Source organism: Streptomyces sp. NPDC026659, from assembly GCF_040638245.1.
Classification (GTDB): Bacteria; Actinomycetota; Actinomycetes; order Streptomycetales; family Streptomycetaceae; genus Streptomyces.
The window spans coordinates 1-56,969 of the sequence record NZ_JBEZXY010000010.1 but is presented as its reverse complement, the minus strand read 5'-3'; the positions used below and the strand labels follow the sequence as shown (position 1 = coordinate 56,969).

Sequence of the window (56,969 nt, the reverse complement as noted above, 5' to 3'; positions counted from 1 at the left end):
CTGCACAGTGAACTCGGCAACCGGCGCAAGCGGTTCCTGCGCTCCATCGGCCGGGTCACCATGGGCAAGCTGTGCATGAGCGGCGCGGCGATCGGCGCCACCCGGGCCGCGCTCGCCATAGCCGTGCGCTACGGCGGCCACCGGCAGGTCAGCGGGCCGCGCGCGGGCGAGCGCATCCCCGTGAACGCCCACCGCTCCCACCACGGGCCGCTGTTGAAGGGCCTGGCGACCTCGTACGCCATGACCTTCCTGCACCGCAGGGCACTTGACGGCTGGACCGCGCACCGCACGGACCCGGACACCGAACGGCAGGCGGAGGCCGAGCGGTTGGTGGCCGTCGCCAAGAGCTGGATCACCTGGCAGGCGCGGGAGGTCACCGTCGAGTGCCGTGAACGCTGCGGCGCCCAGGCGCTGTTCGCGGCCAACGGGCTGTCCGAGTTCCCGCAGTACATCGAGGGCACCGTCACCGCCGAGGGCGACAACACGGTGATCTGGGTGAAGGCGGCCGCCGAGATGCTGTTCGCCGAACAGCCGCCCCTGGGCCCCCTCCACTCCCCCGCCGGTACGGCCCAGTTGACCGACCCCCGGCATCTGCGGGAGTTGCTGGCCCGGGCGGAGTCGATCTGGCGGGACCGGGCGCGGACCCGGCTGCGGCGGGGGCCGTCCGGTGATCCCGTCGCCCGCTGGAACGGCGCCTCCTCGGCGGCGCTGGAGATGGTCGCGGCACACGCCCTGCTGCGGGCGGCCGACGCCTTCCTGGACGCGGCCGACCGGGCGGCGGAGCCGGGGGCACGGGCCCTCCTTGGACGGCTGTGCCTGCTGTTCCTGCTCCAGGAGACGAGCGCCCGCAGCGGCGACCTGCTGGCGCACGGGCACCTCTCCCCCGAACAGGTCTGCGGTCTGCCCGAGTTGGTGGACGACGTGCTGCGCGAGCTGGCCCCACACATGGCCGCCCTGGTGGAGGCGTTCGACCTGCCGGCGGCCTTCCTGGACGGGGTGCCGCTGGCCAACTCGGGCAGTGTGTCGCTCGCGGACTACGCGCTGCCGGCCGAGTAGCGCGTACGGCCTCTCCGGGCGCGGGCTGGTGACCGCGCCCGGAACCGGCGTCGTCAGCCGACGAGTTCGGTGAACCTGCGGGTGTCGATGTTGCCGCCCGAGGCGATGACGCCGACGCGGCGCGGGAGGTTCTCGACGCGCCCGGAGAGGAGGGCGGCCAGGCCGGTGGCACCGCTCGGTTCGAGGACGATCTTCAGTCGCTCGAAGGCGAACCGCATCGCCTCCACGATCTCCTCGTCGCTGACCAGGGCGATGGCGTCCACCAGCCGCCGGTTGATCGCGAAGGTGATCTCGCCGGGCGAGGGAACCACCTGGCCGTCGGCGATGGAGCGCGGTACCGGGATGGTGACGCGTTCGCCGGTGTCGAGGGAGCGCTTGGTGTCGTCGCCCTCCTCGGGCTCGACGCCGACGATCCGGATGTCCGGCTGGAGGGCCTTCGCGGCGGTGGCGCTGCCCGCGATGAGGCCGCCGCCGCCGACGGGCACGACGAGCGCGTCGAGTTCGCCGGTGTCCTCCAGGAGTTCGAGCGCGGCGGTGCCCTGTCCGGCGATGACGTCCGGGTGGTCGTAGGGCGGGATCAGAGCGAGGCCCCGCTCCTCGGCGAGATCGGTGCCCAGCGCGTTGCGTTCCTGGGTGTAGCGGTCGTAGGTGACGACCTCGGCGCCGTAGCCGAGGGTGGCCTCCAGCTTGGAGCGGGGCGCGTCCTCGGGCATGAGGATGACGGCGGTGGTGCCGAGTTCACGCGCGGCCAGCGCGACGGCCTGGGCGTGGTTGCCGGAGGAGAACGCGGCGATCCCCTTGGCCAGTTGGTCCGGGGTGAGCCGGGCGGCGGCGTTGTAGGCGCCCCGGAACTTGAAGGCGCCGACCCGCTGGAAGTTCTCGCACTTGACGAACACCTCCGCCCCGACACGGGCGTTGAGGGTGCGCGAGGTGAGCACCGGGGTGCGGTGGGCGATGCCCTTGAGGCGCGCGGCGGCGGCCCGGACGTCGTCGAGGGTGAGGGAGGGTACGGCGGCCATGGTGGGTTCCCTGGGGTGATCGGCGGTACGGGTGGGCTCGAACGGGCCTGTCGTCCGGCGTGGTCGCGGACGGTTCATCCGGCGTAGTTGTAGACGGTCGCCCGGGAGACCCCGAGCAGGTCCGCGATGGTCCGGGCGGCGTCCCGCGAGGCGAAGTAGCCGTCCTGGTGGAGTCGGCGCACCAGTTCCCTCTTGTCGTCGCGGCTCAGGGATCGCGGAGTGGCGCCGCGCCGGGCGGCGTGGGACTCGACGGCGGCGCGCAGTTCGCGGGCGGTGCGGTCGCCGAGCGACTCCGGTGGCTCGTCGGGGTGTTCGGTGCCGGTGGCGACGAGACGGCCGAGGGTGAGGGCGACCGGGGAGAGCACGGAGACGTCGAGGTTGAGGCAGAGCGCGGCGACGTAGTCACCGGCACGGTTCTTGATGCCGATGGAGGTGCTCTTGGCGGGGCGGCCGTCGGGGAAGCGGTTGGGGTAGTTCTGGACGACGCCGGGGTAGCGCGGGTCGGCGATGCGGGCGAGGCCCAACTCGGTGGCGGCGTCGCCCACTTGACGTCCGGAGAGGTTGTTCTCTATCGCGCGGATCGCGTGGTCGGGATCGCGCAGGTCGTGCAGCACCACTTCGCACAGCCCGGGGAACATCCGGCCGAGAGCCACGGCGATCTTCTCGGCCTCCCGGATCAGATGTTCGTCCGCGTCGCGCTCCCCGGGATCGGGGTGTTCCATGAACGTCCTCCGTTCGCACGGTGGTTGGCGACTCCGGCGACCAGCACTTCTGGACCAGAATTCCAGTTCTGGACAATACATCCGGGCACCGCGCCGCACCACGGTTTCGCGCGACCCTTCCCTCACGCACGCCCTCCCTGGCACACCTCGTTCCTCGCCCAACTCGCAGACCATGTGAAGAAACTGGGATACGATCTTCACGCGAAACACACAATCGATCTCAGGGGGGATTCCTTTGCGCGCACGCCTCGCCGCCACGGCCGTGGCCGTCGCTCTCGCCGGTGCCTTCTTCAGCGCCCCGTCCGCGTCCGCCGCGACGGCGCTGCCGGCCAAGAACACGGCCCACCACTGTGTGCGTCACACCACCGGCCTGTGCGGCTGGACGCACCACCAGAAGCCGAAGGACAAGTACGAGACGGCGAAGTGCAAGGACGCCTCGGTGTCGTACTCGAAGCACTCCCAGGGCACCTGCTCGCACCACCACGGTGTGAAGTACTGGTTCAAGTAGGCCGACCCCGGGGGCCGTCACGGGGGTGACGGCCCCTTGTGCGGGTGGGGCCGGTGACTCATGATCGGGCGGACCCGTGTCCCGGCGGAACGGCAGGTGTGCCGTGCCTCCGGGACTTCGCCGTCCCCTGGAGCCGCCATGACACCCCCCACGGCCGTACCGTCCACGGACTCCCCCGGCAGCCGCCGTCTCGCCCTCGTCGGCGGATCGCTCGGCAATCTCGTCGAGTGGTACGACTGGTTCGTCTACGCCAGTTTCGCGATCTACTTCGCCGACTCCTTCTTCCCGGGCGACAATCCGACCACCCAACTGCTCAACACGGCGGGCATCTTCGCCGTCGGCTTCCTGATGCGCCCGGTCGGCGGGTGGATCCTCGGGCGGGCCGCCGACCGGCACGGCCGCAAGAGCGCGCTGACCCTGACCGTCACGATGATGTCGGTGGCCGCGCTGCTCATCGCCGTGGCCCCCACCTACGGCCAGGTCGGCTACTTCGGCGCCCTCGTCCTCCTGCTCGCCCGGCTGCTCCAGGGGCTCAGCATCGGCGGCGAGTACGCGGCCAGCGCCACCTATCTCACCGAGGCGTCCGCCCGCAACCGGCGCGGGCTCGGCTCCTCCTTCCAGTACGTGTCGATGACCTGCGGCCAGCTCCTTGGCCTCGCCATCCTGATCACGCTGCAACACACGCTGACCGAGGACCAGTTGAAGAGCTGGGGCTGGCGACTGCCGTTCGTGCTCGGCGCGGTGTTCGCCCTGGTGGTGTTCTGGCTGCGGCGGCGGCTGACGGAGACGGCGGCGTTCACCGAGGAGGCCGCCGACGAGGACACGCGGACCGCGCGCGGCACGCTCGCCGCGCTGTGGGAGCACCGGCGCCAGGCGGGCCTGGTCATGGCGCTCACCCTGGGCGGCACGGTGGCGTACTACACGTACACCACCTACCTCACGAAGTACCTCATCGGCAGCGCGGGCATGAGCAAGTCGACGGCCACGCTGGTGAGTTTCACCGCGCTCACCGTGTTCGCCCTGCTCCAGCCGCTGGCCGGGATGCTCTCCGACCGGATCGGCCGCAGGCCGCTGCTGATCACCTTCGCGGTGGGCTGCACGGTGGGCACGTACCCCATCATGACCGCGCTCGGCTCGGCGTCCTCCTTCTGGTCGGCGCTGGGGCTGTCCCTGATCGCCCTGGTGATCGTCACCGGCTACACCTCGATCAACGCGGCGGTGAAGGCCGAGCTGTTCCCCACCCGCGTCCGCGCCCTCGGTGTCGCCCTCCCCTACGCCGTCGCCAACGCCCTCTTCGGCGGCACGGCCGAATACGTCGCCCTGTGGTTCAAGGACGCCGGCCACGAGCGCCTCTTCTTCTGGTACGTCTCCGGCTGCGCGCTCGTCTCCCTGGTGACGTACGTCCTGATGCCGGACACCCGGGACGCGGCGCTGAGCAAGGCGGAGGCACAGCCGGGCGAGAAGGTCCCCGCTCTATAGCTGGTGTATCCAGGCGATCACGAACCCGACCGCCCCGGCCGACAGCAGCAGCGCGGCGGGCAGCGCCCAGGCCCCGGTTCGTTCACCCCGGACGAACCGGGCGCCCAGGCGGTCGTCCAGATCGGCGATGAACCACAGCAGGCCCAGGCCCCCGGCCACGACAGGAAGGCTGGCCAGGAAGTGCACCAGCCAGGCCCCGGCGAGCGTCGGACCACCCCACGAGTGGTCGTACGGCCCCTGGTCGACGAAGCCGTAGAACGCACCGCGCGCGATGACCAGCAGTTCCATGCCGACGAGCACGAACGCGACGGCGCCGAGCAGGATGCCCGTCCCCGCGTGGAGCAGCCTGCGTAAGCGGTGGGGGGTGTGACCCTTCAGCGCGGTGCCGGAGCGGGCCACACTGACCGGAAGGAGCGCCGCGGCCCGGAGGATGTCGGTGGCGATTGGCTTGATCGATGTCATGCCAGGACGCTAGGCCGCCGGGCCGGGGCACTGCCTCGTACGGGGGCACGATCGCGGCCCCCATGACGGGCTCCGGGTCTCCCCCATTCCGCGCTCGGGGTCTCCCCTGGGGCACGCTCGGGGACTGCCCCTACGGCGTCTCTTCCAGGCCCAGCCCCCGGCGCCCCGTCTCGTTCAGGGACTCGGCCCCGAACCGGTCCGGCCAGGTGCGCTCGTAGTGCTCCTCGGGGAAGTCGGACGGGCTGGAGCCGCTGAGGAAGGCGGCGCGGACCGAGTCGGCGTACTCCTCGTTGCGCGGGCACCACGGCGCGGCGGGGATGTACATGACGTTGCCCCAGCCCTGCTGGTCCTGGACGGGGGCCACGCTGTGGATCATGTCGCAGTGCCACCAGACGGAGTCCCCGGCGCGCACGTCCGGGATGCCGGAGAGGGCTTCGAAGAGCAGGGGGTGCCACTTCTCGCTCGCGGGGAAGACCCGGTTGACGGTGACCCCGCACATGTCGTCCTCGGGGACGTCCGACAGCAGCGGGCGGAGCATCAGCAGGGCCATCGCCTCGGGGACCGGGACGGTGTGCAGGACGCCCTGGTCGTGGTCCATGTCGGACAGCGCGGTCCAGCCCTGGAAGGTGCGGAACGCCGAGCACATGGTCGAGCCGGGGTACTGCGGTCCCGCCGTGCGGTGGGCCGGGTTCCAGGGGTCGTACTCCTCGACCGTGCCGTCGAAGAGGTGGCGGAAGGCGCGCTGGTAGGCGCCGGTCATCCACAGGTCGAGGGTGCCGGGGTCGCAGTGGGCGCCGAGGCCCGCGGAGTCAGCGCCCGGCGGACGGCGGCGGATGCGGTCCGGGTAGAGCGCGTCGCGGTCGGGGTCGAACCACTGGACCCCGTCGGAGGTGTGCTTCCAGAAGGAGTTGAGGAAGGACTGCACCCGGGCCATGCGGTCGCTCTGCCGGGCCTCCATCTGGGCCGGGGACCAGTAGACCGGGTAGATCTCGGGCCGGGAGCCGACGCTGCCGAAGAAGTCGTCGCCGGGGCCCCGGTAGTTCTCGAAGAACCGGTTGCCCTCGACGTAGTCCACAATCCCGGCGTCCCAGGCGAGGGCCCGTTCGCGCGGGAAGTGGCCGCGCACCACGAGACAGCCGCGCCGCTCGACCGCCGCGAGCTGCTCGGGGGTCACGGCGCCGTTCTCGATGTCGGCGTACTCGATCACGGGCCAGACCGGGTCGCCCGCCTCGCGCGCCGCGCGGATCTCCGCGACCCGCTCGGCCACGCGCCGCTCGGCGACCGCGTAGACCTCCTCGACGGTCCGGCCCGACGCCTCGATACGGGCGCGCAGCGCGGCCTTGATCGTGCGGATCGCGGCGGGCAGATCCTCGGGCACGGTTTCCCAGTGCGGCAACTCCCCCGTCTGGGGCTGCTGTTCAGCGGCGAGCGTCATCGCCCGGCTCCTTCGGTACGGCTCTGCGTGGGTGGCGTACGGCGGCACGGACTCCGCTCAACGATTTAGTCAGGAGTCTTTACCAATCCCCACGGTAGGCATCCCGGCAGGTTTAGGCAACAGCCCTTACTAGGATGCGGGGCATGACTCCCGCCAAGCCGTCCCTGGAGATGCTCCGCGCGCTCACCGACGAGAACGTGCTGCGCGCGCTGATGGCGCACCCGCGCCTGACCAGGGCGGAGATCGCCGCACTGACCGGCATCTCGAAGCCGACCATCTCCGACGGCGTCCAGCGCCTGGCCGGGGCCGGGCTGCTCGTGGACACCGGCGAGCGGACGACGGGACGCGGCCGCGCGGGCTCGTACTACGCGCTCGCCCCCGGCCTCGGCACGGCGCTGGTCGCGAGCATCACCCCGTACGGCGTGACCGGCGAGACCGTCGACGCCCTCGGCGCCACCGTGGACCGGGCCCGCGCGGACCTCGGCCGCAACGCGGGCGAACGCCGGGCCGCCCGCGCGCTGGCCGAGGTCGCCGAGAAGCTCGCCACGTCCGAGCGGGGCGCGCCGCGCACGGCGGTGGTCAGCGCCGCCGACCCGGTGGACCGGGCCAGCGGCCGACTGGTCCGGCTCCCCGACGCCCCGTTCCTGGTGGGCGACCTGGACCCGGCGGCCGTCGTCGCCCCGCAGGTGAACGGGCCCGTCCTGGTGGACAACGACATCAACTGGGCGGCCCGCGCCGAACGTCAGGCGGGCGGCGCGGCCGGGGTGGACGACTTCGTGTACGTCCATCTCGGCGAGGGACTCGGCTGCGCCGTCGTCACGGACGGCGCCGTGCGGCGCGGCCACCGGGGCCTCGCGGGCGAGATCGCCCATGTGTGCGTGCCGGGTCCGGACGGTACGGCGATGCCGCTGACCGAGGTGTTCGCCGCGCTCGGACTGCGCCGGGACGACTCGACGGCCATCGACGCCGACGCCGTACGGGCGGCGGTCACCGGGGACGGCGGTACGGACCCGGCGCGGGTGCGCGACGCGCTCGCGCGGGCGGTCGGCGGGGTGCTGAGCGCGGCCGTCGCCCTGACCGACCCGGACGTGGTGGTCGTGGGCGGCGAGTGGGGCCGGCTGCCGGTGATGATCGACGCGATCCGCCACCAGATGACGGTCAGCCCGCGCCCTGTCCCCGTCACGGCGGCCACCGTGACGTCCCCGGAGCTGACCGGCGCCCGTGCCCGGGCGGTGGAGGAGCTGCGGGACCTGATCGTGCGGTCGGCCCACCCGGCGGAGTGACCGGGCCGCGAAAACCGCTGGTCGCCGCCGGACTTCACTGCTGGGATGGCCGGATGCGACAGGACACACCCATGGACGTGGACCGGGGCGCCTACCCGGACGCGGTCACCCCCTGGGAGCGGGAGGACTGGCAGCGGGAGGCGCTCGGCTGGATCGGTGAGCGGCTGGCCGGGCACGGGCTGCGCGCGAGCGGGGCGCCGAGCGCGCGGGTGCGCCCGTGGTCGGTGCTGGTACGGGTGCTGGTGGACGAAGACGCGGGCAGCGGCTTGGGCGAGGGCGGCACCGTGTGGTTCAAGGCGAACCCGCCCGCGAGCCGCTTCGAGGCCCCGCTGACCGCCGCCCTCGCCGAGTGGGTGCCGGGGCGGGTGCTGCGACCGCTCGCCGTGGATGCCGCACGCGGCTGGTCGCTGCTGCCGCACGGGGGCCCGCTGTTCCGTACCGTGCTGGAGACCGAGGCCGTGGAGCCCCGGGCATGGGAGGACCTGCTCCAGCAGTACGCCACGACGCAGCGCGCCCTGGTCCCGCACGCGGACGCGATCGAACGGCTCGGTGTGCGGCGCATCGGCACACTCGAACTCCCCGAATCCTTCGACGAGTTGCTGGACGCGAGCGAGCCGCTGGAACCCTCGGAACGGGCCCGGCTGACCGCGCTGCGTCCCCGTCTCGTGGACTGGTGCGCCGAGTTGGCGGCCCTGGGCATCCCCGACTCGCTGGACCACGCGGATCTGCACGAGGGGCAGGTGTTCCGCCCGGAGCCGGGCCGCTACACCTTCTTCGACTGGGGGGACGCCGTCGTCTCCCACCCGTTCAACAGCCTGCGCGTCCCGGGCCGTCAGGCCGAGCAGCGGTACGGCACCGGAGTATTGCCCCGGCTGCGCGACGCCTATCTGGAGCCGTGGACCGGCGACGGCCACACGGTGGCGGAACTGCGGCGCGCGGCGCGCATCGCCTGGCGCCTCGGGGTACTGGGGCGGGTCCGTTCCTGGGCCGGGGTCTTCCCCACGGTCTCCGCGCTGACCGCCACGCTCGGTGGCCGTGCACTGCTGGAATTGCTGGAGGAGCCCCCGCTTCGCTGAGGGGGCACCTTCGCGGGTCAGGCCGTCGCGGGGCCACCCGCGCGCATACGGTCGCGGCGGGCGTTGTTGTAGATGCGCAGCAGATGCTTGGCCACCGCGCAGGCCGCGCCATCGGCGTGGCACTGGCGGCACGTGCGCACGTGCTGGTCGTAGGAGGAACGCGCGTTCTCGAATGCGTCGTCGGCAGCAGACATGGCCATCTCCGGGCAGGGCGCGGCCTCGCGGACCGCGCTGAGTTGACTGACGGGTAACACCCGAAGTCAAGGTCATCATGTTACTGCCGGTATTGGGAAACTGATCAGTAACCCCGCGCTGACCTGCACACATGCCCGTACATACAAAGGAGGGGGAGCCGTCCGCCGACGGCTCCCCCTCCCGCTGTGGTGCGCCGTCAGGAACGGCGCGTGCGGCTGACGTAGACCGTTCCGGCGCCGAGAGCCAGCACCAGGGCGGCCCCGCCCGCGATCATGCCGACCGATCCGGCACCGGTCTCCGCCAGCGGCGGCTTGGCGCCACCGTTGGGCGACACCTTCGCCTCGGCCGACGGGCTGGTACTCAGCGGCGGGATGTCCGCGCTGGTCGACGGCGTCCCGGACGGCTTCGGCTTGGGCGCCGGGGCCGTCTCCTTGCCCGACGGCGCGCTCGGCTCCGGGTTCGCGGGGGACTCCGGGGCCGAGGCGGACGGGGCGGGCGCGGAGGGCGTCGACGGCGACTCCGGGGTGGCGGACTCGCAGCGCTTGTCACCGCCGTTCCATGCGGCGATCAGGTGGTACGGGGTGAGCACGCCGGTCCGCACGTCGGGCAGCTGGCCGTGGCCCTCGCCCTCCTTGCCGTCGTAGGCGATGTCGTCGCCGTAGAGGTCTATCTGACCGAAGCAGGTGGGCGCCTTGACGCCGAGCTTCTGCCAGGTGCGGCCCGCGTCGTCCTGGCCCGCGACATCCTTGTCGGTCAGGTAGACGGTGGCCTTGTCGACCATCTGCTGCGCGCCGGAGGAGGCCCAGTTCGGGCCCTCCGTGGTGTACTCCGCCAGCGAGACGGGGTACTTGCAGCCCTCGCCGACGCTCTGGCCGGGGGCCAGGCGGACCTCGACGGTGCCGGGGACGGTGTCCCACTGGTGGAAACCGCCCTGCGAGGTCCAGTCCGCGCCGACGGTCTTGCCGTCCGCATCGACCAGGCGGTACTGGACGGTGGCGGACTGGCAGCCGCCGCCGTCGGAGGCGTGGGCCGAGCCGGCCCCGATCAGGGGCGCGACCGCAGCCGCGAGGAAGGTGGCCGCGACCGCGGCGAGGGACCTGGCTGGTTGAGAGCGTGACAAGGTGAGCCTCTGTCCATTCGGCAGGTGTGGGAGGTGGCGGACACGACACACCGGCGTCGGCGCACAGCGGTCGCGTCGCTTCGCGGGCCCGAGACCGAGCGAAGATGGCCAGAGTCTTGTCGGCTTTACAACTCCCGTCAATTTCCCATGAGTTCGTCACCCCAGAAGCTCAACCCGACTGATTTCGCAGCTCGGCACGGATGGGCAATGTCGGCATCGGGCCCGGTATCCGGGAGTTGGGGCGGTCGACATGTCCCGTCATCCCGGGACACGGACACCGCCGGAGCTCTCCCGTCCCCCCTGTCGAGAAGAGTTATTCGCCGGGTGCGACGGCCGGCGCGAGCAGCCGGGCGGTGCGCTCGATCAGCGACTCGTCCACGGGCGCGTCCCGCTCCGCCTTCGTGGTCAGTACGGCGAGCACGACGGGGGTACGGCGCGTGGTCCAGGCGATGCCGAGATCGTGGGCACTGGCGTAGGAGCCGGTGCCGGTCTTGTCCGCGAGCGTCCAGTCGGCGGGCAGTCCGGCGCGGAACCGCCTGGTGCTGGTGGTGTTGCCGCTCAGCCAGGCGACGAGTTGCCGCTTGTCGGCCCCGGAGAGCGCGCTGCCCAGGGTCAGCCGCTCCAGGCCGCGCCCGATGGCGTACGGGGTCGTGGTGTCGCGCGGGTCACCGGGGATCGCGGTGTTCAGATCGGTCTCCCACCGGTCGAGCCTGCTCACCTCGTCGCCGAGGGAGCGGAAGAACCGGGTGAGTCCGGCCGGGCCGCCGATGCGGCGCAGCATGAGGTTGCCCGCCGTGTTGTCGCTGTACTGGATGGCGACCCTGCACGCCTCGCGCACGGGGATGCCCGTCTCCAGAAAGTCCTTGCTGTGCTCGGAGTTGGAGAGGATGTCGGCGGGCGGGAAGTGGATCACCTCGTCGAGCCCGGAACGGCCGCCATGGCCTGCGGGTCCGGAGTGATCGCGCAGTACGGCCGCCGCCGCGAACGCCTTGAACAGCGAGCACATCGCGAACGACTCCCCGGCGCGGTACGTCACGGTCCGGCCGGTGCGCGTGTTGCGGGCGTAGACGCCGAGACGCGCGTCGTACTCCCGCTCCAGCGACCGCAGTCGATCGGTCACGTCGCGATCGGTCACGCCGTCGGGCCCGGAGTCGGCGGCGGCACGTGCCGTCACCGTCGGCGTGAGCGCGGCGGCCGCGGCGAGGGCACCGCCCGTCCGGAACAGACGGCGGCGGGGTACGGAGTTGGTGCGGTGCATGGGGAAGGTCCTCCCGGATCGTCCGTAGGAGTCGGCCGCCGGCCCGGTGGACCGCCGACGGGAGGACAGCGAAACAGCCGCACACCACCCGTGTCCAAGGGGGAGCTTTGAAGCCCGCATGCCTTTTTGACATGACGCCTGAATGGATCCCCTCGCGCACCTCGCGGCCTACGCGCCGACCGGCGGCGACCCCTCAGCCCCTGCCCCCGCTGAACTTGCGCCACTCCGGCCCGACCCGCTTCCACTCCTTGTCCCATTCGGACAGCTGCCGCCGCACCAGCGAGCCGCGCAGCAGCCGGCCCCCGGCCCACACCGCCGTACCGCTGACCTGGGCGACGAGGAGGCCGGTCAGCACGATCTGGAGGGCGGCCTCGGCGGTGGAGGCGGGCGGGGGCACGGTCCGGCCGGTGCCGTCGGTCCACACGGTGGTGGCGGTGCCCTCGGCGGTCCCGGGCCGCACCTTCGTGCGCCCGGTGTGCACGGAGCCGTCGGGGTCGGTCCAGCGGACGGTGCCCCAGACGTGGTCGGCGTCGTAGCCGCTGCCGTCCGTGACGGTCCGGGCCGCGTCGGCGGTGAGCACGGCCGCGACGGTGTGCACCTGCGCGCGCCGGGCGGCGAGCGAGGCGTCCACGGCCTGCCCGGCGGCCCAGCCCGCGAGCGTGCCGCCCAGGACGGCGAGGATCCAGGTGAGAAGGATGATCCAGCCCTCGGCCAGATCGCTGCGCCGCCGCAGCGGGTTGCGCCGCCAGCGCCACAGGCGGACCCGGGTGACCGGGGGCGTCCATGGGGTGCGAGTCATCGGCCGCCGCCTCCTCTCGCCTGCTCACGGCCGCGTGGCGGAGTGTCGGCCCGAAGGCGTCTTCACCACCATCGTGCACCCGGGTCCGCGTGGGCGCAGTCGGAGGCGGGAAAAGCCGCGTAATCCCAGGTGGGAGGCCACGTATTCCCAGGTGGGAGCACGGCAAAGGCGCCCGGGTCCGACCCGTGAGGGCCGGTCCCGGGCGCCCGAGGGGCTACCGGTCAGGCGAGGTCGAACCGGCCGAGGTTCATGACCTTGTGCCACGCGGCGACGAAGTCCTTGACGAACTTCTCCTTGGCGTCGTCGCTGGCGTACACCTCGGCGACGGCGCGCAGTTCGGCGTTGGAGCCGAAGACCAGGTCGGTACGGGTACCGGTCCACTTGACCTTGCCGGTGGCCGCGTCGCGGCCCTCGAAGGTGGACTGGTCCTCGCTCGTGGAGCTCCACGTGGTGCCCAGGTCGAGCAGGTTGACGAAGAAGTCGTTCGTCAGCGTGCCCGGGCGGTCGGTGAAGACACCGAGCTTGGAACCCTGGTAGGTGGCGCCGAGGGCGCGCAGACCGCCGATGAGGACGGTCATCTCCGGGGAGCTCAGGGTGAGCAGGTTGGCCCGGTCGACGAGCATGTACTCGGCGCGGCCGGGGTTGCTGCCCTTGCCGACCCAGTTGCGGAAGCCGTCGGCGGCGGGCTTGAGCGCCTCGAAGGACTCGACGTCGGTCTGCTCCTGGGAGGCGTCCACGCGGCCCGGGGTGAAGGGCACCTCGACGGGGAACCCGCCGTCCTTGGCGGCCTGCTCCACCGCGGCGTCGCCGCCGAGGACGATCAGGTCGGCCAGGGAGACGTGCTTGGCACCGGCGGAGGCGTTGAACTCCTCCTGGATGCCTTCGAGGGTGCGCAGCACCCGGGCGAGCTGGTCGGGCTCGTTGACCTCCCAGCCGCGCTGCGGCTCCAGGCGGACGCGGGCGCCGTTGTCACCGCCGCGCTTGTCACTGCCGCGGAAGGTGGACGCGGAGGCCCAGGCGGTGCCGACGAGCTGCTGCACGGTGAGGTCGGTGTCGAGGATCTTGCTCTTGAGCGCCGCGGCGTCGGCGGCGTCGATCGGCTGTCCGACCGGCTCCGGCAGCGGGTCCTGCCACAGCAGCGTCTCCTCCGGGACCTCGGGGCCGAGGAGCAGCGACTTCGGGCCCATGTCGCGGTGGGTCAGCTTGTACCAGGCGCGGGCGAAGGCGTCCGCGAACTGCTCGGGGTTCTCGTAGAAGCGGCGGGAGATCGGACCGTAGATCGGGTCGAAGCGCAGCGACAGGTCCGTCGTGAGCATGTTCGGCGCGATCTTCTTGTCCGGGTCGAAGGCGCTGGGCACGGTGCCCTCGCCCGCGCCGTCCTTCGGCTTCCACTGGTGGGCGCCGGCCGGGCTCTCGGTCAGCTCCCACTCGTAGCCGAACAGGGTGGCGAAGAAGTTCTCGTCCCAGGTGATCGGCGTGGAGTTCCAGGTGACCTCGAGGCCGGAGGTGATGGTGTCGGGGCCCTTGCCGGTGCCGTAGCTGCTCTTCCAGCCGAGGCCCTGCTGCTCCATCGGGGAGTCCATCGGGTCGGGGCCGACGTCGCTCGCCGGGCCCGCGCCGTGGGTCTTGCCGAAGGTGTGGCCGCCCGCGATCAGGGCGACGGTCTCCTCGTCGTTCATCGCCATGCGGGCGAAGGTCTCGCGGATGTCGCGGGCCGCGGCGATCGGGTCCGGGTTGCCGTTGGGGCCCTCCGGGTTGACGTAGATCAGGCCCATCTGGACGGCCGCGAGGGGCTTGTCCAGCTCACGGTCGCCGGTGTAGCGCTCGTCGCCGAGCCAGGTGGTCTCCGGGCCCCAGTACACGTCGGCGTCCGGCTCCCAGGCGTCGACGCGGCCGCCGCCGAAGCCGAAGGTCTTGAAGCCCATGGTCTCCAGGGCGACGTTGCCGGAGAGGATGATGAGGTCGGCCCAGGAGAGGTTCTTGCCGTACTTCTTCTTCACCGGCCACAGAAGTCGGCGGGCCTTGTCCAGGTTGGCGTTGTCCGGCCAGCTGTTCAGCGGGGCGAAGCGCTGCTGCCCGGTGCCGCCGCCACCGCGGCCGTCGAGGGTGCGGTAGGTGCCGGCGCTGTGCCAGGCCATACGGATGATGAACGGGCCGTAGTGGCCGAAGTCGGCGGGCCACCAGTCCTGCGAGGTGGTCAGGACCTCGGCGATGTCCCGCTTCACCGCGGGCAGGTCCAGGTTCAGGAAGGCTTCGGCGTAGTCGAACTCCCCGCCCAGCGGGTTGGCGACGGGCGGGTTCTTGGCAAGGACCTTCAGGTTGAGCTGCTTGGGCCACCAGCGGTCGTTGCCGCTGCCGAGGGCGGGGTGCAGGGAGGTGGGGGAGGTGGCGCCGTGGGCTACGGGGCAGCCGCCGGTTCCCTCGTCCTTCGGGTCAGTGACGATCGCTTCTTTGTTGTCGGGCATGTCAATCCTTCCGAAACGGACGGGACGCGGCGCTCAGGCCGTACGACCGGTGGAACAGTCGGGGCAGGTGCCCCAGTAGACGACCTCGGCCTCGTCGATGGCGAAGCCCCGGCCGTCGGACGCGGTGAGACACGGTGCGTGGCCCACCGCGCAGTCGACGTCGACGACGACACCGCACGACCGGCAGACGGCGTGGTGGTGGTTGTCGCCGACGCGGCCCTCGAACCGGGCGGGGCTGCCGGCCGGTTCGATGCGGCGTATGAGCCCCGCCGCGGTGAGCGCGTGCAGGGCGTCGTAGACGGCTTGCAGGGAGATGTGGCCCACGCGGTCGCGGACCTTGTCGGCGATCGCCTCGACGCCGAGGTGGTCGCCGTCGCGGACGGCTTCCAGCAGGGCGACGCGGGCCGCCGTCACGCGCAGGCCGGCACCGCGCAGCTCCGCGGCGGTGGTCGGAGGCTGGGATGCGGTCATGGCACCGAACCTACCTCCATAAACACGAAAGATTCAAGAAAACGAGTCATCCAAGTCTGATCTCGTGGTTTCCGACGACCGCCACCGGCCCGATCCCGACGGACCGCACCGGCCCGTTCACGGCGCGTGGCGCCCGACCCCCGCATCATGGGTCCGCGCGCCCGGGCCCCCGGGAACGGCGGGCCGGGAGGTCCCCCGCACGGAGTGACGCGCCTCACGTATCGAGTGTCGCCGCACGCGCCTCACCCTGCCCATCGGGACCGTTCCCCGAAACCGGTGCGCCCTCACTCGTTCGGGTGCGGCGGGAGGGCCGTCCGTGGCATGGCGGCGGCTGTCTCGTTCGGCAGCAGTGTGATGTTCCCCGCGTGATGTGAATGAGGGGCGCGGACGGGGCAACGCTCCCCTTCATGCCCCACGCGAACCTCCAGCGGCAGGTGATCGGATGAGCACGGCGACGACCCGGACGACCCGGACGCCGCCCGACCGGACCGGCTCGGCCACGGCCCCCGCCTCCCTCTCGGCCACCCCCAGACCTTCCCTGCCCTCGCTCACCGGACTGCGGTGGATGGCGGCGCTGCTGGTCTTCGGACTGCACGTGAACAACTTCGGGTACTTCGGCGGACAGCCGGGGCGCCTGGTGGCCTGGGCGTTCGGGCCCGGGGCGACCGGGGTGTCGTTCTTCTTCGTGCTCTCCGGCTTCGTCCTCATGTGGTCGGCCCGGCCGGGCGACCGGGCGCTCGGCTTCTGGCGGCGGCGCATCGCCCGCGTCTACCCGGTGCACCTGGTCACCCTCGTCGTCGCGTTCGTGATGGCGTACACGCTGAGCGGACTGCCGCGACCGCGGGTCCGGCAGGCGGCGGCCAACGTGCTGCTGGTGCATTCGTGGTGGCAGCCCTGGTGGCAGACGCTGAACCCGGTCAGCTGGTCGCTGGCCTGCGAGGCGTTCTTCTACGCGGCCTTCCCCGCGCTCTTCCTGGTGCTGCGGCGGCTCGGCGCGCGGGGCACGGTGGTGCTGGGCGCGCTCGCGGTGGTGGCGGTGCTGGTGCTGGCGCGGGCCGACTCGCACCACTGGCTGCACCAGCCGCTGTACTCGCTGCCCCTCGCGCGGCTGCCCGAGTTCGTGCTCGGCGCGGTGACCGCGCGGCTGGTGCTGCTCGGGCGCTGGCGCGGCCCCGGCCTGGAGGCGTCGCTCGCGCTGGCCCTGCTGGGCTACTTCCTCGTCCCGCAGATCCGGGGCGGCTACACGGGGACGGCCTGCACCCTGGCGGGCTTCGTCACCCTCATCCCGGCGGCGGCCCTCGCGGACCTGCGCGGCCTGCCCTCCCTGTGGCGGCGCCCCCGGCTGGTCCGGCTCGGGGAGCTGTCCTTCGCGTTCTACATGATCCACCTGCTGGTCCTGCGCGCGGGGATCACCGTCCTCGGCGCCAAACCCCGCTTCGGCCTCCTCGCAGGCCTCGGCGTCACCGCGGCCGCCTTCACCCTGTCCCTGGCCCTCTCCTGGCTCCTCTACGAAGCGGTGGAGCGCCCGGCCCGGCGCCTTCTCCTGCGCGGCCACCGCCCGGCCTCCCGGCCCACCCCGAACAACCCCGAGCCGGTGCCGTCCGACGCCTGACCAGCGACGGAATACCTGCTGGCGGACGGTCACCGGCCGCACTAGCGTTCCGCCGGGCGGCGCACCTCGGACGCCGCCCGGCCGAGGAAGGGCGGGGACCGGATGGACCGGAACATACGCACGACGGAGGACGTACTGCGGCTGCTCGACGGCCTGTTCGCGCCGGACGCCGACCGGTGGACGGACGGCGCGTCCTCCTGGTGGGACTCGTTCTACGGCGACCGCTCCCGCCCGGTGCCGTTCTTCCCCGCCAAGCCCGACGAGAACCTGGTCTCCCACCTGGACCGCGGCCTGATCGAGCCGTGCCGCGCCCTGGATCTGGGCTGCGGGCCGGGCCGCAACGCGCTGCACCTGGCCGCGCGCGGTTTCGAGGTGGACGCCGTCGACCTCTCGCCCGCTGCCGTCGCCTGGGGCGAGGAGCGGGCCCGGGAAACGGGCGCGAAGGTGCGTTTCCACCGGGGTGACGCCTTCGAGCTGCCGCGGGAGAAACTCGGCGGCCCGTACGGGCTGGTCTACGACTCCGGCTGCTTCCATCATCTGCCGCCGCACCGGCGCGTGAGCTATCTCCGGCTCCTGGACCGCGTCCTCGCACCCGGCGGGCACTTCGCGCTCACCTGTTTCGCCGCCGGGCACATGGGGTCGGAGGTGTCCGACGCGGAGCTGTACCGGGACGGCAGGCTGCACGGGGGACTCGCGTACACGGCGGAGTCGTTGCGCTGGATCTTTCAGGACCTCACGGAGGTGGAGCTGCGTCCCATGCGCGAGCAGGACGGGGACGCGGAGGTGATGGGCGTGCCGTTCCTGTGGACCGCGCTGTTCCGGCGCCCGGTCTGAAACCGGACAGCCACGAGCCGGCTCCCCGGGCGGGGAGCCGGCTCGTGGTGGGCGTCAGGAGTTGACGCAGACGTTGCCGAACGCGGGGTTCAGCAGGCCGACGACGTTGATCGTGTTGCCGCACAGGTTGACCGGGATCTCGATCGGCACCTGGATGACGTTGCCGGAGGCGACGCCGGGGCTGCCGACGGCGACGCCGGTCGTCGGGTCGGGGTCCGCCGCGTGGGCCGCCGTGGTACCGGCGAGGGCAAGGGAGCCCGCGAGAAGGGCCGTTGTGGCAATGCCGCGCATACGCATGAGGTGCCTCACTGCTCGAGATCAGGACCCTTCCATCACAGCGGCACCGACCCCGGCGCGCCCGCGCAGCTACTCCGTTCGGGACGGGGCGGTTCGGGGACGGTCCGCCGCACGCGACCGGCCGTCCCCGAACGCCGCTACGGGAACCGCGTCACCTTGGACGGGATGGTGTCCGAGCCCGAGGTGGGCGCGCCCGTGTTGTTGACGACGTGGGCGTACTGGCCCTTGCCGCCCAGCGAGATCACCAGCAGGTCGTGCAGCTTGATGCCGGAGCCGGTCGGCACCTGGAAGCCGTGGGCCTGGACGATCGAGGGGTCGGACGTGAAGTTGCAGTAACTGCCCAGCCCCCAGGCCTCGTGCGTGGTGACGGAGTCGGCGACCTTGTAGGCCGCGTAGCCCACGATGCCGTCGTGGGTGACGGCGGCCGCGTTGGGCACGTCGTACGCCTTCTCGTTCTGGAAGAAGATCGTGCGGCCGCGCTCACCGGCCCAGTACACGTCGTACTTGTTGTAGTGCTCGACGAACAGCCCAGTGGCGAGTACGTCGTTGCCGTTGACGCGCAGGCCGTAGTCGGCGCGGTTGGTGTCCCAGCCGACGCCGCTGCCGTGGTCGGCGCGCCAGAGCCAGGTGTGGTCGATGATGACGTTGTTGCTGTTGACCACGACGGAGTTGGTGGCGAGGCCGGGGCCCGCGCCGCCGATGCGCACGAACACGTCCTGCATGGTGGTGGGGTTGGCGGAGTGGTCGGCGGTGGAGCCGGGGGCGCCGATTCGCAGCAGGGTGTCGGAGTTGACGGGGCCCGCGTCGATGAGGAACCCGGCGAGCTTCACGCCGTCCACGTCGGCGACGTGCATCGCGTCGATGCCGTTGTCGGGGACGATGGTGGCGAGGCCGAGGCCGAGGACCACGGTGTTGGCGCGGTTCACCTCGATGGTCTGGTCGAGGTGGTAAACACCCGGCGTGAACAGGAGGTTGAGGCCCTGGGCGAGGGCGGCGTTGATGGTCGCGGCCGTCGCTCCGGGCTTGACGACGTAGAACTGGTCGAGCGGGATCGAGCTGCCCGCGTTGGCCGGCCAGGAGACGCCCCGCGCGTTGGTGCGCTTGGCGGGGACGAACACCTTGTAGGTGCTGCCGTCGAGGTAGAGGAACGGCTTCTCGCGGGAGACCGGGGTGTTGTCCAGCGTGGTGTACGGCCCGTTGTCGAAGTTGGTCGCGGGCGCGCCCTGGACGCCGGTGAAGGTCATGTTCCAGACGCCGTTGGTCCAGCCGCCGACCGAGCTGTCACGGGTGTACCACTGCTGCTGGGAGTACGGGCCCACCGTGCCGTCGATCTTCGAGTCGGCGATGTAGCCGCCGGAGGCCCAGCCGTAGCCGTTCGGGGCGAGGTTGAGGCCGCCCTGGACGTGGATGCGGCGGAACGGCGCGGCCTGCGCGACGGCCCACCGGTCGTCACCGCTGACCGGGCGGATCGCGAGGTTCTCGGCCGAACGCCAGAAGTTCTGCGTGGCGTTGCCGTTGAACCAGCCCGCGTCCACGGTGATGTCGCCGTTGATCTGGGTGTCGTCGGGGTTCAGGCCGAGACCGGATACCGAGGTGTAGAAGCCGAGTTGGGCGTTGATGTTGTTGTAGGTGCCGGGCTTCAGGAGGAACTGGTAGCGGCCGGAGCCGAACTGGTTCGACTCCTGACGGGAGAAGACGTCGTCGAACTTCTGCTGGAGGTTCGCCGTCGAGGGGTCGACGACGATGACGTTGGGACCGAGGTCGCCGCCGCCCTCGACCGGCGGGGTGCCGGTGGTGCCGGTGTGCACGGCGAACTCCCAGAGCGAGTAGCCGTAGACCGTGCCGCGCGCGGTGCCGTAGAGACGGACGTAGCGGCCGGAACCGCTCACGGCGTAGGAGGCGTTGCCGCCGCTCGCGCCGGTGACGGACTTCAGCGTGCTCCAGTTCTGGCCGTCGGTGGACGCCTCGATGCGGAAGTCCTTGCCGTAGGCGGCCTCCCAGCGCAGGTCGACCCCGCACAGGTCCTTGACCGAGCCCAGGTCGACCTGGAGCCACTGCGGGTCCGAAGCCTGGCTGGACCAGCGGGTGTTGTTGTTTCCGTCGAAGGCGGCGGAGGCGGGGAAGTCCGCGCTCTCGGTGGAGGAGGTGGTGGCGGCCCTGCCCTGCGCGGCGTTGGCGGTGTCGCAGCCGGCCTGGCTGCCGCCGGAGGTGCCGAAGACCTGGAACTCCCAGAGGGAGTAGCCCCATTGGGTGGCCCGGTGGACGCCGAGCATCCGGACGTAGCGGCCCTGTCCGGAGACGTCGACGGTGTCGGTGCCCCCGTCGGAGCCGGTGACGGACTTCAGGTCGGTCCAGCTGGTGCCGTTGTCGGAGATCTGGAGCTTGTAGTCCTTGCCGTAGGCGGCCTCCCAGTTCAGGACCACGCTGGTGACGGTCGCGCTCGCGTCGAGGTCGACGCGCAGCCACTGGTCGTCGGTGGCGGCGGAGGACCAGCGGGTGCCGGTGTCGCCGTCGACGGCCGCGGCGGCGGGGGTTCCGGCGTTCTCCTCGGAGGAGGCGGTGGTCGTGCGGCCCTGCGAGAGGGGGGTTTCGGCCGCTCGGGCCGAGGGATGGGCGGTGGGCAGGGCGAGCAGGGCCGCCGTGACGGCGAACGCTGCTCCCAAAGATCTCAGTCTCATGTGGCGGCTCCTGCGGCTCGGGGACCGGAATACCGGCCTCCCCACTTAGTTCATGTTTTGATTTAAGAGATGAACCAAAGGGGCGGCAAGCCTTCGGGACTCAAATCCTTCACGCAACAGGGACGTTCACACCGACGGGCCGTTCACACCACGACGAGACCGGCCGGACCACGCGATGTGGTCCGGCCGGTCGTCAACTCCCGTGTTCAATAAGCGGTTTCAGCGGCGGGGGCGCCCCTGCGTGCGCAGTTCGCCCACCGTCCTGAGCAGCCGGTCCGCGGGTTCGCGGAGCCGGGGATGGGCCAGCACCGTGTTGCGCAGCCCGCGCACCGGACGGCGCCACATGCGCTGGGCGAGTGCGACCGGATGGGGCCGGGCCGCGAAGCCCTCACCGACCCGCAGTTCGCGGGTCTTGAGCCAGTCCTTGTACTCCTTGTCGCCACGCCCGAGGTCCACCAGGGTCACCCCGCCGCGCGCGGCCCCCTCGGCGGTGCGCAGATGCATCATCAACCCCGGCGAGTAGTAGTGCAGTTCGGGGTCGTAGGCGGTGAACCAGGCGGCCAGCACGGTGCTGGAGCGTGGCCCGAAGTGGGCGGCCACCGGACGGTCGCCCGCGTACAGCACGGACAGGACGCCGGTGAAATGCTCGGCGCGCACATGGAAGAGATGGTCCGTCAGGTCCACGATCCACGGCCGGGAGAACCGGTCCATCCGGCCCGTGCGGCGGTACTGCGCGGACTTCCACCGCATGAGCGTGCGCAGCGCCTTCGGGTCGCGCTCGTCGAAGACGAACCGGACCTCGCCGATGTCCCGGCCGAGCCTGCGCTCCTTCTTCAGCGTGGTCTTGGCGAGCCCCGGATAGGTGGCGCGCAGCCAGTCGGCGTAGGTGCCGTCGCCGGGCTTGACGTCGATCACCGGCGAGGCGAAGGTGCCGGTGACGTACGGCGCGAACGGCCGCTGCTCCTGCACGAGATGGTCGAACTCGAAGACGCTGAGCCCGCAGGCGCGCAGCAACTCGCCCGTGTCCCAGGTGACTCCGGGCCGGTGCACCAGGGCCTGGCAGTCGGAGAGCCCGAGGCCGACGGCCCGGCCGGTGCCCAACGGCCCGCGCTCGTACGGCAGGAAGCCGACCGGCTCGCCGCCCTCCCGCAGGACCGCCACCCGCACACCGGGGCGATGGCGGCCGACCCCGATGGCGAACTCGGGCGCCAGGAACGGATTGGCGTACTCGGGTGACTCGTCCATCGCCCGGTGCCAGGCCCCGCGCAGCGCCGAGGTCAGCTCGCCGGGTCTGTGGATGGTGATCTCCACCTCAGATCGACCGCCCTTCCGGCGTCGCCGTCCCGGACGCCGCATGGCGTGCCCCACCCCTGTTACCGCTCATGTCTTTGCCGTCCCCCCGCCCTGCGCCGACGTTCAAACGTCGCGAAACAGTACGCACCTGTCAAGGGTGCCTCAGTCGGCCGACACTCCGCCACGGTTCCGCGCAGATCGGCTGGTTCGCCAACTGTCTTGTACACAGCGGACGTTAATCCTCCACGCGGGTAAAGACTTCGTTTGGTCCAGTCCAAGTGTGCGCATTGGACTAGACCAAAACGAGGTCACACCAAGAGGCTGGGGTCTTCCCCATCCCCCACCCCCCATGGAGGCACGTAGTGGGACGTCTTCGCGCTTGTCTGGGCGCGGCCGCCGCGGTCGGACTGGCCGCGGCCGGCACCACCGCTCTCGCCGCGGGCAGCGCCTCGGGTGCACCCAGCGCCCTCGACAACCGCTGGTACGCGGCGGCCCCGTACCTGATGCCGGAGGACAACGATCCTCCGGACGCGGCCGCGATCATGGACGCCACCGGACTCAAGGCCTTCCAACTGGCCTTCATCCTGGCGCCCAACGGCGGTGGCTGCACCCCGACCTGGGGCGGCACCTCGTCGCTCTCCTCCGACACCGCCGTCCAGTCGGTGATCAACACCATCCGGTCCAAGGGAGGTGACGTCTCCGTCTCGATCGGCGGGTACGGCGGCACCAAGCTCGGCCAGACCTGTTCCGACGCGGCGAGCACGGCGGCCGCGTACCAGCAGGTCATCACCAAGTACGGGCTGCACGCGATCGACTTCGACCTGGAGGAGCCGGAGTACGAGAACACCGCGGCCATCAAGAACGAGATCGGCGCCGCCAAGATCCTCCAGCAGAACAACCCCGGCCTGTACGTCTCCGTGACCACTCCGGGCACGGCGGACGGCACCGGCTGGTTCGGCAAGCAGATGCTGCTGGAGGCGAAGTCGCAGGGGTTCACCCCGAACAACTTCTCCATCATGCCCTTCGACGGCGGCTTCAACGGCGCGGCGAGCCAGACCGGCGCACTGACCAAGTTCAACGCGATCCTGCAGTCCACCTTCGGGTGGAACGAGGCCACGGCGTACGCGCACGAGGGCTTCTCCGGGATGAACGGCCGCAGTGACGCCGGTGAGTACTTCCCCCAGGCGGACTTCCAGACGGTGCTGGACTTCGCGACCAGCCACCACATGGACCGCTTCACATTTTGGAGTTTGAACCGGGATCGCCAGTGCTCCCCCGCCGACAACGGCGGCCGCACGTCCGGGTCCTGCTCCAGCGTGGCCCAGAGCCCGTGGGAATTCGCCAAGTTCTCGGTGAAGTTCGCGGGGGCCACCCCGCCCGGCTCCACGCCGACCCCGACCCCCACCCCGACGCCCACTCCGTCGACCCCGGGCAACTCCTGCAAGACCGCCTGGAGTTCGTCGGCCGTGTACGTCAGCGGGGACGAGGCCTCGTACAACGGGCACAACTGGAAGGCCAAGTGGTGGACCCAGAACGAGGCGCCGAACGGCTCCGACTGGGGCGCCTGGCAGGACGAGGGCTCCTGCTGACCGCGGGCTGACCTCTTGACGGTGATGGTCCGAACCTTTACGTTCCGGGTCGTCAACGTCCATGGATGCGCCCGGAGTTCACATCCGTGAACTCCGGGCGTGTCCGGTCCTACGGGAGGACCCCCCACATGACCCCCCACACGACCCGCTCCCGGCTCCTCACGGCGGCGACCGCCACCGCGTTCGCCCTCACGCTCGGCGTGTTCGGCGGCAGCGCGCAGGCAGCCGATCCGCATGTCGCACCCGGCGGCAACTTCGACCTCTCGGTCTGGCAGCTCCAGGAGCCGGTCGGCTCCCCCGGCGCCCCCACCACGATCCCCTCGTCCCGGCTGCGCGGCGCGAACGGCTACCAGGACGCGTACTTCTTCACCGACACCCGCGACGGCGCCATGACCTTCTGGGCGCCCGAGAAGGGCGTCACCACGCCCAACTCGAACTACGCGCGCTCGGAGCTGCGCGAGATGAACCGCGACGGCAGCGCCGCCGACTGGAAACTCTCCGGCTCGCACCGGCTGAGCGCGACCCTGCGCGTGGTCTCGGTGACCAAGAACGTGTGCGTCGGCCAGATCCATCTGGGCTCGGGCGGCTCCTCCACCAAGCCGCTGGCCGAGCTGTACTACCGCGCGAACGGCGACATCGTGCTCGGCACCGAGGACTCCCCCGCCGGCGGCCAGACCCAGCACCCGGTCGGCCATGTCTCCCTCGGCAAGACCTGGACCTACACCATCGCGGTCACCGGCGGGAACACGATCGAGCTGACCGTCAACGGCACCACCACCCGCTACGGCATCCCGCCCTCGTTCTCCCCGTACCGGCAGTACTTCAAGGCCGGGTCCTACAACCAGTCCTCCTCCGACAGCACGGTCAACGGCGCGAAGGTCGGTTTCTACGGGCTGACCGTGTCCCACAGCCGATCCGACGGTCCCGCATAGCTGATCCACAGACCCTCCGGGAAGGCGTTCCGTGACCCGCTTCACACCCGGACATACGGTGTGACCTGCGCAACTGGTGCATTTGAGCGAAGGGTCGTAGCGTCGGTGCGCACACGGTCGGACACGGCGCTACAGGTGGGAGCGACCATGCGCGGAAAACTGATGGGAACGGCGGTCACCCTGGCGGCGGGGGCGCTGCTCACGGCGGCCATGACCACGGCCTCGGCCAGCCCCCCGGACGACTCCGCCGCGCACACCGACGCCTCCCGGCCCGTCCTGGTCGACTGCCTGTGGCAGCGCGATGTGCGTCCGGCGGACTTCATCCTGGCCTGCGGCGACGGAAACAGCCGTCTGCTGGGGCTGCACTGGACGAAGTGGAACGACGGCAAGGCGATCGCCGAGGGTGTGAACTGGGTCAACAACTGTGACCCGTACTGCGCCCGGGGCACCTTCAGGGGCTACCCGGTGACCGTGCGGCTCGACCGCCCGGCCGAGTGGAAGAAGGAGCCGGGGGTGCGGCACTTCACCCGGATGACGCTGACCTACAAGGACGCCCGTCCCGACGGGTTCAAGCAGGTCATGACGTACCCGCTCTGGGACTGAGGGTCATCGGCTCCGGGAGCGGCGGCAGGGCTCCCGGAGCCGGTGGCAGGAGGGCGGCGACCGGCCGGGTCAGACGATCTCGGCCAGCAGGTCGCCGCCCTCCACCTGTTGGATGCGGTTGATGGCGAGCCGGGCGATCCGGCCGGCCTTCGGCGCGGTGATGGTGGCCTCCATCTTCATCGCCTCGATGGTCGCGACGGTCGCCCCGGCCTCGACCTCGTCCCCCTCGGCCGCGGCGAGGGTCACCACTCCGGCGAACGGCGCCGCCACATGGCCCGGGTTCGCACGGTCGGCCTTCTCGGTCACCGGTACGTCGGAGGACGCCGAGCGGTCACGGACCCGGATGGGGCGCAGCTGGCCGTTGAGCGAGGACATCACGGTACGCATCCCGCGCTCGTCGGCCTCGCCGACCGCCTGGAGCTCGATCAGCAGCCGCACCCCCGGCTCCAGGTCGACGGCGTACTCCTTGGCGGGGCGCAGCCCGTAGAAGAAGGACTTGCTGTCCAGGACGCCGGTGTCGCCGTAGGACTGACGGTGGGCGTCGAACTCGCGGGTGGGCCCGGGGAAGAGCAGCCGGTTGAGAGTGGGCCTGCGGTCCTTGGCCAGCCCCTCGCGGTCCTCTGCGGACAGCTCGGGCACCGGCTTGGGCTCGGCGCGGCCGCGCAGCGCCTTGGTGCGGAACGGCTCGGGCCAGCCGCCGGGCGGGGTGCCCAGCTCGCCGCGCAGGAAGCCGATCACCGAGTCGGGGATGTCGAAGCGGTCCGGGGTCTCCTCGAAGTCCGCCGGTGACACTCCGGCGCCGACCAGGTGCAGCGCGAGGTCACCGACCACCTTGGAGGACGGGGTGACCTTGACCAGGCGGCCGAGGATGCGGTCGGCGGCCGCGTACATCGCCTCGATCTCCTCGAACCGGTCGCCGAGGCCGAGGGCCACGGCCTGGGTGCGCAGGTTGGAGAGCTGGCCGCCGGGGATCTCGTGGTGGTAGACGCGCCCGGTCGGGGAGGCGAGGCCCGCCTCGAAGGGGGCGTAGATCTTGCGCACGCTCTCCCAGTAGGGCTCCAGCTCCTCGACGGCCGCGAGGTCGAGCCCGGTGGGCCGGTCGGAGTGGTCGGTCGCGGCGACCAGGGCCGAGAGGGAGGGCTGCGAGGTGGTCCCGGCCATCGAGGCGACCGCGCCGTCCACGGCGTCGACGCCCGCCTGGATCGCGGCGAGGTAGGTGGCGAGCTGGCCGCCGGCCGTGTCGTGCGTGTGCAGATGCACGGGGAGGCCGAACTCGCTCCGCAGCGCGGTGACCAGCTTCGCGGCGGCGGGCGCCCGCAGCAGGCCCGCCATGTCCTTGATCGCGAGGACATGGGCCCCGGCCTCGACGATGCGCTCCGCGAGGCGCAGGTAGTAGTCGAGGGTGTAGAGCCGCTCACCGGGGTCGCTGAGATCGGCGGTGTAGCAGAGAGCGACCTCGGCGACGGCGGTGCCGGTCTCGCGCACGGCCTCGATGGCGGGGCGCATCTGGTCGACGTCGTTGAGCGCGTCGAAGATGCGGAAGATGTCGATACCGGTGGCGGCGGCCTCCTGCACGAAGGCGTCGGTGACCTCGGTGGGGTACGGCGTGTAGCCGACGGTGTTGCGGCCGCGCAGCAGCATCTGGAGGCAGATGTTGGGGATCGCCTCGCGCAGCGCGGCCAGCCGCTCCCAGGGGTCCTCGGCGAGGAAGCGCAGCGCCACGTCGTAGGTGGCGCCGCCCCAGCACTCCACGGAGAGCAGGTGCGGCAGGGTGTGCGCGACGGCCGGGGCGGCGGCGAGGAGGTCCTTGGTGCGCACCCGGGTGGCGAGCAGTGACTGGTGGGCGTCGCGGAAGGTGGTGTCGGTGACGCCGAGGGTGCGGGACTCGCGCAGCTGCCGGGCGAAGCCCTCGGGGCCGAGACCGACGAGCAACTGCCGTGAACCCGCCGGGGGTTCGCCCGCCGGAACCTGCGGCAGCTTGGCGACCGGGTCGGGCAGGTCGGGGCGCTCGCCGTGCGGCTTGTTGACGGTGACGTCGGCCAGGTAGGTGAGCAGCTTGCTGCCCCGGTCCGCCGAGTGACGCGCCGTCAGAAGCTGCGGCCGTTCCTCGATGAACGAGGTGGTGACCCGCCCGGCCCGGAAGTCCGGGTCGTCCAGGACCGCTTGCAGGAACGGGATGTTGGTGGCGACGCCCCGGATGCGGAACTCGGCCACCGCACGCCGGGCGCGGCCGACGGCGGTCGGGAAGTCCCGTCCCCGGCAGGTGAGTTTGACCAGCATCGAGTCGAAGTGGGCGCTGATCTCCGTGCCCGCGTGGGTGGTTCCGCCGTCGAGCCGGATACCGGAGCCGCCCGGCGAGCGGTACGCGCTGATCCGGCCGGTGTCGGGGCGGAAGCCGTTGGCGGGGTCCTCGGTGGTGATACGGCACTGGAGGGCGGCGCCGCGCAGCGTGATCCGGTCCTGGGAGAGGCCGAGGTCGGCCAGGGTCTCCCCGGCGGCGATGCGCAACTGGGCCTGGACCAGGTCGACATCGGTGACCTCCTCGGTCACCGTGTGCTCGACCTGGATGCGCGGGTTCATCTCGATGAAGACGTGGTTGCCGTCGCGGTCGAGCAGGAACTCCACGGTGCCCGCGTTGCGGTAGCCGATCTCGCGGGCGAAGCGTACGGCGTCGGCGCAGATGCGGTCGCGCAGCTCGGGGTCGAGGTTGGGCGCGGGGGCGAGTTCGATGACCTTCTGGTGGCGGCGCTGCACCGAGCAGTCACGCTCGTAGAGGTGGATGACGTTGCCCTCGCCGTCGGCGAGGATCTGTACCTCGATGTGGCGGGGGTCCACGACGGCCTTCTCCAGGAAGACGGTCGGGTCGCCGAAGGCGGAGGCGGCCTCGCGGGAGGCGGCCTCGATGGACTCGCGCAGCTGGGCGGGGTCCTCGACCCGGCGCATGCCCCGGCCGCCGCCGCCCGCGACCGCCTTCACGAAGACGGGGAAGCCGATCTCGCCTGCGGCGCGCACGAGTTCGTCCACGTCGTTGGAGGGCGCGGAGGAGGCGAGGACGGGAACTCCGGCGGCGCGGGCGGCGGCGACCGCGCGGGCCTTGTTGCCGGTGAGTTCCAGGGTGGCCGCGCTGGGACCGACGAAGGTGATGCCCGCCTCCTCGCAGGCGCGGGCCAGCTCGGGGTTCTCCGAGAGGAAGCCGTAGCCGGGGTAGACGGCGTCGGCTCCGGCCCGGCGGGCGGCCGCCACGATCTCGTCCACGGAGAGGTAGGCCCGCACGGGGTGCCCCTGCTCCCCGATCTCGTACGCCTCGTCGGCCTTGAGCCGGTGCAGCGAGTTGCGGTCCTCGTGGGGGAACACGGCGACCGTGCGCGCGCCCAGCTCGAAGGCCGCGCGGAACGCCCGGATCGCGATCTCTCCCCGGTTGGCGACCAGCACCTTGCGGAACATCTCGGATTCCCTTCAGCCTGCCGGCGACGTACACCATCGTGTCAGCCAAGCCCTGCCCCGGTATCTCGCGGAAACACTAGGGGGCGCCGGCTCCGGTCGAGGTGCGAAAACCGTCACATTGACGTGGCCCCGCTGACGTGACCGCGCGTGCGGGCGCGGGAGGAGGCGGTGCGGAGGCCGGGGCGGGGGCACGGGGGAGGTCCCGTTGTATCGCCGGGGGCCGTGCGCGTCGTACCGCCAGGGGCCGTGCGCGTCGTACCGCCGGGAATCGCAGGAGGTGGCGCAGCCGGGCGCCGTGGGTGTGCAGGAAGCCCAGCACGACGGCGGCGCCCACCGCGATCAGGTGCTCGCGGCCCGCGAGGTTGGGGACGGCGATGGACTCCCACACCATCGATCCGCCTGTCAGAGTGAAAACCACGGGTGCCCGGCGGACCACCGCCAGATAGGTGAACAGGCCCACGACCGCCGCCGAAGGGCCGGTGTCGAGGACCTGCCCCGCCTCCGGCGGCAGCCCCAGACCCCACCAGCCGTCCGGGCCGAGCGCGATCATCGCCCGCGCGGTGAGGGTGCCGGCCAGGGTCGTGGCGTAGGCGATGAAGAGGGTGCGGGCGCGGCCGAGGACGAGTTCGGCGAGCGCGAAGGCGAGGAAGAGCTGGGTGATGCCCGCCCAGACCGGGAGGTCGAGGGCGGGGACGTAGAGCGAGACGGGGGTGCGCAGCAGGGACAGCCACAGGGGCAGGTCGGCGGTGACGCCGCCGAGACGTCGCACCCAGGCGGCGCCCGCCGGGTGCTGGGCGATGTCGTGGAAGAAGATGACCCCGAAGGCGGCGACGAAGCCCAGCGGGAGCCCCGCGAGCCCGCGGTGGGCGAGTCTGCGCACCGGGTCGACGACGATGGCGTGCCACTCGCCCCGCAGTACGCGTCCGGCGCCCCGGGCGAGCCGCGCGAGCGCGGCGCGGATCATCGGGGTGTGCCCGCCCCTGGTCGCGCCCTCGCTCATGCCCCCGCCCGCGAGGCGCGATGCCCGGTCGTTCCCGGCAGCCCCGACCCACACGTCGCCCCCTCCCCCTGCCGTGCCCGGGTGCGGGACGGCCGTCACAGTTCAGCGAGCCGGAGGCCGGTCGTCAAGATCTTCGGCGGGGGCGGCTCCGTGACAAGAATCGGAACCCGGGGGCTCAACCTCGCGCGGCCCGGGGGCGTCCGGCGTTCCGTGCCGTATGCGCATACGGCCCCGGGGCGCCCGGTTCACGGCCAACGCGCGGGTTTGCACGTCCACTTCATGGACTGCCGCTGCTTTCTTTCCACTTTGATCATCAACTCTCGTATAGTGACCGCCGGTTCACCGAGACAGTCGTTTTTCCGTCAGCCGACCCGCGCCGCTCCGCCGTTCCCGTTTTGTTCCCCCCTTTTTTTGCCCTCTCTCATCTCCCCTCTCTCATCCCCCATCTGCCGCGAGGACCACACCGGACCGATGACCGCGCCCAAGCAATCAGGCGACCGTTCCTCCCTCCGCGCGCTCGCCCCCGCGCTCGCCGCGACCGCCGCCCTCTCGGTGCTCGCGCTCGCCGTGGCGGTGGCGATCGCGCCGGACCCGGCGCGCAACGCGCTGCTGTGGTGCGGGATTCCGGCCGCGGTCCTGCTCTCGGCCGCCGTGGCGAGTGCCGCGTACGGCGTCCACACCGGGCGCCTGCTGCGCCGCCGTCTGGAGGGCGCGGCCGGGGACATCGCCCGGCTCACCCAGCAGCGCGACCGGCAGACGGAGGACGCGCGCCGGGAACAGCAGCGGCTCATCAACGAACTCGCCGCCCAGCGAGTGGAGTTCAAGGAGGAGCGGCAGCGGCTTGAGCGGGACGGCGCGGGTTCGCTCGACGAACTGCGCTCCGAACTAGAGTCCGTCCGCGAGGAGTTGGAGCAGGCCCGGCGCGAGCGGGCGGCGGCGGTCTCGGCGACCTCCAACGCGGCGGCCCGGATGCAGGCCCTCGCCACGGCCACGCTGGCCGACCTGCGCGCGATGGAGGACCGGCACACCGACGAGGACGTGCTCACCGATCTGCTCCACCTCGACCACCGTACGGCCCAGGCGGGACGCCTCGCCGACTCCATCGCCGTACTCACCGGGGCCCGTTCGGGCCGGCGGTGGGCGCGACCGATCGCCTTGGAGTCCATCCTGCGCGGTGCGATGGGGCGCATCGGCGGCTACCGGCGGGTGCGGGTGCACTCCACCAGCGATGCCGCCGTCGCCGGGCACGCGGCCGAGGGCGTGATGCACGCGCTGGCCGAACTCCTCGACAACGCGACGAACTTCTCGCCGCCGACCGCCGAGGTCCATGTGTACGTGGAGGAGGTCCCGGCCGGGGTCATCGTGTCCGTGGAGGACAGCGGCCTGGTGATGGGCGACGTGCAGCTGCGCCGCGCGGAGAAGGCGGTCACCGGTGACGTGTCCGGGCTCGGCGGCCTCACGGGTACCCGACTGGGGCTCGCGGTGGTGGGCCGGCTGTCGCGCAAGCACGGCCTCAAGGTCTCCTTCCGGCCCTCGGCTCGCGGCGGCACGGGTGTGCTGATGCTGGTCCCGCAGGAGATCCTGACGAGCCCGGTCCCGCCGGAGCGGGTGCCCCCGACGGCCCTTCCGGCGCCGGTCGACGCCGAGCCGGAGGAGTCGGACACGCTCCCGCGCCGCCGCCGGGGCCGCACCCTGGCGGAGGCCGAACGCTCCCGCGCGGCCCGCTCCGCGAACCCGGCCCCGACCCCCGATCCGGACCAGGCCAAGACCCGGGCGGCCCGCTTCACGAGCTTCCGCAAGGCGGTGAGGCCGTCCGGCGGTCCGGGGAAGAACACCTCCGCCGAGCCGTCGGGGTCGGCGCGACCGACCACCGGCACTGGCACCAACACCGGCACTGGCCCCGGCACCGGGGCAGCCCGCATCACCGCCACCGACACCGCATCGGACACCTCCCGCCGCGACGGCACGCCCCACGAGCCCCCGGCCGGGGCTCTCCCGCACGGCGTGACTGCCGCCGCCGACCGCGCGGCCCGGACAGCCGCCGGGCCCCGCCCCGAATCGCTCGGCTCCCGCCCGCAGGGCACGTCCGACGAACCGGTGGCCGAGTCCGGCCCGCACACCGCCGACACCCCCGCGACAGTGGACGCCGTTTCCGCCCGCGCGGAGCGCATCCCCGTTCAGGACCACACCGGCGGCGCCGCCCGCCGTACCCGCATCCGCGCCACCGAGGACGCGGCCCCCGGCGACAGCCCGGCCCACGACCACCCGGCGGACGCCCCTGGCGACTCACCCGCGGCCGACCACGCCGACGCTCCCCGCACCGAACCCCCCGGCGGCACCTCACCCGCCGCCTCTTCCTCCTCGTCCGAGCACCACCCCACGCACCCGGAAGGCCCCACTTCATGACCGGCCCGACCACCGCCGACGACAAGCTGACCTGGCTCCTGGAGGGGCTGCTGGAGAGGACGCCGGGTGCGCGGCACGCGCTCGTGCTGTCCCGGGACGGGCTGAAGCTGTGCCGCTCGCCCGAGCTGTCCGTCGACCAGGCCGACCAGCTCGCCGCGATCGCCGCGGGCATCCAGTCCCTGTCGCAGGGCGCGTCCGTGGAGTTCGGGGACGGCAGCGGCGGGGTCCGCTCCGCGATGACCGAGTTCTACGGCGGTGTGCTGTTCATCGTCGAGGCGGGCTCGGGAGCCCACCTGGCGGTGATCACCAGCGACGACGCGGACCCCGGAGTCGTGGGCCACACCATGAGCGAACTGGTGGAGCAGATCGGTGAGCACCTGACCGCTCCGCCCCGTTCCTCATGAGCCGTCCCGGCAGGGACGACGCCCCGGACCGTCTCTACACGATCACGCACGGACGTGTGGGCCCAACTCCCGACAACCCGTTCGACCTGGTCACGCTGGTCGTCGCCGAGTCGGCGCCCACGCCCGGTATGCAGTCGGAGATGGTGGCGATCCTGCGGATGACCGAGTTCCCCACCTCGGTCGTCGAGATCGCCGCCGAGCTGCGGCTGCCCGTCGGCATCACCAAGGTGCTCCTTGGCGACCTGCTGGACCAGGGACGCGTCAGCGCACGCCATCCGCACCGGCCGGCCATCACCGACCCCGACATCCTGGAACAGGTGCTCGTTGGACTCCGCAATCTCTGACGCGCGCACCCCGTTGGGTGCCTCCGCCGACAACGGTCTGAAGATCGTCGTCGTGGGCGGCTTCGGCGTCGGCAAGACCACCCTGGTCCGCTCGGTCAGCGAGATCCGTCCCCTCAACACCGAGGAGACGATGACGCAGGCCGGTGTGTCGGTGGACGACATCGAGCAGGTGCGCGGCAAGTCCGCGACGACCGTCGCCTTCGACTTCGGCCGCATCACCCTGGACGCGCACAACATCCTGTATCTGTTCGGGGCGCCGGGCCAGGAGCGGTTCTGGTTCCTGTGGGACCGGCTGTTCTCCGGCACCCTCGGCGCGGTGGTGCTGGTGGACACCCGGCGCATCGACGACTCCTGGTACGCCATCGACCGCCTCGAACACCACGGCACGCCGTTCATCGTGGCCTGCAACGACTTCGGCGGCCCGGTGCACGCCTCCGAGGAGGTGCGTGCCGCCCTGGACCTCGATCCGGACATTCCGCTGATCGACTGCGACGCCCGTGACCGCGAGTCGGCCAAGCGGGTCCTGATCACCCTGGTCGAGCATGTGCGCAATCAATACGCCGCGGCCGCGGGGCCGTTGACCCCGGAGGTGGTGTGATGTCCGACGCCGTGCCCCTCGGCGGACCCCGGTTCCAGACCGAACCCGCCCAGCTGTACCGGGAGATGCGCCGCGACCACGGCAACGTGGTGCCGGTGCTGCTCGACGGCGACCTGCCCGCGTGGCTGGTCCTCGGCTACCGCGAGCTGCATCAAGTCACCGGCGATCCGGTGCTGTTCAGCCGCGACTCCGAGCTGTGGAACCAGTGGGAGAACGTACCGGACGACTGGCCGCTGCTCCCCATGATCGGCCACCGCCAGCCGTCGATCCTCTACACCGTCGGCGAACGGCACCGCCAGCGCGCGGCGATGATCAGCAACGCGCTGGAGTCGGTGGACCCGTTCGAACTCCGGGGCCAGGCCGAACGGTTCGCGGACGAGCTGATCGACTCGCTGTGCTCCTCGGGCGAGGCCGACCTGGTGGGCCAGTACGCCGGGCTGCTGCCCGTACGGGTGCTGGCGCATCTGTACGGCTTCCCGGACGAGGAGGGACCGGGGCTCGTCACCGCGCTCAACGACATGATCGACGGCCGCAAGCGGGCACTGGCGGGCCAGGCCCATCTGGCCTCCTCCATGGCCCGGTTGGTGGCCGAGCGGGCCAAGGAGCCCGCCGACGACGTCGTCTCCCGCATGCTCGCCGACGACAGCGGGTTCACCGAGGAGGAGCTGGTCCAGGACCTGATGGTCATGATGGCGGCCGGCCACCAGCCGACCGCCGACTGGATCGGCAACTCGCTGCGGCTGATGCTGACCGACGAACGGTTCGCCGCCTCGCTGTTCGGCGGCCGCAACAGCGTCGCCGAGGCGATGAACGAGGTGCTGTGGGAGGACACCCCGACCCAGAACGTGGCCGGGCGCTGGGCGGCCCGCGACACCCACCTGGGCGGCCGCCGCATCCGGGCGGGCGATCTGCTGCTGCTCGGCCTCCAGGGCGCCAACTCCGATCCCCAGGTGCGCACCGACGCCTCGGCGCTGACCGGCGGCAACAACGCGCACTTCTCCTTCGGGCACGGCGAGCACCGCTGTCCGTTCCCCGCGCAGGAGATCGCCGAGGTGATCGCGCGCACCGGCATCGAGGTCGTCCTCGACCGGCTGCCGGACATCGATCTGGCGGTGCCCACCGGGTCCCTGAGCCGCCGGCCCTCGCCCTGGCTGCGCGGGCTGACCGAGCTGCCCGTCCGGTTCACGCCCGTACCCGCCCTCTGACGTACCCGCCCTCTGATTTCGCGTCACCCCGGCCGCAGGACGCTCCTGCGGCCGGGTTCCGGGGGCCGCCCCCGGCGCGACGCGCAGTACTCCGACCCCTGCCTGGGAGGCATGTCAACGATGACGACCGGTACCGCGACGTCCCCGATCCCCCTCGATCCCTTCGTCACCGACCTGGACGGCGAGAGCGCGGCCCTGCGCGCGGCCGGGCCGCTCGCCGCCGTGGAGCTGCCCGGCGGTGTGCCGGTGTGGGCGGTCACGCACCACGCCGAGGCCAAGGCGCTGCTCACCGACCCCCGTCTGGTGAAGGACATCAACGTGTGGAGCGCCTGGCGGCGCGGCGAGATCCCGGCCGACTGGCCGCTGATCGGCCTGGCCAACCCGGGCCGCTCGATGCTCACAGTGGACGGCGCCGACCACCGCAGGATGCGTACCCTGGTCGCGCAGGCGCTCACCCCGCGCCGGGTGGAGCTGATGCGCGAGCGCATCGAGAAGCTCACCCAGGACCTCCTGGACGCGCTGCCCGCCGGTGACGAGACGGTGGACCTGAAGGCGGCCTTCGCCTACCCCCTGCCGATGTTCGTCGTCGCCGACCTCATGGGCATCGACGCCGCCGAACTCCCCCGCCTGAAGGTGCTGTTCGAGAAGTTCTTCTCCACCCAGACCCCGCCCGCCGAGGTTCTCGCGACCCTCACCGAGCTGGCCGGGATCATGGCGGCCACGGTCGCGGCCAAGCGGGCGGAGCCGGGCGACGACCTCACCAGCGCCCTGATCCGTGCCTCGGCGGACGGCGACCACCTCACCGACGAGGAGATCGTCTCCACCCTCCAGCTGATGGTGGCCGCCGGTCACGAGACCACGATCTCCCTGATCGTCAACGCGGTCGTCAACCTCTCCGCCCACCCCGACCAGCGCGCCCTGGTCCTGTCCGGGCAGGCCGACTGGTCGGCTGTCGTCGAGGAGACCCTGCGCTGGTCCACCCCGACCTCGCACGTGCTGATCCGCTTCGCCACCGAGGACGTGCCGGTCGGCGACAAGGTCATCCCGGCCGGGGACGCGCTGATCGTGTCGTACGGCGCGATCGGCCGCGACGAGGAGGCGCACGGGCCGAGCGCCGGGGAGTTCGACATCACGCGCGAGACGAAGAACCGGCACATCTCCTTCGGCCACGGCCCGCACGTATGCCCCGGCGCGGCACTCTCCCGCCTGGAGGCGGGGGTCGCCCTGCCCGCGCTGTACGCCCGCTTCCCGCACCTGGACCTCGCCGTCCCGGCCGCCGACCTGCGCAACAAGCCGGTGGTCACCCAGAACGACCTCTTCGAGCTGCCGGTGCGCCTGAACGGCTGACTCGCGCATCCGAACGGCTGACTCGCACGTCTGAACAGCCGACTTGCGCTGGAGCGCACTCCAGCACCTAGCGTCGTGACCACCCGGCGCGGTACGGCCCGCCGCCCGCCCGGCGTCCCCCACGGGATGCCGGGCGGGCGATTCCGTCGCTAGATGGAGGAGGGGCTTCGTGCCGTACGGGTGGCCATGATCGAGTACGGAAGGGCTGGACGATGCGAAAGCGCAACCTGCGGGACCTGACGGTTTCGAGTATCGGTCTCGGATGCATGGGAATGTCCGCGTTCTACGGCACGGCCGACGAGAAGGAGGGCATCGCCACCATCCACCGCGCCCGGGAACTGGGCATCGACTTCCTCGACACCGCCCAGATGTACGGGCCGCTCACCAACGAGTCCCTGGTCGGCGAGGCGATCCGGGGCCACCGCGACGACTACGTCCTCGCCACGAAGTTCAACTACCGGATGGACGACGCCGTACCCGGCGACATGTCCACCGTCGGCCCCCAGGACGGCTCGGCCGAGCACGTGCACAGCTCCGTACGCGGCTCCCTGGAGCGCCTCGGCACCGACCGCATCGACCTCTACTCCCAGCACCGCGTCGACCCCAAGGTCCCCATCGAGGAGACGGTCGGCGCGCTGGCCGAGCTGGTCGCCGACGGCACGATCGGGCACATCGGCCTGAGCGAGGCCAGCGCGGAGACGCTGCGCCGGGCCAACGCCGTCCACCCCATCACGGCCGTGCAGAGCGAGTACTCCCTGTGGTCCCGGGACGTGGAGGCCGAGGTCCTGCCGACCTGCCGCGAGCTGGGCATCGGCTTCGTCGCCTACTCCCCCCTCGGCCGCGGCTTCCTCGCCGGCCGCTTCTCCTCCCCCGACGAGCTGGACCCCAACGACTGGCGCCGCCAGAACCCCCGCTTCACCGACGCCCACCTCGCCGCCAACCTCCGCCTCGCCGCCAAGGTCAAGGAAATCGCCGAGGAGAAGAACGTCACCCCCGCCCAACTCGCCCTCGCCTGGGTCCTCGCCCAGGGCGACTTCATCGTCCCCATCCCCGGCACCAAGCGCCGCTCCTACCTCGAACAGAACGCGGCCGCCGTCGACATCGAGCTGACGCCCGAGGACCTGGCGCGCATCGACGCGGAACTCCCAGAGGTGTCGGGCGAGCGGTACGACGAGGAGGGGATGCGGTCGGTGAACCGCTGACCCGACGGCGGTCGGGGGCCCTGGCTTTCCGCTACCGGGAAGCGGGCGGCCAGGGCCTTCAGATCATCCAGGTCTTCGTAAGGTGATCCAGCCAGACGCGCTGGTCGTGAAGAAGCGGCCGTCATGGCGCCCTGTGCCGGCCGAGCAGCACGGTCGCCGTCAGGGTCGACGGGCGGGGGTCGCGCAGAGGCAGTGAACGCGGCCAACCCGCGCGTTCAGTTCGCATGGCTCGCCGGGCTTGATCGGCTGGTCACACAGCGGGCACATCCCCAGGCTGCTGAGCACGTCGAGGTGGTCGCACATGCAGACCACGGATGTGGCGAGCTGCTTTACCCGCACGAACTCGCCTTGCAGTCCCGGGGCTTCCTGCTCGGCGAGCCGGTCTCGGGCTTCAGCGAGCGCGGCCCGGACTGCCTCCGCAGCGGTGTCGTCGTCGGGCCGGCCGACGGCCAGTTCCTCCACGCGCGGCATCAACTCGGCAAGCGCCGCACGGAAGTCGGCCTCGAAGGATTGCACGACGCCGTGACGCGGCAGCGTCCTCTGGTCCAGGAACAGGGAGGCTCCGGCGCGCGTGATACCCGTGATGAAGGGCCTTCTCACCGTCGCGCCGTTCACCGGGCGCCCTCCGCACGGTGGTCTACCCAAGGCGGTACGGTGCTTCATGTCGACGCTCCCTCGCTGTTCCGGGCGTTGCCCCCCCCGGGCCGGTGACGCGGCCGTCGGGTCTGGCCTGGCACTTGCAGAGCATGGGCGGAAGCCACCGCGAGAGGTTGGCAGCCGCAGCTCGTATCGGCCGGACACGGTCTCTGCCTGGACAAAGGCGGACCACGCTCACGCGACGGTCGGTGACTGTCTGGAGTGTGTGCGCTTCCTGCATTGCCCGTGCCCCAACCGCCAAGTCCGCGCCTGCAAGAGATTGGGGGCCGAGGACGTGTGCAAGTACCCCAGCGAGGGGTACCTAGGGGTACTTGGTCAGGACGCGGCGCACCACTCGGCGAAGTTCGAGAGAGACTCGGCGTCGGCACGCTTCAGCCGGCGGACCACGGCCACGTCCTGGCGCACCCACGGATGCTCGCGGGTGTGCTGCGGGGCGATGTGGCGGGCGACCTTCAGCGACTCGAACGCGTGGTCCGGCTGCCCGGACCAGAGCTGCACGCGGGCCAGCTCGATGTAGAACCCGGACCGCCGTTCGGCCGGAAGATCAGCAGGCGGCTTCCACTCGTGGGCGATGTCCAGGGCGCGGGCCAGGTGGTCCCTGCCGAGGCTCACCGCCACGGACACCTCGTGGGCACGTACCGAGTCCGGGCCGAACGCGGTCCCGCAGTAGACGCCCTCCGGCAGTCGGTCGGCCAGGACCCGTGCCTCCGCCATGTGGAATTGCGCGGCTGCGGCGTCGGCCGCTCGCCCTGCGATGACGGCGGCCCGCATGTGCAGGGCCCCGCGCGCCGCGGCCTGCCGGGTACCGTCCGGCGCCGGTGCCTTGTCGAGGGCCTGCTCCAGGGCGCGCAGCCCGGCCGCGTGCGCGCGGGCGGCGAAGTAGGTCTCGGTGCGTACGTACGCGACCGTGGCAGTGGTGAGCGGGTCGTCCGCTTCGACAGCGGCCCAACGCATGAGGTCGATGAGGCGGGCGCTCAGGTCGTGGGCGCCGAACTTGTAGGCGACGGCGTCGGCCGAGCGGTAGGCGCGCACGAGGAGCTGGGCCAGCTCGATGCGCTCGGCTCCGGACGCCGCGTGGTAGGCGCGGGCCAGTTCAGTCAGGAGGTCGGGCAGGCGACGGGCGATCCGCGTGTACTGCGCGGCCACCCGCCAGCGGGCCGCCTCGCTCACCGCAGCGCGCAGGGCGCTCATCGGACGCACCGGTCCGTCCTCGGGCAGGTCGTACGTGGCGATGGCGGCCGACAGATCGGGCAGCGCCGCGTGCACGGACGTGCGCGTCGGCTCGGCGTCGTACCTGAGTACGGCCGCGTCCACACCCATGGCATCGGCAAACGCTTCCAGCATCTCCTCGCTGGGATTCCGTTCGCCTCGCTCGATCTTGCGCACTGTGCCGAGGGAAGCTCCCGCCACGTCCGCGAGCTGCTGCTGGGTCATACGCGCCAGCCGCCGTCGATAGGCGATTCGCTGGCCTGCCCCGGGATAGGCAAGTGTGGCCATACTTGCTCCAGTTCGGCTCATCCATCCCGGACAGTACTCGCGGCGAAGCGCTACGGGTACGCGAACGGCCCCGCCTCTCCAGCAAAGCCGTTTCGTCGTTCAGTGGGCGGCAATGTCGAGCAGATCCATCAGACTGTCGATACGCCAGTCCGCTGCCTTCACCGCGTCCCCGGACGCCCACAGGCTGCCCCACGGGCCCCGGCGTAGATGCGCGGTCCGCAGCCCGGCCGCAGCCGCCGGGATCACGTCGTTGGCGGGGTGGTCGCCGACGTAGAGGGTGCGGTCGGCGGGCGCCTGGGCGACGTCGAGGACGCGATGGAAGAACTCCGGCTGAGGCTTGGCCACCCCCCACTCCCCCGACGTGGCGACGACGTCGGCGGGCAGGTCGAGCGCACGCAGGAGCTGCCCCGCGCGCTCGGTCTGGTTCCCGGCGATGACGACACGCACCCCGGCCCGCCGGAGTCCGGAGAGGGCAGGCCGGACGTCGTCGTAGAGGTCACCCTCCTCCAGGTACTCACCTCGGCCAGCGGCCTCCCTAGCCGCGTACTCGGCGACTAGGTCGATGCCCGGACGGAGGATCCGCAGCGCGTCGGCGTTGTCGCGTCCCTGGGCGACGACGGCTCCGACGAGGGCAGACAGGGTGTGGCGGGGTACGCCGAGCCAGTCAGCCCAGGATGCCCAGTAGCGGTCGTCCCGGGTGAGCGTCTCGCCGACGTCGAACACAACGGTGTCAATCACCCGGCCGAGCCTAGGGGACATTGGACTCCTCAACAGCGGTTGGGACCGGGAGCGTCCGCGTCCGCATCGCCCTCCTGAAGATGGTGCAGTTCGGCGAACAGGCCGCCGCTGTTGAGGAGTTCCTGGTAGGTGCCCTCTTCGCTGATGCGGCCGTCCTTCATGACCACGATGCGGTCGGCGAGCCGGGCATTGGCCAGGCGATGTGTGATGAACAGGGCCGCGCGGTCCGCGGCGAGTGCGCGGAAGGTGTCGAACACCTGCCGCTCGCCCCGGGCGTCCAGGGCGGACGTGGGCTCGTCGAGGATGTGCACGGCTGCGTCGGCGTGGAAGGAACGGGCCAGCGCCATCCGCTGCCACTGGCCGCCGGACAGGTCGTGGCCGCCCCACCAGGAACGGGCGAGAGAGGTATCCAGCCCGTTTGGGAGCGTGTCCAGGACGCGGTCGGCGCCGCTGGCGCGGGCCGCGTCGAGCACGGCCTGGTCGCCGCCGGCGCGCGGCGCCCCGAGCGTGATGTTCTCGCGGGCGGTGAGCGGCCAGCGGGTGTACTCCTGCGGGGTCATGGCCACGCGCTGCCATACCTCGGAGGCCGGGACGTCGGCGAGGTCGACGCCGTCCCAGGCGACCTGTCCGGCGTCCGGCAGGTACAGGCCGGTGAGCAGGTGTACGAGGGTGGTCTTGCCCGAGCCGTTCTCGCCCACGACGGCGACGATCTCGCCGCGCTTGAGATCGAAGTCGACCTGGTCGACAGCGGCACGCTCGCTTCCGGGGTAGCGGAAGGACAGGCCACGCGCGGTGATGATGTGCGGGCCGTCGTCCGGCAGGGGCCGGTTGCCTCGGTGGGTGCGGTGCCGGTCTGCCTCGTCGAGGAAGGCGGCCCAGTCCTCCAGGTGCAGGCCGGTGCGGAAGATGCGGGAGGCGGCGCGGGTGAGCGTCGTCAGGGCGGCGGTCGCGGCGCGCAGCGCGAACAATGCGGTTCCGGCGGCCGCGGCTTCGAGACGACCGGTGGCGACGAGGGCACCCAGGGCGGCGAAGGTGCCGCACAAGGTGAGCGCCGACACGGTGTCACCGAGGAGCTGGACTCGCAGTCCCCGTACTGCGGCTGACAGGGCCTCGGCTTCGAGCCGGTCGGAGACCTGCCGGTAGCGGGTCGCGAGGAAGCCTCCCATGCCGGCGGCGCGGATCTCGGCAGCGGTGTTCCGGTCGGTGCTGTAGCCGCGCAGGGTCGTGCGCAGACGGCTGTCGGAGCGGGCGACGGTCACCGCGGCGTGTTCCAGGCGAGCAGCCCGCAGCGAGGCGTAGGCGCGCGGTGTGGCGGTGGCCAGAAGCAGCAGCATGAGGACAGGGTTGAGGGTGGCGACGACCGTGATGACGGCGGCGAGTTGCGCGAGGACGGAGATGGCGCTCTGCGCATCGAGGACGAGGTCCCGGGAGGTCTCCGCTCCCTTGCCCGCGGCGTCGAGGCGGTCTTCGAAGCCGGGGTGCTCGTAGGCGATCAGTTCGACGGAGGCGGCGGCGTCCAGGACGCGGAGGTCGGCCTCGCGGAAGACGCGCGGGCTGAGGCGGGCGGCGGCCGCACGGGCAGCGGTGTCGCACAGTGCGGCTCCGGCGAGTGCGGCCGTGACCCACACGGCCGGGGTGGCTGCCGCGTGGAGGGCGGGGCCGACCGGGGCGCCACGGCTGTAGGCGGCGGCAGCGTCGAGGAGGGCCGCGATCAAGGTTGTGGTGGCCGTCAGGGCGACGGCGGACAGTACGGCGGCGGCGGTCTGAGCGGCGAGCATGGCGAGCAGGGCTCGGCGGTCGGCGTGCCAGGCCAGGCGGAGTACGCGCGTGAGGACGGCCGGGAGTCGTCGGGCCGTGGCGATCAGGTTCTGGTCGCGCGGTTGGTCTTCCACGAGGCGCATGAGCGGCGCGGGAGCAACGGCGGCGCCGGGCAGTGGTTCTGCGGTCACCCGACCGGTGTAGGGGTACGGGCCACTGCCCGGCACCGTGGTTTGCGCGGTCTTCGGGGGGTCAGTGCTGGTGAAGGCGCAGACACGTCAACTCTTCGCCTCTAGATTCACTCTTGAGGGTGAATGGGGGGTGCGGCCGCAACGGCGGTCCAGGGGCGTCGCGGGTCGTCGGCGTCCCGTCCGGTCAGGCCGTGTGCCCCGGCCGGTGTCCATACCCAGGCGTGTGCCTCGTTCGGCGTGCGCCGGGCTCCGAGGACCCAGTGGGCGCGGCGCCCGCGCAGAGCGATGGTGAGGACGGTGGCCAGGGAGACCTCCATGCAGGCGATGCGACCGGGCCACCAGGCGGGGCGGATCAGCGGGACGGCGGCGGCCGCAGACGCGGCTACGCGGGACGGCGCGGGCGGCAGGAACCGCAGGCACTCGAGCAGCCGCATCCGGATGCGCAGCGGTAGCCGCATCAGGGCGAGCGCCAGTGCCAGCCCGACCCGGGCCAGCATCCGTACCGGCCGGCGCGGTTCGGCGCCGGGTTGGGCCGGTGTGGTGGCGGCGGGCATCGGCGGCGGCAGCTCGGCCGTGCCGCGCCCGCTGGTGGCCAGCAGGCCGACGCTCGTCAGCCGCTCGACGGTCGCCGTGACGATGGCATCGGCGTCACCCGGCATTCCCTCCGCCCGCAGGCGCTGGGTGAGGTCGGGCAGTGTGCCGGTCAGGGCCGCTGTCCAGATCCGCTCGGTGGCCCCGTTCATCCACTGCCAGGTGCCGTTGTGGGTGGCCAGCACGGCGAGGAAGCCACCGCCGAGGTCGGCCCGGTGGACGCCAGGCGGTATGCGCATCATCGGACGCCTCCGGTGGTGTGCTGCGGGGCGAGGATGCGGGCGAGCCACCAGGAGGTGATCAGGAATGCCTCCAGCGCGGGCAGCGGCGGCCGTCCGATGCCCGCGCTGGCCGAGTCCAGCGCGAGGTGTACGGCCCTGGGGTCGAACAGCCCGCTGCCCACGAGGAGGCTGGCGTCGACGAGCTGGTGCAGCTCCTCGCGGCGCTGCCGCAGACCCGCGTAGATCATGGGGGTGAAGTGGCCCTTGCTCTGGCGGCCGGTCAGCCAGCCCGGAAGGTCGGGCCGTGCCAGTCCGAGGAGCGGCTTGTACTGGTCGGGTCGGCGTCGCTCGCCCGCACCGATGCGCAGGCAGGCCCGTACGACTTCGTTGTCCATGAACGGAGCCACCTCGACAACGCCGTGCTCGTCGAACAGAGCCTCCGTGTCGCGCATGGCCGCGCCGTTGTAGCGCAGTGCGCACCAATCGTCCCACTCGCCCGCGTGGACATCGCCTTCGCGGCGGCCGGATTCGGCGAGCATGTGTGCGACGGATTGCCGCCCGCCCGGGGTCAGCCATTGTGCCGCCGGACCAACGGGGCACCACGTCCATGCGCTCACCCGCTCGCCGAGCGGCTGCCCCAGTGCGACCGCTTCTGCCGCCCGTTGCATGGCGCGGGGACGGCCCTGTGCGTTCTGACGGACAGCACGCCACAGCGGGCCGGGAGCGCAGTTGACGCGGCGCGCCAGCGCGATCACCGCCGCCTTGGCGCGCCGCCTCTGCCCGTCTTGGACGAGCGCGGTCCACGCGGCCGTCGAGGACTCCATCACCACGTCCGCGCCGTGCCCGGTCAGGTGAAGCGCGGACACCCCGCGTGCCGGGGCGAGGTAGTCGCTGTCCAGTGCGTAGGACGCCACTGGCAGGACCGGTGACGCCGGAGTCGCCTCGGGCCAGCGCGCGAAGTGCAGGCTCGACGGGCCGCCCGCGCTGACGTGGTGGTCGGCGCCCGTGTAGGCGGCGACCTTGCGGGCCATGCGCTCGTCCTCGGCATCGGCGTACGGCCCGCCGTAGGTGACGGCCACGATGCGGCTCGCCTCGGCGGCCGCGATGACCACGGTGGACGAGTCCAGGCCGCCGGACAGGTCCGCGCTCACCCGCTCGCCCGCCACCTTCGCGTATCCGTGCACCGCCGCCCACAGAGCAGCACCGACTTCCTCGGCGCCGCTTTCCAGCGTCCGCCCGTCCGGCTTGGGACGGACATCGACCGTGCGCGCTCCTCGTTCGTCCAGGATGAGGGCGTGACCGCCGGGCACCCGCTCGATCCCCGACCACACAGACCGGTGCGGCCAGTGCTCGCCCGAGCCGACCGCGATCCGGGCTGCCAGCAACTCCAGATCCGGGCCCCGGCCGAGCTGCTCCGCGAGCAGCGCCGCGTCGGTGGCCCACACCGATCCCAGCCCATCGCGCGCAAAGACGAGGCCACGGCTCTCCGCGAGGTCGCCGGCCACCACAGTGCGGTCGCGCGCACCGTCGTGGACGACCATCCAGTACGAGCCGTCCATGCCGGTGATCGCCTCGGTTCGCCCATGGGCCACCTCGGCGGCCACGCGGCCGATCTCCGTGTCGTCGGCCCGGCACACTCCAGCGACCACCGCCCGCACGCGTCCGGCCGCGACCATCCGCACGCGCATCCCGGCGGGGTGCCACACCTGCGCCGTCCGCACGGCATCCGCCGGAGGCTCCAGCGTCCCTCCGGCCAGCCACTGGGTATCCATGTCGTTCGCTCCCTTCACAGCTCTCTGGACAGACGCGGGGGCGGCACGGCTCGCGCCGCACCGCCCCCCGGGTTCGAGGTGCCGGTCGATCAGCCCTCGAAGTAGTTGTCCTTGTCGGAGTCGTTGAACGTCTGACGGCCGAGGGTGATCTCGTCGGCGTCGGCCGACGCCAGGACGGGCAGCTCGACGGTGGTGATCTGGGCCTCGCTCATGAGATTGCCTTCCTTCGTGCGGCAGCCGGTACCGGTCGGCACGGCCGGTTCAGCGGTGATGCAGCGGAGGCGACGGGCCGTCAGCCCTGCCACCACGACTGGGAACCCTCGCGGTTTCCCGAGTAGTCGCGGCCGAGGGTCACCTCGTCGGCGTCCTCCGTGTGCAGCACGGGCGTGCCGCTGGACTGGTCCTGACCCATGGGTCCTCCTTGTGACTCGCCGGACTGTCCCGGCTCCACAAGGACACCCGTTCGAGAGGTACCGCGGTAGTCGGTGGAGTCCGGCGAACAACGGCGCTCAGCCGTCAGCCGGACACCGGTGCACCCCTCGGCGCTTTACGGTGAAATACGCGCCGCCATAGGCGAGTTGGTAGGCCGCGCCTACGCTGAAGTGCTAGCCATGACCATGGCCAGGAGGCAACCGCATGGGCCGGCCCCCGCTCGACAAGCAGCCGAACACATTGCTCGCGTACTGGATGGACCAGTGCGGCATGTCCCGCAACCGCCTGGCCCGCATGGTCACGCAACGCGGCGTCCAGCAGGGCATCACGGGGCTCGCCACCGACGAGAGCCGAGTGCGGGCGTGGCTGAAGGGCTCAACCCCCAGAGACCCCGTACCGCGCCTGATCCGGGAGATCCTGAGCGCCGCGTCCGACAAAGACCTCACCTACGCCGACCTCGGTCTGCCGGGCGAGTCAGGGCAGACCGGTATCCGCAGCCCGTGGACGCGCCCGGCTGCCATCGCCGCGCTCAGCCAGATCATCCGGAGCGAACTCATGCTGCCCGAGCTGCCCGACACCCGCACAGAAGCAGACGCCGCCACCGCCCTCACCGGTCAGAGTCTCCTGGACCCTCTCCAGGAATGGGCCCTGTCACATCCGGACGACACCACATCGCAGAGTCCACCGGGCAGGCATATCGGCATGTCCGAGGTGGAGGGCATCCGAGCGATCACCAACAGCTTCCGCAACCTCGACAATGCCCATGGCGGCGTACTGTCCCGCGCCGCTGTCCTCGCCCAGGCCAACTCCGTTGTAGGAATGCTCAAGAACAGCACCTACACAGAGATCGTGGGGCAGGCCCTGTGGTCGGCGGCCGCCGACCTTGCCGGTGTCGCCGGATGGATGAGTTTCGACGCGGGCCGCCACAAGGCCGCCCAGAAGACGTTCGTGTCCGCGCTGCACGCGGCCGCCGAGGCCAACGACAAAAGGATCGGCGCGCACATCCTCCAGTGCATGGCCCGGCAGATGTCCCACCTCGGGCACCCCGAGGACGCTCTCGACCTGGTCGCCCTCGCGCAGTACGGGGCCCGGCGCCACCTCACCCCCGCGACGACATCCATGCTCGCCGCCCTGGAGAGCCGCTTCCAGGCGATCCTCGGCCGCACTGCCGAGAGCGAAGGGGCCGCCGGGCGCGCCATGGAGGCGTTCGAGCGCGTGAATCCCGACGTGGAAGAGGCACACATGGCCTTCTTCGACCTGCCCGAACTGCACGCCACCCTCGGCATGGCCCACCAGATCGCGGCCAAGCACGTGGACGGCCGAGCACGGATCAGCCACGTCCGCCGGTCAACGGACCTGGTGTCCGCCGCTCTGGCCGTCCGCCCCGTCCACCGCCAGCGCAGCATGGCCTTCGACCATCTGGGGCTCGCCCGAACGCACCTCGCTGACGGAGAGGTCCATGGCGCTGCCGAAGAGACGGCACGCTGCCTGGAGTTGCTCGGTGCCGTGCAGTCCCGCCGCGTCCACGACCGGCTCGGCGAGCTGTACGTCGAAGCAACGCCGTTCGCCGATACCGCGCCCGGCCGCGAACTGCGCGAGCGGGTCCGCGAGGAAGTTCTCGCCTCCCGGTAACGACGCAGTCGGCCCCCGCATCTCCTCCGTGACTGCCTCCACCACGCGGTCCAAGCCGTCGCCCACGTGCACAATCTCTCCCTCGCGTCGTGAACAGACAACCGCGTTGACAGGTCTGACCTGCCCGAACGCAGCCTTCTGCAACACTCTTGGGTGAGTTGTCCATGCGGGCCGGCAGAGAGGTTGTGCGTTCCTCGACCGCTGCGTCTTGAGGATCTGGCTCGGGTCATGGGCTTACACCGGTCGGTCTAGGGTCTGGACATGAATAACAAGAACGAGGACCAGCCCGGGGTAGAGAGACTGGAATCTGACACCTCCGTAGACGCGGGCAAGCGTGGCTCCGAGGGATTCCACTGGGCGCCCGGTTTCGAAGAAGTCGATTTGACCGGCATAGATAAGTCGCTTGATCTGCTGGGCCACCTGGCTAAGGACACCGCCTTCGCGGGACATCGGGTTGGGCTGGGCGCCTCAGCAGCCGCGGCGGCGCTGGAGAAGAGCGGCCTGGGCGAGAAAGTACGGCAGCTCACCCAGATCGGTATACCTGTGAGCATCGGGGTCACGATGCCGACCGACTTCGGACGCCTCATCGAGGAGAAGACGAAGACCTGGTCCGCCAATATCAGGCTCCTAATCGAGCGAGCTCTGGGGATCATCCCTGAGAACCTGCGGGAACTGAAGCTGGGAGAGCAGCTCCAGCAGGTCTTCCGGATAAACGAGGAGGACGGGACCTCGCTGGCTTGGGCCCCTCGGGCAAGCATCGTGGAGGAACTTCTCGCCGCCCCCGACATGGAATCGCGCAGCGCTCTCTTCCTCGGTCATGTCGACGCGATCGCCGACGATGTCGACGCGTCGCTGGCTGCCATCCAGCTTGCTGAACACCAGGTGCTGCGGGCGATGCTGACAGACGCCGTGGCTGCCCTGCGTGCCGACCTGTTTGTCCCGGCGCAGGCGGCTGCGGCTGCGGTACTCGACACGGTCCTGTATCACCACGTGCTGGAGTTCCTGAACTACCCAGAGACGCAGAAGAAACTATCGACGCGAAAGCATTTCAAGCCCATCGGCCTCGATGAATGGGAGGACGCTGTCCTCTACGAAGCCGAACTGGTCCTAGTCGGAGGCGGGCTGCTGACCGCCTTCAAGACCTGGAACCGCGGGCGGGGTCCCGCGTCGTTCAACCGCAACGGCAGCATCCATCAGGTGGACGACGGCGCCTACTCGCCCGCGCACGCCGTGCGGGCCATCTTGCTCGCCCAGGCGCTCCTGCGCTGGCTCGACGCTGCCGTGGCGGATGAGCAGGGAGCCGCGGTCACCTGACGGCACAGGGTGCCGCCTAAGCGGACAGGCGGCTTCCCGGCTCTACGAGGCGAACCACCGGTACCAGATGGGCGCCCCCACGCCCGCATGCCAGTTCTCGTAGGTGGCACGGCGCTGTTCGGGCGTTGTCAGTGACTCCTCGTGGGCGAACCAGTCGAGGTACCACTCCGTGAACGTCGCGGCCCGGCGGTCGTCGTTGAGCAACGGGTTGAGCCGATCGCAGGTCGCACGGCCGTCGAACCACATGGTCCCCCGCATGGGCCCGCTGACCACGAGAAGGGTGTGAAAGCCGCAGCCGTCGTCGTGGAGGAAGGCCGCCCCGGCGACCCGAGCGGCTTCGAGCTCGTCCGCGGCTTCCTGCCAAGTGTCGTACTCGGCTTGGTAGGCCGCGTCGGACGGGTGGTCCTCACGCTTCGGCCGGCGCTCCCACGCGTCCTCGCTCGCCGCCAGTGCGACGTCATGGTCGGGAAAGGGGACGTACAGCTTCTCGTGGTCCCAGAACCCGGCGCCTTCCCAGTCCCAGCGCGCCCCGTCGAACCGCAGCCTCCGCACCCGGCCGCCCGCGCTGACACGCAGCAGGTACTGGCGGTAGTCCTCGGGAAACTCCACACCGCACTGTTCCTCTGCCTGGCGCACCTGCGCCTCGCTCAGGACCGCCGGAAGCTCCTGTCCGCCGAGCCCCGTACCCTGCCGCGCGTAGAGGGCGACGGTCCGATCACGCACGTCGCCCCAGTTCACTGCCCCCATGCCCGGCAAGACAGCCGACGCCGGTCGGTCCAGGTGAGGGGCCCCTCGCCCGGCATGTGACGACATGCCGGAGGCCCGCTCCTGGCGCACCCTGAAGGAATGAGGCTGGGGTGGTGGCCCGCGGGGCTGCGGCAGTCCGGGCGTTCGGCGCATGCGTTGCTGTTGTTGCCGGTGGCGTTGATCGTGGCGATCACGGTGGTGGACGTGCGGGCGCCGGCGGAGGTGCATCTGGGGCCGGCGCTGGTGATCGCGCCGGCGCTCACGCCGTCGCTGGCCGGGCCCAGGACCACGGCGTTCGTGGGCGTCCTCGCGCTCGCCGCGCAGGCGCTCATCGGGTACCAGCACGGGGGGATCGGCACCACGAACCACATCGTGCAGCTCGTCACGCTGGCCGTGCTGTGCGTGATCCTGGTCGTCTACAGCGTCGTACGCGAGCGGCGCACGGCGCAGTTGGCGCAGGTCCGCAATGTGGCCGAGGCGGCGCAGCACGTGCTGATGTGGCCGTTGCCCGAGCAGATCGGGCCGTTGCGGATCGCGTCGCTGTATCTCGCGGCCGAGGACGAGGCGCAGATCGGCGGGGACCTGTACGCGGTGACGCCGGGCGAGGGGGCGGTGCGGGTCCTGATCGGGGACGTACGCGGCAAGGGGCTTCCGGCGATCGGGGAGGCGGCGCTGCTGCTCGGGGCGTTCCGGGAGAGCGCGCACCGGCACATGCCGCTCGCGGATCTGGCCACGGCACTCGACCGGAGCATCACGCGGTACGCCGCCGAGCTGGACAGCCCGGAGGAGGCCGGCGAGCGCTTCGCCACGGCGCTGCTGGTGGAGATCCCGGAGGGGGACTCGATCACGCTGATGACCAGCTGCGGCCATCCTCCCCCGCTGCTGCTGAGCCCCGGCCGCCACGTCGCGGTCCCGAGCCTGCACCCCTCCCCGCCCCTCGGTGTCCACGGCGACGCCGACCACACGGTGGACGCGTTCGCCCTCACCCCCGGCGACACCCTTCTCCTCTATACGGACGGTGTGATCGAGGCCCGCGACGCCCAGGGCCGTTTCTACCCCCTGGCCGAACGCGTCGCCCGCTGGACCGACGACACCCCGGAAGCGCTGGTGCACCATCTGCGACGCGACCTCCTCGCCCACGCGGGCGGCCGCCTCGGAGACGACGCGGCCCTCGTCGCCGTACACCGGGCCCCGGTCGACCATCATCGGCATCACCATGGGTGGGCGCACCATAGGTAACCGGCTCGTCCAGGGCATCACACACATAGGTCCCACACACATAGGTCCCGCACACAGCACCACCCACACGCCCCCTCGGCAGGCGCGATGCCCGCCGCTGGCGGACTCTGGAGGGGCCCCGCTCATCGCCTCCGTGTGACCTGCGAGCACCGAACATGATCACCGATACGACCGGCGCCACCCCTTCGGGGACCGGGCAGACCGCCTGCTCGAAATCCCTGCACACCCCCCTGCGGGACTTCCTGCGCACCGAGACCGGCAGCGCGCTCGTGCTGGTGGTGGCCGTGCTCGCCGCGCTGGTGTGGGCCGGTCTCGCGCCCGGTGTCTACGAGGACGCCTGGACGACGCGGCTGTCGGTCAGCGCGGGCTCCGCCGGACTCGGCCTGGATCTGCGCGGCTGGATCAACAGCGGCCTGATGGCCCTGTTCTTCTTCGTGGTCGGCCTGGAGGCGCGCCGCGAGTTCGACATGGGCGAGCTGCGCGAGCGCCGCCGGGTCGCACTGCCGCTGGCCGCGGGCCTCATGGGAATGCTCGTACCCGTCCTGATCTTCCTGGCCTTCAACGGAGGGGACGGCGCCGGGCACGGTTGGGGCGCCGCGATGTCCACGGACACGGCGTTCGCGCTCGGGACGCTGGCCCTGCTGGGCAGGCGCCTGCCGTCGGCGCTGCGTACCTTCCTGCTGACCGTGTCCGTGGTCGACGACTTCGTCGCCCTGGCGGTCATCGCCTTCGCCTACAGCGGCAGCGTCTCCTGGCCCGCGCTCCTCGCCGCCGCGGCCGTCTTCGCGGTGGTGCTGTTCCTGCGCAGGGTCGGCGTCCGCAACGGCGTGGTCTACGCGGTGGCGGCGGCCTGCGTCTGGGTGGCGCTGCTGGAGTCGGGCATCGACCCCGTCGTCACCGGTCTGGCGTTCGGGCTGCTCACCTACGCCTACCCCGCCTCGCGCAGCGAACTGGAACGGGCCACCGGGCTGTTCCGGCTCTTCAGGGAACAGCCCACCCCGGAGCTGGAGCGGAACCTGCGCCAGGGCCTGGCCGCCGCGATCTCGCCGAACGAGCGGCTCCAGCAGCTCTTCCACCCGTGGACCAGCTACGTCATCGTGCCCCTGTTCGCCCTGGCCAACGCCGGCATCCATGTGAGCTGGTCCGGGCTCGTCCACAGCCTCGGCTCACCGGTCACCCTCGGCATCCTGATCGCCTACGTCGTGGGCAAGCCGCTGGGCATCTTCGTGGCCGAGTTCGTCACCACCCGGGTCAGTCGCGGCCGGTTGCGCCCGCAGGTCGGCTGGGGCTCGGTCCTCGCGGGCGGCACCGCGGCCGGGGTCGGCTTCACCGTCTCGCTGCTGATCGCCACGCTCGCCTTCACCGGCCAGGAGCTGACCCAGGCCAAGGTCGGTGTTCTCGCCACCGTGCCGGTCTCCCTCGTACTGACCTGGGTGGTCACCGGTCTCGTCCACACGCTGCCGCGCATCGGCCGCGCACGGGCGCTGCTGGGGACGGCCGAGGGCATCACCGACCTCGCCGTCCCGGTGGACCGGGACCGCGACCATGTGCGCGGCCCGCTCGACGCCCCGGTCACCGTGGTCGAGTACGGCGACTTCGAGTGCCCGTACTGCGGCCAGGCCGAGCCCGCCCTGCGCGACCTGCTCGCGGGCGACGAGGACGTCAGCTACGTATGGCGCCATCTGCCGCTGCACGACGTGCATCCCCATGCCCAGCTGGCCGCCGAGGCCACGGAGGCGGCGGCCCGGCAGGACGCCTTCTGGCCCATGCACGACGTCCTCCTCACCCACCAGGGCGCCCTGCGCATCTCCGATCTGCTGCGCTACGCCGAGGAGTTGGGCCTCGACACCGACCGCTTCGAACGGGACCTGCGCACCCACGCGGGGGCCGCCCGGGTGGCCGAGGACGTCGAGTCGGCCGACCTCAGCGGGGTCGCGGGGACACCGACCTTCTTCGTCAACGGCCGCCTGTACCGCGGCACCTACGACTTGAGCGGTCTCGCCGAGGCGGTCCGGAGCGCCCGGGAGCGCGCCGCCCTGACCACGGGCTGACCCCCGCGCCCGTCAGCGCACCGCCTTCAGGTCCGTGATCTTGCGGGTCGTCAGGTCCGACTGGACGTCGATCCGCGTGACCTGGGGGTGTTTGCCGTCGCTCCAGGTGAGCGTCACACGCGTGGTGGCGTGGCCCATGCCCGAGCCCGTGTAGGCGGCCTTCCACCTCACCGGGACGTTCTGGGCGAAGAGGATGCCGTCGGCGTGGTTCCTGCGCTCCCAGGCGCTGACTTTCTTGCGGGCCGGGGCGGAGAGGTAGAAGTCGCGCAGCGCCTTGGCGTTGGCCGCGCCGGCCGGGTCCTCGGCGTCCCAGACGGCGTCGATGTAGGCGCCGTAGAAGTCGGCCACGCGCTGGGTGACGTTGCGGGGGTCGCCCTGGGCGGTCGTCACGGTGGCGGGGCGCGCGGCGGCGGAAGTGGCGGGGTGAGCGGCGGGGTGAGCCGCCGTGTCGGCGGGGCCCGCCAGGGCCGGGGTCACGGCGGCGAGGACCAGGCCCGCGCCGAGGGCGACGGTGGTCAGCGGTGTCATGCGGTTGCGGATGGACATGTGCCTGATTCACCCGTTTTCTACGCGGCCGGGCCGATCCCGGACGTTGACGGACCGTAAGAGCGTGATTGTCGCGCCGCGGTTCCCGGTTTCCGTACCCTTTTACGGTGATTTTCCCGTCCGGGGAAACGGCGGTCGTCCCGTCAGTCGGCGGCCGTGAAGGCCAGTACCGCGTTCTGGCCGCCGAAGCCGAACGAGCTGCTGATGGCCGCCCGCATCTCCTGCGGGCGGGGCGCCTTGGAGACGATGTCCAGGTCGATCGCCGGGTCCTGGGTGTGCAGGTTGGCGGTCGGCGGGATGAGCTGGTGGCGCAGGGTGAGGACCGTGCAGGCGGCCTCGATGGCGCCCGCGCCGCCGATGGCGTGGCCGATGGTGCCCTTGACGGCGGTGACGGGCGGCGGGCGGCGGAAGACCTGGTGCAGGGCGTTGTGTTCGGCGAGGTCCCCCTGGGGGGTGGAGGTGCCGTGGGCGTTGACGTGGTCGACGTCCTCGGGGGCGAGTCCGGCGTCCGTGAGGGCGGCCTGGATGGCGCGGGCGGCGCCGTCGCCGCCGGGGTGCGGGGCGGTGAAGTGGTGGGCGTCGCAGGAGGCGCCGAACCCGGAGACGTAGGCGGCGGGGCGGGCGCCCCGGGCGCGGGCGTCCTCGGCTCGCTCCAGGACGAGGACGGCGGCGCCCTCCCCGAGCACGAAGCCGTCGCGGTCGCGGTCGAAGGGGCGGGACGCCTCGTGCGGGGCCTCCGTACGACGCGACAGCGCGCGCATCTGGGCGAAGCAGGCGGCGGTCATGGGCAGTCGGGCCGATTCGCTGCCCCCGGCGAGGACCAGGTCGCAGGCGCCGGACAGCAGCCAGTCGCGGGCGAGTCCGATCGCGCTGGTGCCGGAGGCGCAGGCGGTGCTGACGACCATGTTGGGGCCGGTGACCCCGAGGTCGAGGGCGATCTCGGCGGCGGCCATGTTGGGCACGCTGCGCGGCAGCGCGAGCGGGGAGACCCGGTCGGGCACCTGGTCCGCGAGCCGGTCGAACTCGGCCTGCCAGCCCTGCATGGAGCCGGTGCCCACCCCCATGACGACGCCGACCCGGGCGGCCTCCCAGCCGTCGGGGCCGGTCCGGGCGTCGGCCACGGCCTCGCGCGCGGCGAGCAGCGCGAAGGTGGTGAAGCGGTCGAGGCGGCGGCTGAGCCGGTGGCCGAGCAGTCCGGCCGCGTCGAGTTCGGGCACCTGGCAGGAGAACGCCACCGGCAGCCCGTCCAGGCCCGGATCGGCGGTCGCCGTGGAGAGCCCGGCGCACAGACCGTCCCAGGCGGCGTCCGTGCCGACTCCGGCCGGCGTGACCAGTCCGAGTCCGGTGACGGCCACGGGGGGACGCCGGTTCATGTCACCTGATTTCACGAGCTGCATGTGCCGTGATTATGCGGACCCGTGACGCCCGGGCCGCCGCGCCACACTCGTTCGGCCGAGGACGGCTCCCGCTACCACCCGTATGCGCGAACGCGGCGCCGCTCAGGCGATGCCGTCGTACGACGGGGGTTCGGCGGCGGGGGGCCGTCCCGGCAGGCCGCTCGGCCGTCCCGCGCGACCGCTCGACCGGCCCGTACGGTACGACGGTGCGGCGTCCGGTCTCGGGTGCGCGGCGAGCAACACGGAAGCCGCGGCGCGGAGTTGGCGGGCGGCGCGGCGGCAGGCCGCCGCCTGCCGGGTCAGGGCGGGACGGGTGTGCGCGGGGGCGGCGGAACAGGCGGCCACGGCTTGGGCGGTGGCGACGAGGCGGCGGGCGTAGCCGTCCATCAGCTCGGCGTCGGCGCGCAACCCGGCTGCCCGGTCGAGGAGTTCGGCCGCGCGCGGTGTCGTACGGGGGGACTCGGTCACCATGGCTGCTCCCGGTCGCGTGGGTCGGTCACGTGGGTCGGTCGCGTCTCGGTCGTGAGGTCGCGGGGCGGGCTCAGCGCGGCAGCACCGTCCCCGCACCGCGGTGGACCATGGACTGCGGGCAGGAGAGCACGAACAGCGGCCGCGCCCCGTCGGCGCCGAGCTTGCGCAGCTGCCCGGACATGGGTTCGGCGGCGGAGGTGTCCAGGCGCAGCCGCAGCCCCGCCCCGAGGTGCAACCGGGGGCGGCCGCTGGTGCGGACCAGGGTGCGTACGGTGCTCTCGCCGCGCCTGCCGTAGAGAACCCAGTCCGCCTCGGGGCAGCGGACGCCCGGACCGAGGCGGCCCTCGACGGTGACGCCGATGTCCGGTGCGGAGAACCGAATGTGACGTCCCATCAGGTCGGCTTCGGCGGGGGCGCGCAGCGCGGGCAGGCCCCAGATCTCCCGCGCGACCACCTGGGCCTCCTCGCTGGTGACGGCGAGCGAGAGGACGTACCGGCCGGTGCGGCGCAGGTCGGCGCGGCGCAGCAGGTCGGTGGCGAGGTCGAGGGGACGGGGCCGCCACAGGTCGTCGACCAGTACCGACAGGACGATCTCGGTGTAGGGGCCGATGGTGGAGCTGCGGTGCTCGTACAGGGACAGCACCGCGATCGCGCGCCGTGCCGGTGTGCTCGGCCGCATCCAGGCGACGTGGGGCAGCAGGGCGCGTACGGCCCCGGCGTCGGCCGGGAAGCACAGGTGTGCCGAGGAGGAGTCGTGGTAGCGCACCGGCAGCGTGACCGGACCCCGGGTGGTGGTGAGGGACGTGGTGGGCAGGGTGAGGAAAGGGTGGCCGTCGGGCGGATGGGCGCGGTTCTTCAGGCGGTACGCCTGCGTGCGCACGACGGGCCCCCGGTACGGCGCGAGCGCGCGGTCGATGTCGTCGCGCACGGCGGGGGCGGTGGTGCGCAGATGCTCCAGGTAGCCGCGCAGTGTGTGGGAGCGGGGGAACTCCCTTGCCGTACCGGCGAATTCGGCCTCGTAGCGGTTCGGGTGGGCTTCGGAGGCGCGGCCCCGGCCCTCGGGGGCGGGGACGATGTCGTGTTCGTCGGTGACGCGGGCGACCCAGGTGCGCGGGTCGGCGGGTTTGCCTCGGTGGGGCGGGGAGCCGACGGCGATGACGTGGGTGACCCGGTAGGTGGCGCAGAACTCGGGGTCCTGGGCGAGGTTGAGCAGCGCCGTACCGCCCTCGCCGTGGCCGATCAGCGCGAGGTCGGCGCCGCGTGGAATGCCGTGGTCCTCGACGGCGGGCAGCAGGGCGCGGGTGTAGGGCGAGCCGGGCGTGAACTGCTCCTGCCAGGCGCCGAGCACGTCGGGCGGTGAGTCGTCGCGGGGGCGGCCGGGGGCGGTGCCGGGGGCCTGGACCACGTAGCGGACGACGCCGTCGGGGCCGCGCACGTTCTGCACGAGGACGCGTCCGGCGGAGGAGAGCGTCTCGATGTTGCGCAGGAAGCCGAGGAAGGAGCCCTCGGTGGCGATGGTCTGCCGTTCCTGGTCGGTGAGGGCGGTGGCCTCGGCCGCCGCGTCGCCGGATCCGCTCGCCGGTCCGCCCTCGGGGTCGCCCGCGCGGTCCTCCGGTTCGGCGTCCAACAGGGCGCGTACGGGCAGCAGTTCGGTCATCAGGGCGGTGAGTCCGGCCAGGGGGCGCTGGGCGTCCCGGTCGCGGAACAGGCCGCGCAGGGCGCGTACGGCGTCCCGGTCGCGGTGAGCGGTGAGGGCGCGGCGGAGTCTGCGGACGCCGGGTTCGCGGGCGAGTTCGGGGTGGCCGGTGAGGAGGGCGGCGGTCCGCAGCCGCAGTGCGGTGACGGCCGTTCTTGCCGCCAGGTTCTCGGCGCCGAGGGCACAGGCGCCCGCGCCGAGCATCCGGGCGAGGCCCCGGGCGCCCCGGCCGGGCGGGGCACCGAGGCCCCAGCGGTCGGTCAGGGCCCGCAGCAGCGCGGCGCGGGCGGCCGGGGAGAGGCGGGTGCGGCGGCGGCGCGGTCCTGAGGGGGCCGGCGCGGAGAGCGCGGCCGTGGTGCGCGCGGCCACCGCGCGTATGCCCTCGGCGGCGTCGAGCACGTCGCGCGCGGCCCGCCGCAGCAGTTCGGCCGTCTCGTGTCCGTCGTCGTGGTGTCCGCCCTGGATGGGCCGTCCGGGTGCGTGGCCGTCCGCTCGCATCCGACGCTCCCTCGGTTCGACTGTGTACGACAGGCCCTGGAGACGGCCTCGGTCCCATCGTCGGCCAGCGTCTGCGTGCCCGCACTTCCGTCCGGGTCGCAGGTGAGACGGCGGCGGGGGCCGCGAGGGCGGCTTCGGGAGACCCGCCGGACCCGCGTGGCACCGGGCTCGTGGGGCGATCGAGCGAGTCGGCCCGGCGGTCGCTCCGCCGCCTTCGGAGGCGCGCCGCATCGGGGTCGGCCGACCACTCGAACGGGTTAAGCGGGGCCGTGGCGGGCGGCCCCGTCAGCCCTAGGGGGTGTCTCGTCGATCAAGCCGGGCTCGCGACGCCTGGCACCGCACCTCGCCGCGTTGTCGTCGGTCGCCGATGCTCCGCATCGACTCC

General features: G+C 71.9%; 48 protein-coding genes (1 of these 48 running past the window's edge). 21 read left to right on the top strand and 27 right to left on the bottom strand.

Annotated elements, in window-relative coordinates; translation table 11 throughout:
* Positions 1–1,056: the 3' portion of an acyl-CoA dehydrogenase gene (locus tag AB0E91_RS24325; protein WP_361785680.1), read on the top strand. The gene continues 855 nt to the left of window position 1, outside the view; only the last 1,056 of its 1,911 coding nucleotides appear in the window; its start codon lies off the left edge, out of view; it ends in the stop codon at positions 1,054–1,056.
* A gap of 53 nt (positions 1,057–1,109) precedes the next feature.
* Here AB0E91_RS24325 and AB0E91_RS24320 read toward each other — a convergent pair whose 3' ends face one another.
* Positions 1,110–2,075, bottom strand: a complete 966-nt coding sequence (locus tag AB0E91_RS24320) for a threo-3-hydroxy-L-aspartate ammonia-lyase (RefSeq protein ID WP_361785677.1) — start codon at positions 2,073–2,075, stop codon at positions 1,110–1,112.
* A 74-nt stretch (positions 2,076–2,149) separates the two neighbouring features.
* Entirely contained in the window at positions 2,150–2,797 is a 648-nt protein-coding gene (locus tag AB0E91_RS24315; protein WP_361785674.1) for a PAS domain-containing protein, read from the bottom strand.
* Between the two features lie 235 nt (positions 2,798–3,032).
* Here AB0E91_RS24315 and AB0E91_RS24310 point away from each other — a divergent pair, with 235 nt between their 5' ends.
* On the top strand, positions 3,033–3,305 hold the full coding sequence (locus tag AB0E91_RS24310; protein ID WP_361785671.1) for a DUF3761 domain-containing protein: 273 nt from the start codon (positions 3,033–3,035) through the stop codon (positions 3,303–3,305).
* Between the two features lie 138 nt (positions 3,306–3,443).
* A complete protein-coding gene (locus AB0E91_RS24305; protein ID WP_361785668.1) occupies positions 3,444–4,784 on the top strand; it encodes an MFS transporter in 1,341 nt (446 codons plus the stop codon).
* Here AB0E91_RS24305 and AB0E91_RS24300 read toward each other — a convergent pair.
* Positions 4,779–5,246 (bottom strand): hypothetical protein, encoded by a 468-nt coding sequence (locus AB0E91_RS24300; RefSeq protein WP_361785665.1) that lies wholly within the window; start codon positions 5,244–5,246, stop codon positions 4,779–4,781. The two genes, AB0E91_RS24305 and AB0E91_RS24300, sit on opposite strands and share 6 nt — an antisense overlap.
* A gap of 130 nt (positions 5,247–5,376) precedes the next feature.
* Positions 5,377–6,681, bottom strand: a complete 1,305-nt coding sequence (locus AB0E91_RS24295) for a DUF1479 domain-containing protein (RefSeq protein WP_361785662.1) — start codon at positions 6,679–6,681, stop codon at positions 5,377–5,379.
* A 143-nt stretch (positions 6,682–6,824) separates the two neighbouring features.
* Between AB0E91_RS24295 and AB0E91_RS24290 the strand changes: the two genes are divergently transcribed.
* Together AB0E91_RS24290 and AB0E91_RS24285 are read left to right on the top strand one after the other, a co-directional pair.
* The gene (locus tag AB0E91_RS24290; RefSeq protein ID WP_361785659.1) at positions 6,825–7,964 is read left to right on the top strand and encodes an ROK family transcriptional regulator; all 1,140 of its coding nucleotides are present in this window, start codon (positions 6,825–6,827) and stop codon (positions 7,962–7,964) included.
* 53 nt (positions 7,965–8,017) lie between these two features.
* Positions 8,018–9,040, top strand: a complete 1,023-nt coding sequence (locus tag AB0E91_RS24285) for an aminoglycoside phosphotransferase family protein (protein WP_361785656.1) — start codon at positions 8,018–8,020, stop codon at positions 9,038–9,040.
* Between the two features lie 17 nt (positions 9,041–9,057).
* On the opposite strand, the gene AB0E91_RS24280 is transcribed toward AB0E91_RS24285, so the two are convergent.
* The 6 genes from AB0E91_RS24280 to AB0E91_RS24255 form a co-directional block, all read right to left on the bottom strand.
* Positions 9,058–9,234, bottom strand: a complete 177-nt coding sequence (locus AB0E91_RS24280; protein ID WP_361785653.1) for a hypothetical protein — start codon at positions 9,232–9,234, stop codon at positions 9,058–9,060.
* A 197-nt stretch (positions 9,235–9,431) separates the two neighbouring features.
* Positions 9,432–10,355 (bottom strand): hypothetical protein, encoded by a 924-nt coding sequence (locus AB0E91_RS24275; protein WP_361785650.1) that lies wholly within the window; start codon positions 10,353–10,355, stop codon positions 9,432–9,434.
* A gap of 313 nt (positions 10,356–10,668) precedes the next feature.
* Entirely contained in the window at positions 10,669–11,613 is a 945-nt protein-coding gene (bla, locus tag AB0E91_RS24270; RefSeq protein WP_361785647.1) for a class A beta-lactamase, read from the bottom strand.
* Positions 11,614–11,806: 193 nt separating this feature from the next.
* Entirely contained in the window at positions 11,807–12,412 is a 606-nt protein-coding gene (locus tag AB0E91_RS24265; RefSeq protein ID WP_361785644.1) for a hypothetical protein, read from the bottom strand.
* Positions 12,413–12,633: 221 nt separating this feature from the next.
* Positions 12,634–14,877 (bottom strand): catalase/peroxidase HPI, encoded by a 2,244-nt coding sequence (katG, locus tag AB0E91_RS24260; protein ID WP_361785641.1) that lies wholly within the window; start codon positions 14,875–14,877, stop codon positions 12,634–12,636.
* A gap of 33 nt (positions 14,878–14,910) precedes the next feature.
* Entirely contained in the window at positions 14,911–15,348 is a 438-nt protein-coding gene (locus AB0E91_RS24255; protein ID WP_161183499.1) for a Fur family transcriptional regulator, read from the bottom strand.
* A gap of 442 nt (positions 15,349–15,790) precedes the next feature.
* On the opposite strand from AB0E91_RS24255, the gene AB0E91_RS24250 reads away from it, so the two are divergent.
* The gene (locus AB0E91_RS24250; RefSeq protein ID WP_361785637.1) at positions 15,791–16,960 is read left to right on the top strand and encodes an acyltransferase; all 1,170 of its coding nucleotides are present in this window, start codon (positions 15,791–15,793) and stop codon (positions 16,958–16,960) included.
* A 102-nt stretch (positions 16,961–17,062) separates the two neighbouring features.
* Complete coding sequence (locus tag AB0E91_RS24245; protein ID WP_361785634.1) at positions 17,063–17,794, top strand: class I SAM-dependent methyltransferase; 732 nt, start codon at positions 17,063–17,065, stop codon at positions 17,792–17,794.
* Positions 17,795–17,848: 54 nt separating this feature from the next.
* Here AB0E91_RS24245 and AB0E91_RS24240 read toward each other — a convergent pair whose 3' ends face one another.
* The 3 genes from AB0E91_RS24240 to AB0E91_RS24230 form a co-directional block, all read right to left on the bottom strand.
* Positions 17,849–18,085 (bottom strand): chaplin, encoded by a 237-nt coding sequence (locus AB0E91_RS24240; protein ID WP_361785631.1) that lies wholly within the window; start codon positions 18,083–18,085, stop codon positions 17,849–17,851.
* Positions 18,086–18,228: 143 nt separating this feature from the next.
* Positions 18,229–20,769, bottom strand: a complete 2,541-nt coding sequence (locus AB0E91_RS24235; protein ID WP_361785628.1) for a discoidin domain-containing protein — start codon at positions 20,767–20,769, stop codon at positions 18,229–18,231.
* A gap of 219 nt (positions 20,770–20,988) precedes the next feature.
* The gene (locus tag AB0E91_RS24230) at positions 20,989–22,080 is read right to left on the bottom strand and encodes a GNAT family N-acetyltransferase (RefSeq protein ID WP_361785625.1); all 1,092 of its coding nucleotides are present in this window, start codon (positions 22,078–22,080) and stop codon (positions 20,989–20,991) included.
* A gap of 344 nt (positions 22,081–22,424) precedes the next feature.
* On the opposite strand from AB0E91_RS24230, the gene AB0E91_RS24225 reads away from it, so the two are divergent.
* From AB0E91_RS24225 to AB0E91_RS24215, 3 genes are all read left to right on the top strand, one after another.
* On the top strand, positions 22,425–23,651 hold the full coding sequence (locus AB0E91_RS24225) for a chitinase (RefSeq protein ID WP_361785622.1): 1,227 nt from the start codon (positions 22,425–22,427) through the stop codon (positions 23,649–23,651).
* A gap of 128 nt (positions 23,652–23,779) precedes the next feature.
* On the top strand, positions 23,780–24,583 hold the full coding sequence (locus AB0E91_RS24220) for a polysaccharide lyase family 7 protein (RefSeq protein ID WP_361785619.1): 804 nt from the start codon (positions 23,780–23,782) through the stop codon (positions 24,581–24,583).
* A 147-nt stretch (positions 24,584–24,730) separates the two neighbouring features.
* Entirely contained in the window at positions 24,731–25,186 is a 456-nt protein-coding gene (locus tag AB0E91_RS24215; RefSeq protein ID WP_361785616.1) for a hypothetical protein, read from the top strand.
* 69 nt (positions 25,187–25,255) lie between these two features.
* Here AB0E91_RS24215 and AB0E91_RS24210 read toward each other — a convergent pair whose 3' ends face one another.
* A complete protein-coding gene (locus AB0E91_RS24210) occupies positions 25,256–28,630 on the bottom strand; it encodes a pyruvate carboxylase (protein ID WP_361785613.1) in 3,375 nt (1,124 codons plus the stop codon).
* Positions 28,631–28,706: 76 nt separating this feature from the next.
* Positions 28,707–29,594 (bottom strand): hypothetical protein, encoded by an 888-nt coding sequence (locus tag AB0E91_RS24205; RefSeq protein ID WP_361786215.1) that lies wholly within the window; start codon positions 29,592–29,594, stop codon positions 28,707–28,709.
* 507 nt (positions 29,595–30,101) lie between these two features.
* Between AB0E91_RS24205 and AB0E91_RS24200 the strand changes: the two genes are divergently transcribed.
* From AB0E91_RS24200 to AB0E91_RS24170, 7 genes are all read left to right on the top strand, one after another.
* Positions 30,102–32,036, top strand: a complete 1,935-nt coding sequence (locus AB0E91_RS24200) for an ATP-binding protein (RefSeq protein ID WP_361785610.1) — start codon at positions 30,102–30,104, stop codon at positions 32,034–32,036.
* Positions 32,033–32,440, top strand: coding sequence for a roadblock/LC7 domain-containing protein (locus AB0E91_RS24195; RefSeq protein ID WP_199582433.1), 408 nt, complete (start codon positions 32,033–32,035; stop codon positions 32,438–32,440). Before AB0E91_RS24200 ends, AB0E91_RS24195 begins: the two co-directional genes overlap by 4 nt.
* A complete protein-coding gene (locus AB0E91_RS24190) occupies positions 32,437–32,784 on the top strand; it encodes a DUF742 domain-containing protein (protein ID WP_161179941.1) in 348 nt (115 codons plus the stop codon). Before AB0E91_RS24195 ends, AB0E91_RS24190 begins: the two co-directional genes overlap by 4 nt.
* Positions 32,785–32,797: 13 nt before the next feature.
* Entirely contained in the window at positions 32,798–33,382 is a 585-nt protein-coding gene (locus AB0E91_RS24185; RefSeq protein ID WP_361786212.1) for an ATP/GTP-binding protein, read from the top strand.
* Positions 33,382–34,587: a cytochrome P450 gene (locus tag AB0E91_RS24180; RefSeq protein WP_361785606.1), complete on the top strand. Its 1,206-nt coding sequence runs from the start codon at positions 33,382–33,384 to the stop codon at positions 34,585–34,587. Before AB0E91_RS24185 ends, AB0E91_RS24180 begins: the two co-directional genes overlap by 1 nt.
* A 120-nt stretch (positions 34,588–34,707) precedes the next feature.
* A complete protein-coding gene (locus tag AB0E91_RS24175; RefSeq protein ID WP_361785603.1) occupies positions 34,708–35,934 on the top strand; it encodes a cytochrome P450 in 1,227 nt (408 codons plus the stop codon).
* Positions 35,935–36,146: 212 nt separating this feature from the next.
* On the top strand, positions 36,147–37,136 hold the full coding sequence (locus AB0E91_RS24170; RefSeq protein ID WP_361785600.1) for an aldo/keto reductase: 990 nt from the start codon (positions 36,147–36,149) through the stop codon (positions 37,134–37,136).
* Positions 37,137–37,295: 159 nt separating this feature from the next.
* On the opposite strand, the gene AB0E91_RS24165 is transcribed toward AB0E91_RS24170, so the two are convergent.
* The 7 genes from AB0E91_RS24165 to AB0E91_RS24135 form a co-directional block, all read right to left on the bottom strand.
* Positions 37,296–37,751 (bottom strand): DUF6415 family natural product biosynthesis protein, encoded by a 456-nt coding sequence (locus tag AB0E91_RS24165; protein WP_361785597.1) that lies wholly within the window; start codon positions 37,749–37,751, stop codon positions 37,296–37,298.
* A gap of 357 nt (positions 37,752–38,108) precedes the next feature.
* The gene (locus tag AB0E91_RS24160; RefSeq protein ID WP_361785595.1) at positions 38,109–39,290 is read right to left on the bottom strand and encodes a helix-turn-helix transcriptional regulator; all 1,182 of its coding nucleotides are present in this window, start codon (positions 39,288–39,290) and stop codon (positions 38,109–38,111) included.
* A 99-nt stretch (positions 39,291–39,389) separates the two neighbouring features.
* The gene (locus AB0E91_RS24155) at positions 39,390–40,028 is read right to left on the bottom strand and encodes an HAD family hydrolase (protein ID WP_361785592.1); all 639 of its coding nucleotides are present in this window, start codon (positions 40,026–40,028) and stop codon (positions 39,390–39,392) included.
* Between the two features lie 29 nt (positions 40,029–40,057).
* Positions 40,058–41,977 carry an ABC transporter ATP-binding protein gene (locus tag AB0E91_RS24150; protein WP_361785589.1) on the bottom strand — a complete coding sequence of 640 codons (1,920 nt, stop codon included), beginning with the start codon at positions 41,975–41,977 and terminating at the stop codon, positions 40,058–40,060.
* 107 nt (positions 41,978–42,084) lie between these two features.
* Entirely contained in the window at positions 42,085–42,807 is a 723-nt protein-coding gene (locus AB0E91_RS24145) for a lasso peptide biosynthesis B2 protein (RefSeq protein WP_361785586.1), read from the bottom strand.
* Positions 42,807–44,561, bottom strand: a complete 1,755-nt coding sequence (locus tag AB0E91_RS24140) for an asparagine synthase-related protein (RefSeq protein ID WP_361785583.1) — start codon at positions 44,559–44,561, stop codon at positions 42,807–42,809. Before AB0E91_RS24140 ends, AB0E91_RS24145 begins: the two co-directional genes overlap by 1 nt.
* Before the next feature lie 89 nt (positions 44,562–44,650).
* Entirely contained in the window at positions 44,651–44,773 is a 123-nt protein-coding gene (locus AB0E91_RS24135; RefSeq protein ID WP_361785580.1) for a hypothetical protein, read from the bottom strand.
* 424 nt (positions 44,774–45,197) lie between these two features.
* Here AB0E91_RS24135 and AB0E91_RS24130 point away from each other — a divergent pair, with 424 nt between their 5' ends.
* Positions 45,198–46,625 carry a transcriptional regulator gene (locus tag AB0E91_RS24130; protein WP_361785577.1) on the top strand — a complete coding sequence of 476 codons (1,428 nt, stop codon included), beginning with the start codon at positions 45,198–45,200 and terminating at the stop codon, positions 46,623–46,625.
* 261 nt (positions 46,626–46,886) lie between these two features.
* Positions 46,887–47,939, top strand: coding sequence for a hypothetical protein (locus tag AB0E91_RS24125; RefSeq protein WP_361785574.1), 1,053 nt, complete (start codon positions 46,887–46,889; stop codon positions 47,937–47,939).
* Positions 47,940–47,981: 42 nt separating this feature from the next.
* Here the strand turns inward: AB0E91_RS24125 and AB0E91_RS24120 are convergent, their stop codons facing one another.
* The gene (locus AB0E91_RS24120; RefSeq protein WP_361785571.1) at positions 47,982–48,662 is read right to left on the bottom strand and encodes an SMI1/KNR4 family protein; all 681 of its coding nucleotides are present in this window, start codon (positions 48,660–48,662) and stop codon (positions 47,982–47,984) included.
* A gap of 123 nt (positions 48,663–48,785) precedes the next feature.
* Here AB0E91_RS24120 and AB0E91_RS24115 point away from each other — a divergent pair, with 123 nt between their 5' ends.
* Positions 48,786–49,925, top strand: a complete 1,140-nt coding sequence (locus AB0E91_RS24115) for a PP2C family protein-serine/threonine phosphatase (protein ID WP_361785568.1) — start codon at positions 48,786–48,788, stop codon at positions 49,923–49,925.
* A gap of 155 nt (positions 49,926–50,080) precedes the next feature.
* Positions 50,081–51,976 carry a Na+/H+ antiporter NhaA gene (nhaA, locus tag AB0E91_RS24110; RefSeq protein WP_361785565.1) on the top strand — a complete coding sequence of 632 codons (1,896 nt, stop codon included), beginning with the start codon at positions 50,081–50,083 and terminating at the stop codon, positions 51,974–51,976.
* 12 nt (positions 51,977–51,988) lie between these two features.
* On the opposite strand, the gene AB0E91_RS24105 is transcribed toward nhaA, so the two are convergent.
* The 4 genes from AB0E91_RS24105 to AB0E91_RS24090 form a co-directional block, all read right to left on the bottom strand.
* Positions 51,989–52,522 carry a hypothetical protein gene (locus AB0E91_RS24105; protein ID WP_361785562.1) on the bottom strand — a complete coding sequence of 178 codons (534 nt, stop codon included), beginning with the start codon at positions 52,520–52,522 and terminating at the stop codon, positions 51,989–51,991.
* Positions 52,523–52,665: 143 nt separating this feature from the next.
* Positions 52,666–53,895, bottom strand: a complete 1,230-nt coding sequence (locus AB0E91_RS24100; protein ID WP_361785559.1) for a beta-ketoacyl-[acyl-carrier-protein] synthase family protein — start codon at positions 53,893–53,895, stop codon at positions 52,666–52,668.
* A 126-nt stretch (positions 53,896–54,021) separates the two neighbouring features.
* A complete protein-coding gene (locus AB0E91_RS24095; protein WP_361785556.1) occupies positions 54,022–54,390 on the bottom strand; it encodes a hypothetical protein in 369 nt (122 codons plus the stop codon).
* 70 nt (positions 54,391–54,460) lie between these two features.
* A complete protein-coding gene (locus tag AB0E91_RS24090; protein WP_361785553.1) occupies positions 54,461–56,584 on the bottom strand; it encodes an acetoacetate decarboxylase family protein in 2,124 nt (707 codons plus the stop codon).
* Positions 56,585–56,969: the final 385 nt, after the last annotated feature.

Excerpts from the sequence above, each read along its gene's own strand:
- AB0E91_RS24320 (WP_361785677.1), bottom strand. The coding sequence starts at position 2,075 with ATGGCCGCCGTACCCTCCCTCACCCTCGACGACGTCCGGGCCGCCGCC.
- AB0E91_RS24315 (WP_361785674.1), bottom strand. The coding sequence starts at position 2,797 with ATGGAACACCCCGATCCCGGGGAGCGCGACGCGGACGAACATCTGATC.
- AB0E91_RS24305 (WP_361785668.1), top strand. The coding sequence starts at position 3,444 with ATGACACCCCCCACGGCCGTACCGTCCACGGACTCCCCCGGCAGCCGC.
- AB0E91_RS24300 (WP_361785665.1), bottom strand. The coding sequence starts at position 5,246 with ATGACATCGATCAAGCCAATCGCCACCGACATCCTCCGGGCCGCGGCG.
- AB0E91_RS24295 (WP_361785662.1), bottom strand. The coding sequence starts at position 6,681 with ATGACGCTCGCCGCTGAACAGCAGCCCCAGACGGGGGAGTTGCCGCAC.
- AB0E91_RS24290 (WP_361785659.1), top strand. The coding sequence starts at position 6,825 with ATGACTCCCGCCAAGCCGTCCCTGGAGATGCTCCGCGCGCTCACCGAC.
- AB0E91_RS24285 (WP_361785656.1), top strand. The coding sequence starts at position 8,018 with ATGCGACAGGACACACCCATGGACGTGGACCGGGGCGCCTACCCGGAC.
- AB0E91_RS24280 (WP_361785653.1), bottom strand. The coding sequence starts at position 9,234 with ATGTCTGCTGCCGACGACGCATTCGAGAACGCGCGTTCCTCCTACGAC.
- bla (WP_361785647.1), bottom strand. The coding sequence starts at position 11,613 with ATGCACCGCACCAACTCCGTACCCCGCCGCCGTCTGTTCCGGACGGGC.
- AB0E91_RS24265 (WP_361785644.1), bottom strand. The coding sequence starts at position 12,412 with ATGACTCGCACCCCATGGACGCCCCCGGTCACCCGGGTCCGCCTGTGG.
- katG (WP_361785641.1), bottom strand. The coding sequence starts at position 14,877 with ATGCCCGACAACAAAGAAGCGATCGTCACTGACCCGAAGGACGAGGGA.
- AB0E91_RS24255 (WP_161183499.1), bottom strand. The coding sequence starts at position 15,348 with ATGACCGCATCCCAGCCTCCGACCACCGCCGCGGAGCTGCGCGGTGCC.
- AB0E91_RS24250 (WP_361785637.1), top strand. The coding sequence starts at position 15,791 with ATGAGCACGGCGACGACCCGGACGACCCGGACGCCGCCCGACCGGACC.
- AB0E91_RS24245 (WP_361785634.1), top strand. The coding sequence starts at position 17,063 with ATGGACCGGAACATACGCACGACGGAGGACGTACTGCGGCTGCTCGAC.
- AB0E91_RS24240 (WP_361785631.1), bottom strand. The coding sequence starts at position 18,085 with ATGCGCGGCATTGCCACAACGGCCCTTCTCGCGGGCTCCCTTGCCCTC.
- AB0E91_RS24235 (WP_361785628.1), bottom strand. The coding sequence starts at position 20,769 with ATGAGACTGAGATCTTTGGGAGCAGCGTTCGCCGTCACGGCGGCCCTG.
- AB0E91_RS24220 (WP_361785619.1), top strand. The coding sequence starts at position 23,780 with ATGACCCCCCACACGACCCGCTCCCGGCTCCTCACGGCGGCGACCGCC.
- AB0E91_RS24215 (WP_361785616.1), top strand. The coding sequence starts at position 24,731 with ATGCGCGGAAAACTGATGGGAACGGCGGTCACCCTGGCGGCGGGGGCG.
- AB0E91_RS24210 (WP_361785613.1), bottom strand. The coding sequence starts at position 28,630 with ATGTTCCGCAAGGTGCTGGTCGCCAACCGGGGAGAGATCGCGATCCGG.
- AB0E91_RS24205 (WP_361786215.1), bottom strand. The coding sequence starts at position 29,594 with ATGATCCGCGCCGCGCTCGCGCGGCTCGCCCGGGGCGCCGGACGCGTA.
- AB0E91_RS24200 (WP_361785610.1), top strand. The coding sequence starts at position 30,102 with ATGACCGCGCCCAAGCAATCAGGCGACCGTTCCTCCCTCCGCGCGCTC.
- AB0E91_RS24195 (WP_199582433.1), top strand. The coding sequence starts at position 32,033 with ATGACCGGCCCGACCACCGCCGACGACAAGCTGACCTGGCTCCTGGAG.
- AB0E91_RS24190 (WP_161179941.1), top strand. The coding sequence starts at position 32,437 with ATGAGCCGTCCCGGCAGGGACGACGCCCCGGACCGTCTCTACACGATC.
- AB0E91_RS24180 (WP_361785606.1), top strand. The coding sequence starts at position 33,382 with ATGTCCGACGCCGTGCCCCTCGGCGGACCCCGGTTCCAGACCGAACCC.
- AB0E91_RS24175 (WP_361785603.1), top strand. The coding sequence starts at position 34,708 with ATGACGACCGGTACCGCGACGTCCCCGATCCCCCTCGATCCCTTCGTC.
- AB0E91_RS24170 (WP_361785600.1), top strand. The coding sequence starts at position 36,147 with ATGCGAAAGCGCAACCTGCGGGACCTGACGGTTTCGAGTATCGGTCTC.
- AB0E91_RS24160 (WP_361785595.1), bottom strand. The coding sequence starts at position 39,290 with ATGGCCACACTTGCCTATCCCGGGGCAGGCCAGCGAATCGCCTATCGA.
- AB0E91_RS24145 (WP_361785586.1), bottom strand. The coding sequence starts at position 42,807 with ATGCGCATACCGCCTGGCGTCCACCGGGCCGACCTCGGCGGTGGCTTC.
- AB0E91_RS24140 (WP_361785583.1), bottom strand. The coding sequence starts at position 44,561 with ATGGATACCCAGTGGCTGGCCGGAGGGACGCTGGAGCCTCCGGCGGAT.
- AB0E91_RS24135 (WP_361785580.1), bottom strand. The coding sequence starts at position 44,773 with ATGAGCGAGGCCCAGATCACCACCGTCGAGCTGCCCGTCCTGGCGTCG.
- AB0E91_RS24130 (WP_361785577.1), top strand. The coding sequence starts at position 45,198 with ATGGGCCGGCCCCCGCTCGACAAGCAGCCGAACACATTGCTCGCGTAC.
- AB0E91_RS24125 (WP_361785574.1), top strand. The coding sequence starts at position 46,887 with ATGAATAACAAGAACGAGGACCAGCCCGGGGTAGAGAGACTGGAATCT.
- AB0E91_RS24115 (WP_361785568.1), top strand. The coding sequence starts at position 48,786 with ATGAGGCTGGGGTGGTGGCCCGCGGGGCTGCGGCAGTCCGGGCGTTCG.
- nhaA (WP_361785565.1), top strand. The coding sequence starts at position 50,081 with ATGATCACCGATACGACCGGCGCCACCCCTTCGGGGACCGGGCAGACC.
- AB0E91_RS24105 (WP_361785562.1), bottom strand. The coding sequence starts at position 52,522 with ATGTCCATCCGCAACCGCATGACACCGCTGACCACCGTCGCCCTCGGC.
- AB0E91_RS24100 (WP_361785559.1), bottom strand. The coding sequence starts at position 53,895 with ATGAACCGGCGTCCCCCCGTGGCCGTCACCGGACTCGGACTGGTCACG.
- AB0E91_RS24095 (WP_361785556.1), bottom strand. The coding sequence starts at position 54,390 with ATGGTGACCGAGTCCCCCCGTACGACACCGCGCGCGGCCGAACTCCTC.
- AB0E91_RS24090 (WP_361785553.1), bottom strand. The coding sequence starts at position 56,584 with ATGCGAGCGGACGGCCACGCACCCGGACGGCCCATCCAGGGCGGACAC.